62 protein-coding genes and 1 tRNA gene are annotated in these 53866 nt (G+C 73.3%); 26 read left to right on the top strand and 37 right to left on the bottom strand.

Annotated features, from left to right (window positions below):
• Nucleotides 1–260 precede the first annotated feature (260 nt).
• The 7 genes from ACIBR0_RS09655 to ACIBR0_RS09625 all read right to left on the bottom strand — a co-directional run bounded on the left by ACIBR0_RS09655 (nt 261) and on the right by ACIBR0_RS09625 (nt 7033).
• The gene (locus ACIBR0_RS09655) at nt 261–455 is read right to left on the bottom strand and encodes a DNA-binding protein (protein WP_396713935.1); all 195 of its coding nucleotides are present in this window, start codon (nt 453–455) and stop codon (nt 261–263) included.
• 261 nt (nt 456–716) lie between these two features.
• Nucleotides 717–790, bottom strand: a tRNA-Ala gene (locus ACIBR0_RS09650).
• Nucleotides 791–1010: 220 nt separating this feature from the next.
• Nucleotides 1011–1808: a hypothetical protein gene (locus ACIBR0_RS09645; protein WP_396713933.1), complete on the bottom strand. Its 798-nt coding sequence runs from the start codon at nt 1806–1808 to the stop codon at nt 1011–1013.
• A gap of 178 nt (nt 1809–1986) precedes the next feature.
• Complete coding sequence (locus tag ACIBR0_RS09640; RefSeq protein ID WP_396713931.1) at nt 1987–2634, bottom strand: GNAT family N-acetyltransferase; 648 nt, start codon at nt 2632–2634, stop codon at nt 1987–1989.
• Nucleotides 2631–3944, bottom strand: a complete 1314-nt coding sequence (gene glp, locus ACIBR0_RS09635; protein WP_396713929.1) for a gephyrin-like molybdotransferase Glp — start codon at nt 3942–3944, stop codon at nt 2631–2633. Before glp ends, ACIBR0_RS09640 begins: the two co-directional genes overlap by 4 nt.
• Nucleotides 3941–4897 (bottom strand): UTP--glucose-1-phosphate uridylyltransferase, encoded by a 957-nt coding sequence (locus ACIBR0_RS09630; RefSeq protein WP_396713928.1) that lies wholly within the window; start codon nt 4895–4897, stop codon nt 3941–3943. The genes glp and ACIBR0_RS09630 overlap by 4 nt, the downstream gene beginning before the upstream one ends.
• 9 nt (nt 4898–4906) lie before the next feature.
• Nucleotides 4907–7033, bottom strand: coding sequence for a diguanylate cyclase (locus tag ACIBR0_RS09625; protein ID WP_396713926.1), 2127 nt, complete (start codon nt 7031–7033; stop codon nt 4907–4909).
• A gap of 86 nt (nt 7034–7119) precedes the next feature.
• On the opposite strand from ACIBR0_RS09625, the gene ACIBR0_RS09620 reads away from it, so the two are divergent.
• Complete coding sequence (locus tag ACIBR0_RS09620) at nt 7120–7797, top strand: 5-formyltetrahydrofolate cyclo-ligase (RefSeq protein ID WP_396713924.1); 678 nt, start codon at nt 7120–7122, stop codon at nt 7795–7797.
• Nucleotides 7798–7858: 61 nt separating this feature from the next.
• Complete coding sequence (locus ACIBR0_RS09615; protein WP_396713922.1) at nt 7859–8221, top strand: FmdB family zinc ribbon protein; 363 nt, start codon at nt 7859–7861, stop codon at nt 8219–8221.
• A gap of 8 nt (nt 8222–8229) precedes the next feature.
• Here the strand turns inward: ACIBR0_RS09615 and ACIBR0_RS09610 are convergent, their stop codons facing one another.
• Nucleotides 8230–8412 carry a hypothetical protein gene (locus ACIBR0_RS09610; RefSeq protein ID WP_357042477.1) on the bottom strand — a complete coding sequence of 61 codons (183 nt, stop codon included), beginning with the start codon at nt 8410–8412 and terminating at the stop codon, nt 8230–8232.
• Nucleotides 8413–8496: 84 nt separating this feature from the next.
• On the opposite strand from ACIBR0_RS09610, the gene ACIBR0_RS09605 reads away from it, so the two are divergent.
• Entirely contained in the window at nt 8497–8820 is a 324-nt protein-coding gene (locus tag ACIBR0_RS09605; RefSeq protein WP_396713920.1) for a hypothetical protein, read from the top strand.
• Between the two features lie 15 nt (nt 8821–8835).
• Here the strand turns inward: ACIBR0_RS09605 and ACIBR0_RS09600 are convergent, their stop codons facing one another.
• On the bottom strand, nt 8836–9318 hold the full coding sequence (locus ACIBR0_RS09600) for a hypothetical protein (RefSeq protein ID WP_396713918.1): 483 nt from the start codon (nt 9316–9318) through the stop codon (nt 8836–8838).
• A 196-nt stretch (nt 9319–9514) separates the two neighbouring features.
• Between ACIBR0_RS09600 and ACIBR0_RS09595 the strand changes: the two genes are divergently transcribed.
• Both ACIBR0_RS09595 and ACIBR0_RS09590 read left to right on the top strand, forming a co-directional pair.
• Complete coding sequence (locus ACIBR0_RS09595; protein WP_396713916.1) at nt 9515–9943, top strand: Fur family transcriptional regulator; 429 nt, start codon at nt 9515–9517, stop codon at nt 9941–9943.
• A gap of 46 nt (nt 9944–9989) precedes the next feature.
• Nucleotides 9990–10853 (top strand): oxygenase MpaB family protein, encoded by an 864-nt coding sequence (locus ACIBR0_RS09590; protein WP_396713914.1) that lies wholly within the window; start codon nt 9990–9992, stop codon nt 10851–10853.
• A gap of 6 nt (nt 10854–10859) precedes the next feature.
• On the opposite strand, the gene ACIBR0_RS09585 is transcribed toward ACIBR0_RS09590, so the two are convergent.
• From ACIBR0_RS09585 to ACIBR0_RS09535, 11 genes are all read right to left on the bottom strand, one after another.
• Nucleotides 10860–11798, bottom strand: coding sequence for a RecB family exonuclease (locus ACIBR0_RS09585; protein ID WP_396713912.1), 939 nt, complete (start codon nt 11796–11798; stop codon nt 10860–10862).
• Nucleotides 11799–11843: 45 nt separating this feature from the next.
• Nucleotides 11844–12458: a MarC family protein gene (locus tag ACIBR0_RS09580; RefSeq protein WP_396713911.1), complete on the bottom strand. Its 615-nt coding sequence runs from the start codon at nt 12456–12458 to the stop codon at nt 11844–11846.
• 40 nt (nt 12459–12498) lie between these two features.
• Complete coding sequence (locus ACIBR0_RS09575; protein ID WP_396713909.1) at nt 12499–13359, bottom strand: PHP domain-containing protein; 861 nt, start codon at nt 13357–13359, stop codon at nt 12499–12501.
• Nucleotides 13360–13394: 35 nt separating this feature from the next.
• Entirely contained in the window at nt 13395–14588 is a 1194-nt protein-coding gene (locus ACIBR0_RS09570) for a hypothetical protein (RefSeq protein WP_396713907.1), read from the bottom strand.
• A 56-nt stretch (nt 14589–14644) separates the two neighbouring features.
• Nucleotides 14645–15448, bottom strand: coding sequence for a SigE family RNA polymerase sigma factor (locus ACIBR0_RS09565; protein ID WP_396713906.1), 804 nt, complete (start codon nt 15446–15448; stop codon nt 14645–14647).
• Nucleotides 15449–15530: 82 nt separating this feature from the next.
• Nucleotides 15531–16406, bottom strand: coding sequence for a PH domain-containing protein (locus tag ACIBR0_RS09560; RefSeq protein ID WP_396713904.1), 876 nt, complete (start codon nt 16404–16406; stop codon nt 15531–15533).
• Nucleotides 16407–16412: 6 nt separating this feature from the next.
• Nucleotides 16413–16571 (bottom strand): hypothetical protein, encoded by a 159-nt coding sequence (locus tag ACIBR0_RS09555; protein WP_007455302.1) that lies wholly within the window; start codon nt 16569–16571, stop codon nt 16413–16415.
• Between the two features lie 119 nt (nt 16572–16690).
• Entirely contained in the window at nt 16691–17377 is a 687-nt protein-coding gene (locus ACIBR0_RS09550) for a DUF6758 family protein (RefSeq protein WP_396713902.1), read from the bottom strand.
• An 83-nt stretch (nt 17378–17460) separates the two neighbouring features.
• On the bottom strand, nt 17461–18084 hold the full coding sequence (locus ACIBR0_RS09545; protein ID WP_396713900.1) for a TrmH family RNA methyltransferase: 624 nt from the start codon (nt 18082–18084) through the stop codon (nt 17461–17463).
• A gap of 64 nt (nt 18085–18148) precedes the next feature.
• The gene (locus tag ACIBR0_RS09540) at nt 18149–18661 is read right to left on the bottom strand and encodes a hypothetical protein (protein WP_396713898.1); all 513 of its coding nucleotides are present in this window, start codon (nt 18659–18661) and stop codon (nt 18149–18151) included.
• Between the two features lie 64 nt (nt 18662–18725).
• Complete coding sequence (locus ACIBR0_RS09535; RefSeq protein ID WP_155329015.1) at nt 18726–19241, bottom strand: MaoC family dehydratase; 516 nt, start codon at nt 19239–19241, stop codon at nt 18726–18728.
• Between the two features lie 547 nt (nt 19242–19788).
• Between ACIBR0_RS09535 and trxA the strand changes: the two genes are divergently transcribed.
• The 3 genes from trxA to ACIBR0_RS09520 all read left to right on the top strand — a co-directional run bounded on the left by trxA (nt 19789) and on the right by ACIBR0_RS09520 (nt 21694).
• Nucleotides 19789–20151: a thioredoxin gene (trxA, locus tag ACIBR0_RS09530; protein WP_357028804.1), complete on the top strand. Its 363-nt coding sequence runs from the start codon at nt 19789–19791 to the stop codon at nt 20149–20151.
• Nucleotides 20152–20294: 143 nt separating this feature from the next.
• Complete coding sequence (locus tag ACIBR0_RS09525; protein WP_396713896.1) at nt 20295–20735, top strand: hypothetical protein; 441 nt, start codon at nt 20295–20297, stop codon at nt 20733–20735.
• Entirely contained in the window at nt 20732–21694 is a 963-nt protein-coding gene (locus tag ACIBR0_RS09520) for an MFS transporter permease (RefSeq protein WP_396713894.1), read from the top strand. The genes ACIBR0_RS09525 and ACIBR0_RS09520 overlap by 4 nt, the downstream gene beginning before the upstream one ends.
• On the opposite strand, the gene ACIBR0_RS09515 is transcribed toward ACIBR0_RS09520, so the two are convergent.
• Nucleotides 21658–22077, bottom strand: a complete 420-nt coding sequence (locus ACIBR0_RS09515) for a DUF393 domain-containing protein (RefSeq protein WP_357028795.1) — start codon at nt 22075–22077, stop codon at nt 21658–21660. The genes ACIBR0_RS09520 and ACIBR0_RS09515 overlap by 37 nt on opposite strands.
• Nucleotides 22078–22179: 102 nt before the next feature.
• Between ACIBR0_RS09515 and ACIBR0_RS09510 the strand changes: the two genes are divergently transcribed.
• The 4 genes from ACIBR0_RS09510 to ACIBR0_RS09495 all read left to right on the top strand — a co-directional run bounded on the left by ACIBR0_RS09510 (nt 22180) and on the right by ACIBR0_RS09495 (nt 25284).
• A complete protein-coding gene (locus ACIBR0_RS09510; RefSeq protein ID WP_396713891.1) occupies nt 22180–23229 on the top strand; it encodes an Rv2578c family radical SAM protein in 1050 nt (349 codons plus the stop codon).
• Nucleotides 23230–23253: 24 nt separating this feature from the next.
• Nucleotides 23254–23988: a hypothetical protein gene (locus ACIBR0_RS09505; RefSeq protein ID WP_396713889.1), complete on the top strand. Its 735-nt coding sequence runs from the start codon at nt 23254–23256 to the stop codon at nt 23986–23988.
• 22 nt (nt 23989–24010) lie between these two features.
• Nucleotides 24011–24418 (top strand): CoA-binding protein, encoded by a 408-nt coding sequence (locus tag ACIBR0_RS09500; RefSeq protein WP_396713887.1) that lies wholly within the window; start codon nt 24011–24013, stop codon nt 24416–24418.
• 113 nt (nt 24419–24531) lie between these two features.
• Nucleotides 24532–25284 (top strand): hypothetical protein, encoded by a 753-nt coding sequence (locus ACIBR0_RS09495; protein ID WP_396713885.1) that lies wholly within the window; start codon nt 24532–24534, stop codon nt 25282–25284.
• A 53-nt stretch (nt 25285–25337) separates the two neighbouring features.
• On the opposite strand, the gene ACIBR0_RS09490 is transcribed toward ACIBR0_RS09495, so the two are convergent.
• A complete protein-coding gene (locus ACIBR0_RS09490; protein WP_396713883.1) occupies nt 25338–26534 on the bottom strand; it encodes an acyl-CoA dehydrogenase family protein in 1197 nt (398 codons plus the stop codon).
• A 177-nt stretch (nt 26535–26711) separates the two neighbouring features.
• Between ACIBR0_RS09490 and ACIBR0_RS09485 the strand changes: the two genes are divergently transcribed.
• Nucleotides 26712–27221 (top strand): DUF4190 domain-containing protein, encoded by a 510-nt coding sequence (locus tag ACIBR0_RS09485; protein ID WP_396713881.1) that lies wholly within the window; start codon nt 26712–26714, stop codon nt 27219–27221.
• A gap of 3 nt (nt 27222–27224) precedes the next feature.
• Here ACIBR0_RS09485 and ACIBR0_RS09480 read toward each other — a convergent pair whose 3' ends face one another.
• Complete coding sequence (locus ACIBR0_RS09480; RefSeq protein WP_357028771.1) at nt 27225–28040, bottom strand: SDR family NAD(P)-dependent oxidoreductase; 816 nt, start codon at nt 28038–28040, stop codon at nt 27225–27227.
• Nucleotides 28041–28160: 120 nt separating this feature from the next.
• Between ACIBR0_RS09480 and ACIBR0_RS09475 the strand changes: the two genes are divergently transcribed.
• Entirely contained in the window at nt 28161–28724 is a 564-nt protein-coding gene (locus ACIBR0_RS09475) for a DUF4190 domain-containing protein (protein ID WP_396713879.1), read from the top strand.
• Nucleotides 28725–28779: 55 nt separating this feature from the next.
• Here the strand turns inward: ACIBR0_RS09475 and ACIBR0_RS09470 are convergent, their stop codons facing one another.
• The gene (locus ACIBR0_RS09470) at nt 28780–29736 is read right to left on the bottom strand and encodes a CoA ester lyase (protein ID WP_357028765.1); all 957 of its coding nucleotides are present in this window, start codon (nt 29734–29736) and stop codon (nt 28780–28782) included.
• A gap of 129 nt (nt 29737–29865) precedes the next feature.
• Here ACIBR0_RS09470 and ACIBR0_RS09465 point away from each other — a divergent pair, with 129 nt between their 5' ends.
• Nucleotides 29866–30690, top strand: coding sequence for an SDR family NAD(P)-dependent oxidoreductase (locus tag ACIBR0_RS09465; protein WP_396713877.1), 825 nt, complete (start codon nt 29866–29868; stop codon nt 30688–30690).
• Between the two features lie 4 nt (nt 30691–30694).
• Here ACIBR0_RS09465 and ACIBR0_RS09460 read toward each other — a convergent pair whose 3' ends face one another.
• Both ACIBR0_RS09460 and ACIBR0_RS09455 read right to left on the bottom strand, forming a co-directional pair.
• Nucleotides 30695–32863, bottom strand: coding sequence for an APC family permease (locus ACIBR0_RS09460; RefSeq protein ID WP_396713875.1), 2169 nt, complete (start codon nt 32861–32863; stop codon nt 30695–30697).
• Nucleotides 32864–33008: 145 nt separating this feature from the next.
• Nucleotides 33009–33968, bottom strand: coding sequence for a DMT family transporter (locus ACIBR0_RS09455; protein WP_396713873.1), 960 nt, complete (start codon nt 33966–33968; stop codon nt 33009–33011).
• Nucleotides 33969–34071: 103 nt separating this feature from the next.
• On the opposite strand from ACIBR0_RS09455, the gene ACIBR0_RS09450 reads away from it, so the two are divergent.
• A complete protein-coding gene (locus ACIBR0_RS09450; protein WP_396713871.1) occupies nt 34072–34797 on the top strand; it encodes an HAD family hydrolase in 726 nt (241 codons plus the stop codon).
• A 61-nt stretch (nt 34798–34858) separates the two neighbouring features.
• Here ACIBR0_RS09450 and ACIBR0_RS09445 read toward each other — a convergent pair whose 3' ends face one another.
• Together ACIBR0_RS09445 and ACIBR0_RS09440 are read right to left on the bottom strand one after the other, a co-directional pair.
• On the bottom strand, nt 34859–35377 hold the full coding sequence (locus ACIBR0_RS09445) for a hypothetical protein (RefSeq protein WP_396713869.1): 519 nt from the start codon (nt 35375–35377) through the stop codon (nt 34859–34861).
• A gap of 14 nt (nt 35378–35391) precedes the next feature.
• The gene (locus ACIBR0_RS09440) at nt 35392–36261 is read right to left on the bottom strand and encodes a PhzF family phenazine biosynthesis protein (protein ID WP_396713867.1); all 870 of its coding nucleotides are present in this window, start codon (nt 36259–36261) and stop codon (nt 35392–35394) included.
• A gap of 33 nt (nt 36262–36294) precedes the next feature.
• Here ACIBR0_RS09440 and ACIBR0_RS09435 point away from each other — a divergent pair, with 33 nt between their 5' ends.
• The 3 genes from ACIBR0_RS09435 to ACIBR0_RS09425 all read left to right on the top strand — a co-directional run bounded on the left by ACIBR0_RS09435 (nt 36295) and on the right by ACIBR0_RS09425 (nt 39489).
• Nucleotides 36295–37581 (top strand): magnesium transporter MgtE N-terminal domain-containing protein, encoded by a 1287-nt coding sequence (locus ACIBR0_RS09435; RefSeq protein ID WP_357028744.1) that lies wholly within the window; start codon nt 36295–36297, stop codon nt 37579–37581.
• The gene (locus ACIBR0_RS09430) at nt 37574–38185 is read left to right on the top strand and encodes a DUF1003 domain-containing protein (protein ID WP_396713864.1); all 612 of its coding nucleotides are present in this window, start codon (nt 37574–37576) and stop codon (nt 38183–38185) included. The genes ACIBR0_RS09435 and ACIBR0_RS09430 overlap by 8 nt, the downstream gene beginning before the upstream one ends.
• A 155-nt stretch (nt 38186–38340) precedes the next feature.
• Nucleotides 38341–39489 (top strand): Mrp/NBP35 family ATP-binding protein, encoded by a 1149-nt coding sequence (locus ACIBR0_RS09425; RefSeq protein ID WP_396713862.1) that lies wholly within the window; start codon nt 38341–38343, stop codon nt 39487–39489.
• Nucleotides 39490–39889: 400 nt separating this feature from the next.
• Here the strand turns inward: ACIBR0_RS09425 and ACIBR0_RS09420 are convergent, their stop codons facing one another.
• Together ACIBR0_RS09420 and ACIBR0_RS09415 are read right to left on the bottom strand one after the other, a co-directional pair.
• On the bottom strand, nt 39890–40321 hold the full coding sequence (locus ACIBR0_RS09420; RefSeq protein WP_357028735.1) for a preprotein translocase subunit TatB: 432 nt from the start codon (nt 40319–40321) through the stop codon (nt 39890–39892).
• A 73-nt stretch (nt 40322–40394) separates the two neighbouring features.
• On the bottom strand, nt 40395–41732 hold the full coding sequence (locus tag ACIBR0_RS09415; RefSeq protein ID WP_396713860.1) for a S1C family serine protease: 1338 nt from the start codon (nt 41730–41732) through the stop codon (nt 40395–40397).
• Nucleotides 41733–42008: 276 nt separating this feature from the next.
• Here ACIBR0_RS09415 and ACIBR0_RS09410 point away from each other — a divergent pair, with 276 nt between their 5' ends.
• Nucleotides 42009–42596: an O-methyltransferase gene (locus ACIBR0_RS09410; protein WP_396714326.1), complete on the top strand. Its 588-nt coding sequence runs from the start codon at nt 42009–42011 to the stop codon at nt 42594–42596.
• Between the two features lie 150 nt (nt 42597–42746).
• On the opposite strand, the gene ACIBR0_RS09405 is transcribed toward ACIBR0_RS09410, so the two are convergent.
• Both ACIBR0_RS09405 and ACIBR0_RS09400 read right to left on the bottom strand, forming a co-directional pair.
• Nucleotides 42747–44213 (bottom strand): leucyl aminopeptidase family protein, encoded by a 1467-nt coding sequence (locus ACIBR0_RS09405; RefSeq protein WP_396713858.1) that lies wholly within the window; start codon nt 44211–44213, stop codon nt 42747–42749.
• A 156-nt stretch (nt 44214–44369) separates the two neighbouring features.
• Complete coding sequence (locus ACIBR0_RS09400) at nt 44370–44537, bottom strand: DUF3117 domain-containing protein (protein ID WP_007455245.1); 168 nt, start codon at nt 44535–44537, stop codon at nt 44370–44372.
• A gap of 190 nt (nt 44538–44727) precedes the next feature.
• Here ACIBR0_RS09400 and ACIBR0_RS09395 point away from each other — a divergent pair, with 190 nt between their 5' ends.
• Both ACIBR0_RS09395 and ACIBR0_RS09390 read left to right on the top strand, forming a co-directional pair.
• Nucleotides 44728–45546 (top strand): PaaX family transcriptional regulator C-terminal domain-containing protein, encoded by an 819-nt coding sequence (locus ACIBR0_RS09395; RefSeq protein WP_396713856.1) that lies wholly within the window; start codon nt 44728–44730, stop codon nt 45544–45546.
• A gap of 4 nt (nt 45547–45550) precedes the next feature.
• Nucleotides 45551–46342, top strand: a complete 792-nt coding sequence (locus ACIBR0_RS09390) for an enoyl-CoA hydratase-related protein (protein WP_357037144.1) — start codon at nt 45551–45553, stop codon at nt 46340–46342.
• A 41-nt stretch (nt 46343–46383) separates the two neighbouring features.
• On the opposite strand, the gene ACIBR0_RS09385 is transcribed toward ACIBR0_RS09390, so the two are convergent.
• Both ACIBR0_RS09385 and ACIBR0_RS09380 read right to left on the bottom strand, forming a co-directional pair.
• Nucleotides 46384–47007, bottom strand: coding sequence for a hypothetical protein (locus tag ACIBR0_RS09385; RefSeq protein ID WP_396713854.1), 624 nt, complete (start codon nt 47005–47007; stop codon nt 46384–46386).
• Between the two features lie 12 nt (nt 47008–47019).
• Nucleotides 47020–47601, bottom strand: coding sequence for a DNA-3-methyladenine glycosylase I (locus tag ACIBR0_RS09380; RefSeq protein ID WP_396713852.1), 582 nt, complete (start codon nt 47599–47601; stop codon nt 47020–47022).
• Nucleotides 47602–47672: 71 nt separating this feature from the next.
• On the opposite strand from ACIBR0_RS09380, the gene ACIBR0_RS09375 reads away from it, so the two are divergent.
• Nucleotides 47673–48563 carry a sterol desaturase family protein gene (locus ACIBR0_RS09375; RefSeq protein ID WP_396713850.1) on the top strand — a complete coding sequence of 297 codons (891 nt, stop codon included), beginning with the start codon at nt 47673–47675 and terminating at the stop codon, nt 48561–48563.
• Between the two features lie 12 nt (nt 48564–48575).
• Here ACIBR0_RS09375 and ACIBR0_RS09370 read toward each other — a convergent pair whose 3' ends face one another.
• The gene (locus ACIBR0_RS09370; protein ID WP_396713848.1) at nt 48576–49073 is read right to left on the bottom strand and encodes an SRPBCC family protein; all 498 of its coding nucleotides are present in this window, start codon (nt 49071–49073) and stop codon (nt 48576–48578) included.
• Nucleotides 49070–49717 carry a DivIVA domain-containing protein gene (locus ACIBR0_RS09365; protein WP_396713846.1) on the bottom strand — a complete coding sequence of 216 codons (648 nt, stop codon included), beginning with the start codon at nt 49715–49717 and terminating at the stop codon, nt 49070–49072. The genes ACIBR0_RS09370 and ACIBR0_RS09365 overlap by 4 nt, the downstream gene beginning before the upstream one ends.
• 265 nt (nt 49718–49982) lie before the next feature.
• Between ACIBR0_RS09365 and folP the strand changes: the two genes are divergently transcribed.
• Complete coding sequence (gene folP, locus ACIBR0_RS09360) at nt 49983–50852, top strand: dihydropteroate synthase (protein ID WP_396713844.1); 870 nt, start codon at nt 49983–49985, stop codon at nt 50850–50852.
• Between the two features lie 18 nt (nt 50853–50870).
• Here the strand turns inward: folP and ndhC are convergent, their stop codons facing one another.
• The gene (gene ndhC, locus ACIBR0_RS09355) at nt 50871–51248 is read right to left on the bottom strand and encodes an NADH-quinone oxidoreductase subunit A (protein WP_357037634.1); all 378 of its coding nucleotides are present in this window, start codon (nt 51246–51248) and stop codon (nt 50871–50873) included.
• A 130-nt stretch (nt 51249–51378) separates the two neighbouring features.
• On the opposite strand from ndhC, the gene ACIBR0_RS09350 reads away from it, so the two are divergent.
• Both ACIBR0_RS09350 and ACIBR0_RS09345 read left to right on the top strand, forming a co-directional pair.
• Nucleotides 51379–52812 carry a hypothetical protein gene (locus ACIBR0_RS09350; RefSeq protein WP_396713842.1) on the top strand — a complete coding sequence of 478 codons (1434 nt, stop codon included), beginning with the start codon at nt 51379–51381 and terminating at the stop codon, nt 52810–52812.
• Nucleotides 52813–53158: 346 nt separating this feature from the next.
• Nucleotides 53159–53866 (top strand): 2-oxoacid:acceptor oxidoreductase family protein (locus ACIBR0_RS09345; protein ID WP_396713840.1); only part of this gene is annotated, 708 nt, incomplete at its 3' end.

The raw sequence follows: 53866 nt of genomic DNA, 5'->3' as shown, positions 1-53866 counted from the left end.
CTGACCGCCTGTGGGTCGGTCGGTGAGATCCGTCCGGACAAGCGCTACCGGATGTCGTCGGCTTCGATGGAGCCGACGCTCAGCGAAGGCTCCACCACTTCGTCGCCGAGGTGGTGGAGCCGGGCAACTACCAGCCGCGTACCGGTGACGTCGTGGTGTTCACCCCACCGGAGACGTGGCCCTCCGGAGAGTTGGAGCGGTGCCGGTGGAGAACGTCATCGGCGTCGTCAAGCTCTGATCACCTGGTCGGGTGGCCAGCCCTAACCCAGGCTGAGGTTGTGCTGTTCCAGCGCGCTCTGGATGATCCCGAGTGCCTTCGGCCCGACGCCGTGCAGCCTGGCCAACTCTGCGCGCGGGGTGCCCGCAAGCTGCCGCAGCGTCGTGTAACCGGCGATGTTCAGCGCCCGCGTCGCCGGCGCGCCGATCTTGGGCAACGTGTCGAGGCTGGAGCTCATGCCCGTGATGCTAAACCGCAGCGCGGTGCGGCTGGCACCCGCTGGGGGCCTGTGTTGATCATGGTCGGCGTTCCCGCTCCATAGCCCAGCAGTCTGGGCGAAGCCGCAACCAGCCGACCAGCGACCGGGGCAGGATGCTGCCGATGCCGGACCGACCTGCCCGGCGACGTACGCGCCACCGTCTGCTGACCTGCTGCGCTTCGCCGCCCTGCAGGATCGAAAAGGCCGTCTCCGGCGAGCGGAAACGGCCTTCGAACTGGGTGGAGCTGAGGGGATTCGAACCCCTGACCCCCTCGATGCGAACGAGGTGCGCTACCGGACTGCGCCACAGCCCCTCCGCCGGCGAACCGGCATCGGTCCCACCCGGCTTTCACCGGGCGGGCCGGCGACAAGGCTAACAGGTCGCGCCCCTTCACCGCGAATCGCCCTCGGCGCGCCGCCACCCCACCGCGGGTCAAGATCCACTCGGTTTCACTGACGTCGCGGCATCCCACCGACCAGGACAGCCCGACATCAATGAAGTCGAGTCGATCAAGAAAGAAGACAGGCGGACCGTCAGGCCGAGTGGGAGCCCCGGCCGGACTGGTAGGGGCGCCCGCGCAGTCCGCCACCGGTCCGCCGGTAGGACACCGAGCCGCCGTTGGCCGCCGCCGGCAGGTCGGCCGGGCGGTCCAGGCCCATCGCGGCACGGCGTACCGCCTCGCGCTGGGCCGCCAGGCGGCGCTGCGCCTCCCGGCGGGCCGCCGCCCGGCGGGCCTGCTCCCGCCGGACCTCGGCCTGGCGTGCGGCCAACCACGCCGCCTCCCGGGCATGCGCGCGCCGCCGCCGGCCGTCCGCCAGGGCCCTCGACCGCAGGTGTACGACGTACACGACGAGCAGCATGCCGGTGACCGCGAAGCCGATCCAGAATCCGGGGCCGACCACCGCCACGCCGACCAGCTCGACGACGTTGAGCAGGAGAAGCGCGGCGAGGACCCGGCGCCGGCGGTACACGGCAGGGGTGTGCTGCCGACGGGGCGGTGGCCGCCGACGGGCGCGGTTGCGCGCGGGCGGTACGGCACGGAGCCGGCCGGAGCGGCGCACCTGCGCGGGCGGCGCGGAAACCGGCGGAGCGAGAGTCCCAGTGACGGGATCCTCACTGAGGGTGACGACGAGCGCGCGCGGCGGATGCAGGGGCTGGCGCCCCGGGACAGTACGACGCCGCCGGCGGCGCTGGAGCACCCGCGCCGTCGACAGCGCCCGCTCCGCCGCCAGTCGCTCGGTGGCGTCGTACCGACGAACCAGCGCCGGGGCGAGGGCGAGCAGACCGGCAGCGGCGAGGACGGCGAGGAGCACCGAGGTCGGCACCCTCACCCCTCCCGTCACCGAGTTCGGGGCAACCGCCGCCCGGCCGCAGGATCTTCCACGAGTCGCCCGGAGGCGCGTGGATCGTACGGTCAGGCAGCGCTTGCCGCAGCTTGCAGTTACTTGAGGTTACGGGCGGGCACACCGGATCCTGCCACGCCGCGCCGATCGTCACGCGTGGGACGATTCACCTGATGGTCGCGCGCACCCGGTGCCAGCGGGCCAGCAGACCGCCCTCGGCGGCGACCTCTTCGCTGGTCATCGCGTAGCCGATGTGGTCGCGCCAGGCGCCGTCGATATGCATGTAGCGCACGTGGTACGCCTCCTCGCGGAAGCCCAGCTTCTCCACGACCCGGCGGGACGGCCGGTTCTCCGGCCGGATGTTCACCTCGATCCGGTGCAGGCCGCCGGGCCCGAAGGCGTGGTCGACGGCGAGCGCCATCGCGGTCGGGATGACGCCCCGCCCGGCGACCCGGGAGTCCACCCAGTAGCCCACGTACCCGGAGCAGAACGCCCGCCGGACGATGCTGCCCACGTTGAGGTGCCCGACCAGCCGTTCCCGCCCGTGCTCGCGCAGGCAGACGGCGAAGGGCATCCCCTCACCGGTACGCGCCGAGCGGCGCTGGTCCCGGTACACCCAGCGGAACGCGGCCGGTGAGTTCAGCTCGTTCCAACTGCCCGGCAGGGTCGACTCCCACGGCGCCAGCCACGCCCGGTTGGCGCGGCGGATCTCCGACCACGCGGCGGCGTCGGACCGCCGGTACGGCCGCAGCACCACCGCACCGTCCACGAGCACCACCGGCCACCCGGGCGGCCGGCCCCGCAGGAGGCTCACCGGCGCCGGTCCAGGAGCAGGACGTCCACGGTGGACCCGGCGGCGGCGGTGGTGACCCGCTCACCGAGCACCAGCAGCCCGTTGGCCTCCGCCAGCCCGGAGAGCGTGAACGGCCCGCCGCTGAGCGGCTGGACGGTGTAGCCGCCGCCGCGCCGCTCGGCCACGTGCGCCGGGCGGAACTCGCGCAGCCCGCCGGGGGACGAGACGGTCTCCAGCAGGTGTGCGCGGACGCTGGGCCGGAACACCGGCTCCGCGCCGGCGAGCAGGTTGATCGCCGGCCGGGCCAGCACCTCGAAGCCGATCAGGGCGGCGCCGGGGTCGCCGGGCAGGCACACCACCGGCACCTCCTCCGCGCCGACCGTGCCGAAGCCGAGCGCGGTGCCGGGGTAGAGCGCCACCTCGGTGAAGGTGACCGGGCCGGCCCGGCTGCCCTCGCGGCGGGACAGGATCCGGCGGACCATGTCCCCCGGCCCGGTGCCGGTGCCGCCGGTGGTGATGATCAGGTCGGCGCGCAGGGTCTGGTCCTCCAGCAGCCCGCGCAGCCCCTCCGGGTCGTCGTCGCAGATGCCCACCCGGTACGCGTGCGCGCCCACCTCGGCCGCCGCGGCGGTGAGCGCGTGCGAGTTGGCGTCGACCACCTGGCCGGGCTGGCTGGCCCGGCCGACGTCGACGAGTTCGTCCCCGGTGGCCACGATGACCACCCGGGGGCTGGGCCGGACCACCACGTGCCCGATGCCGGTGGCGGCGAAGACGGCGACCAGGGCCGGGGAGACGTACGTGCCGGCGCGGGCGAGCAGCGTCCCGGCGGGCAGTTCGGTGCCAGCGCGGCGGACACCGTACCCGCGATTGGGCACGCGGTGGATCTCCACGGCGGCCATGCCCTGGTCGGTCCACTCCACGGGCACCACGACGTCGGCGGTGATCGGCAGCGGCGCGCCGGCGGCCACCGAGAAGCAGGCGCCGGGGGTGAGCCGGACCGGCCGCCAGCTCGCCGCGCCGAGGTCACCGACCACGTTGAGCCGGACGGCCCGTCCGCCCGGCCCGCCCGGCTGGGCCGGGACGTATCCCACGCCCCGGCCGCCGGGGGAGATGTCCTCCCAGCGGGCCGCGTACCCGTCGACGGCGGCCTGGTCGAAGGCCGGGAAGGAGTGCGGCGCCACGACATCCTCGGCGAGGACGTTCCCGTGCGCCTGGGTGAGGTCGAGGTCGAGTGGCGGCAGCGCGCGTAACCTGCGCAGCACACTGCCCAGGTAGTCGGCGAGCGGCGTCAACTCGTTCGCGGCCGCCTCGGCGTCGGCCGTCGCGGTCATGTACCGGTCACGCCCGACGCGTCGGTGTTGACGAACTCGGTCAGCCACTTGCGGAACTCGGCGCCCAGGTCGTCGCGCTCGGCGGCGATCTGCACGACGGTCTGGAGGTAGCCCAACGGCATGCCGGTGTCGTAGCGGGTGCCCCGGTAGACGATCGCGTGCACCGGAGTGCCCTCGTTGCGCAGCAGCTCCATCGCGTCGGTCAGCTGGATCTCGCCGCCGCTGCCCGGCTCCGTGCGACGGATCGCGTCGAAGACGGCGGCGGGCAGCACGTACCGGCCGAGGACCGCGAGGTTGCTCGGCGCGTCCTCCGGCTGGGGCTTCTCCACCATGCCGGTCACCCGGACGACCTCGCCGATGTCGGTCAGCTCGCCCTCCGCCGGCTCCACCGACGCGATGCCGTACCGGCTGGTCTCGGCCGGGTCCACCTCGAAGAAGGCGAGCACCACGCCGCCGGTGCGGGCCTGGAGCTCCAGCATGGCCGGCAGCAGCGGCTCGGAGGGCTTCACGAACTCGTCACCCAGCAGCACCGCGAAGGGCGCGTCGCCGACGTGCGACTCCGCGTACCCGACGGCGTGCCCCAGACCGAGCTGCTCGGGCTGCCGGCAGGTGTAGATGGCGGCCAGTTCCTCGGTCCGCTTGACCGCGGCGAGGATCTCGGGCTTCTTCGCGAGCCGCTCCTCCAGGTCGGGGCGCCGGTCGAAGTGGTCCACCATCGACGTCTTGCCGCGCCCGGTGATCAGCAGGACGTCGCCGATGCCGGCCTGGGTGGCCTCCTCGACGATGTACTGCAGGACCGGCCGGTCGACCACCGGAAGCAGCTCCTTGGGCACCGCCTTCGTGGCCGGCAGGAAGCGGGTGGCCAGGCCGGCGGCGGGGATGACGGCCTTGACCGCGCGGGGACGACCGGATGCGGCGGTCGTCGTTGAGGGCTTAGCTGAGTGCTCCGACATGTCGCGAGACTATCGGCCACGGCTCTGCCGTGGCGGGTGAGGACCGGAAGACGCGCCGCCGCCGGGGGCCGGAAACGGCGAGCCGGGGACCGGGATCTCCCGCGCCGGAGGGGCGGCCTGCGGCACGGTCGCGACCCGCCAGGTGTCCCGGCCGCCGGCCTTGGCGGCGTAGAGCGCGTCGTCGGCCGCGTCCAGCACCTCCTGCCCGGTGCCGGCGTGGTCCGGATAGACGGCGATGCCGATGGAGACGGTGACCCGCACCGGCAGCGACGTGCCGTGCACGTCCACGGTGATCGGGGTGTCCCGGATCGCTGCACCGAGCCGCTCGGCGACGATGACCGCGCCCCGGGCGTCGGTCTCCGGCAGCAGCAGCACGAACTCCTCTCCGCCCTGCCGGAACGCCAGGTCGACCTCGCGGATCTCGCCGCGGACCCGCCGGGCGAACTCGGCGAGGACGGTGTCGCCGGCCGTGTGGCCATGGGTGTCGTTGACGGCCTTGAAGCGGTCCAGGTCGAGGGCGAGGACGCTGAGCATCCGCCCGAACCGGCTGGCCCGCTCCACCTCCCGGCGGATCGACTCGCGCAGGTAGCGGTAGTTCCACAGCCCGGTCAGCGGGTCGGTCAGCGACAAGCGCTGCGCCTCCTCGTGCACCCGGACGTTGTCCACCGCCACCGCCGCATGCCCGGCGAAGGTGCGCAGGGTGATCAGGTCGTCGTCGTCGAACTCGTCCCCGCCGAGCCGGTCGTAGAGCGCCAGCACGCCGAGCGCCCCGGCCGGTGCCGCCTCGGTCCCGTCCCCGCGAGTTGGCGGCTCCGGAACGTCGGCGGGGGCCGGGGCGGCGAACGGCACCGCGACGTACGTCCGGCAGGGCGGCTCCCCCGGTGTCACCGCACCGGGCTCCACCCGCCCGCGCCGCGGCTCCCCGGTCACCGCGACCGCGCCAACCGGGCCGTTGCCGAGCGGCACCCGGTGCGGGCCGGGGCGGTCGTCCGCCGCGCCCGGCCCGTCGAGGCCCTCGGTGCACTGCGCGACGAGCGCACCGCCGGAGTCGACCAGCAGCACCGCGCCGGCCCGCGCGCCGGTCGCCGCTATCGCGCTGTGCAGGATGACCCGCAGGATCCGCTGCCGGTCGTGGGTGCTGGCCAGGGTGTCACCCAGCACCGCAAGGTGCCCGCGCAGCTGGTCGCGGCTGCTGGTCAACGCCGCCACGTACGTGCCGGTCTCCCGGGTCATCCGGTTGAAGGCGCCGGCGAGGCGGCCGATCTCGTCACGGGTGCGCACCGGCACGCGGGCGCTCAGGTCACCCCGGGCCACCCGGTCGACCGCGCCGGCCAGCTCCACGAGCGGCCGGGTGGTCACCCCGGCCAGTCGCCCGGCCGCCGCCACCGCGAGCAGCGCGGCCAGCAGAACGGCGATGGTCAGGGCGACGTAGAGGCCGGGCGGCTGGTCGCTGGGCACCGAGAGCACCAGGGGGAGGGGCTGCCCCACCGACGGGCCGACCCGCCGCACGTACCGGCCGTCGGCGGTCCCGGCGACCCGCTCGCCGTCGAGCGTGCCGGCGGCGGCCAGCACCGCGTCGCGTACGCCGGTCGACTCGGTGGTGTGCCGGAGCCGAACGGGCGCCCCGGCGCCGTCGAGAAGGGTGACCGCCACGCCGGTCACGGCCGCGAGTCGCGCCACGAAGGCCGGGTCGACGGGCTGCGCGGCGGTGACCGTGCCCAGCGCGGCGCCGGAGCGGTCGCGCAAATCGACGCGGACGGACAGGGCCCCGACCGGGCCGACCGGCGCGGCTGCGGAGCAGTCGCGCCACGGCGCGGGTGGCGCGGCGGGAGTCGCGTGGGTGACGCGGCCCGCGACGTCGGTGACCAGCACGGCGGAGGCCAGGCCCCGGCTGACCACCTGGGTCGCGGCGACGGCCCGGTCGTCGGCCAGGGCGACGGCGTCGGAGGCGGCGCGCAGCTGCTGGCAGAGGGCGTCGACCGAGGTCCGCACGGCCGCCGCGGCCACCGCCAGCCGCTCGGCGGAGCGGCTGCGGTCGGCCGCGGTCACGGTCGAGCCGACGAAGAACGCTCCGAGCAGCACCGGGCCGAGCACCACCGCGAGGAAGGCTGTGGTGAGCCGCCCGCGTAGCGTCACTCGGTCCCCCCGGAAGTTCCGCCGGCCGATGCTTGCGATGCTGACACAGCGCTACGACAGGATCGGCGTTGCGTCAGGAGTGTTGCGTGCCGGATTTTTCTGATGAAGCGGAAGTGACCAATGAGGCGAAGCGGGACACGCGGGCCGCGCTGCTCGCCGGCCGTCGGGCGCTGACCGCGCCGCGCCGGGCGGAAGCCGCCGCGCGCGTCCAGGCCGAGCTGGTCTCGGTCGTACGCCGGATGCGCCCCCGCCGCATGACCGCGTACGTCCCGGTGGGCTCAGAGCCCGGCGGCGCGGACCTGCCGGCGGTGCTGCACGCGGCGCTGCCGCCGGGCGGGGAACTTCTGTTACCGGTTCTCCTGGACGACCTGGATCTGGACTGGGCCGTCTGGACCGGCCCGGACGCGCTGGTCGCCGCCGGCCGGGGCATGCGCGAGCCGTCCGGCCCCCGGCTCGGGGTGGACGCGGTCGCCCGGGCGGAGCTGGTGGTGGTGCCCGCACTGGCGGTGGACCGTCGGGGACTGCGGCTGGGCCGGGGCGGCGGCTCGTACGACCGGGCCCTCGCCCGGGTGCCGGCCACCACGCTGACCGTGGTGCCGCTGCACGACGGTGAGCTGGTCGACGTGTTGCCGACCGAGCCGCACGACCGACCGGTGCGCGCGGTGGTCACCCCCACCGGCGGCCTGCGTACGCTGGACCCCGCACTCGCCGACGGTGAGGGTGTCGCGCCCCACACGTCCGCTGGACGAATCCGGGGGCGATGACGCACCATTGGCACTCGAAGTCGTCGAGTGCCAACCGGCCGTGCCAGATCCGGAGGAGAACGTGCCCACGTACCAGTACGCCTGCACCGCGTGCGGCCAGCAGCTCGAGGCGGTGCAGTCCTTCTCCGACGAGCCGCTGACCGAGTGCCCGGCCTGCGAGGGGCGGCTGCGGAAGGTCTTCAACTCCGTCGGCGTCGTCTTCAAGGGCTCCGGCTTCTACCGCACCGACTCGCGGTCCTCCTCCGGCGCGGAGACCAGCACCGGTGGTTCCAAGCCGGCGAAGTCCACCGGCGGTGACTCCGGCTCGTCGTCCAGCGGCTCGACCACGTCCCCGTCGACCTCGAACGGCTCCTCCGGGTCGTCGGCGTCGTCCGGCTCGACCGGCGGCGGTTCTTCCAAGGCCCCGGCGGCAACCGCCTCCTGACCTCGGCGTCAGTCCCAGTGCGGGGGGCGTTCGGCGAGCAGCCAGTCGTCGTTGCCGCCGCCGCGCTCGCCCCAACCTCGGTCGGTGTCGTCGGAGGTCTGCTCGGGCAGCACCACGAAGTCGTCGTCGGACAGGTCCACCGTCCGCTCGTCGTCGTGTACCCCCGGCACGCCCGGGTCCTCGGTGCTCACGAGCGGCAAGACTAGCGGCAGCGAGGGGAACGCGAGGCCCGACCCGGCTGCCCTGGCGCGGCGGCGTTGGTAGCGTCGGACGGCGTGACGACCCCCGGCACCGGCCCCGACCCGGACGACTACTGGCGGCGGCCCGACCCGGCCCGCGACAGGCCCGCCGGTCCGCCCGGCGACGAGGAGGGCGAAGCGGGCTACGCAGGTCCCCCGCCCACCACGCCGCCCCCGGCCGGCTGGCGACCGCCGGTGCACGTGCAACCCCCACCGCCCCGGCGGCTGCCGGCGCAGGACATGGCCGAGCTGGACCTGGCCGAGCAGCGCGCCCAGCGCCTCACCCAGGGGATCGGGGTGGGCGTGGCGGTGGTGGTGGTGATCCTCGTCTGCCTGCTCTGTTCCCGGCTCGTCTTCTGAGGGCCGGGTGGTCCGTCAGAGGGTGTTGCCCCAGACCGCCTCGGCGCCCGAGTGCCCGGTGAGGTAGACGTACACGAGGCTGGCGGCGGCCAGCGCGACCACCACCACCGACAGGGCCGGGGTCAGCCAGAACGGCAGCTTCGGCACCCGGGGGTGCCCGCTGGTCACCACGAGCAGCGCCACGGCCGCGACGCCGAGCGGCAGGGTGTAGCGGAAGAGCAGGTCGCCGTAGCGGGAGTGCTCGAAGATCTGGTCCACGATCGGCCCCTGCAGGCCGCGGGCCACGAAGACGTCGGTCAGCCGCTCGCCGGACTCCACCGCGAACCAGGCGGTCGGCGGCGCGACCACCGCCGCGCCGAGCACCGCCCAGTCCAGGCGGGACCGGAACCGGGGCAACGCCACGTACGCGACGGACAGCAGGGCCAGCAGCGGCACGAACACGACGACCGCATGCACCACCAGCACGTGCGCCGGTAGACCCAGGATCTCCTCGAACATCGAAACCTCCGGCGGTACGCGGTCGCGGGCTGCCAGCGTACGGTGCGTGGGCTGGCCCGCCCAGGGCTCTCACCGGGTCACACGCACCGCACCAGGGTCCGGTTCACCCCGTCGCGTGCACGTATCGGCTGTGGCCGGGGCCACCTGCGCGAGCACGTCGGTTGTCGGCCCCGGATCCGCGTGCTGTCATTGGCACATGTCCACCGGGGAGGACCTGCTCCGGTCGCGTGGCCTGCGGGTCACCCGACCGCGCCTCGCCGTGCTCGACGTGCTGGCCGCCGGCGGGCACCTCGAGGTGGACGAGATCACCCGGCGGGTCCGCGAGCGCCTCGACTCCGTCTCCACCCAGGCGGTGTACGACGTGCTCGGCGCGCTGTCCCGGGCCGGGCTCTCCCGGCGGATCGAGCCGGCCGGCAGCCCCGCCCGGTACGAGGCGCGGGCCGGGGACAACCACCACCACGTGGTGTGCCGGGGCTGCGGCGAGATCGCCGACATCGACTGCGCGGTCGGCAGCGCCCCCTGCCTCGACCCGCACACCGCCCACGGCTTCCAGGTGGACGAGGCGGAAGTGACCTTCTGGGGCCTCTGCCCCACCTGCCAGGCCCGTCGCGCCGCCGACGACTGACCCGCTCGGCCCCGTGCGCGCCGCCGCGCCGTGGCACTCTTGGTCGGTGGACTCCGATGACCTCGGCCTCTTCGGTCCGGGATCGGTCACGTGGAAGGTGCACGAGGAGCCGATCCTGATCGTCGCCGGCCTGCGCTCGCTCTACCTCCAGGCCCTGCACCCCCGCGCGATGGCCGGAGTGGCCCAGAACAGCAACTACCGCACCGACGCCTGGGGGCGCCTCGTTCGCACCGCCACCTACGTCGGGACCACCATCTACGGCACCACCGCCGAGGCGGAGGCGGCCGGGGCCCGGCTGCGCCGGCTGCACGCCCGACTGCGGGCCACCGACCCGTTCACCGGGGAGGAGTTCCGCGTCGACGACCCCGACCTGCTGCGCTGGGTGCACGTCACCGAGATCGAGTCGTTCCTCGACACCGCACGCCGGGCGGGGCTGTCCCTGACCGACGACGAGGTCGACGGCTACTACACCGAGCAGCGGCGGGCCGCCGCCCTGGTCGGCCTAGACCCGGAGACCGTGCCGGGCACCGCCGCCGAGGTGGCGGACTACTACCGGCGGGTCCGCCCCGAGCTGCGGATGACCCGCGAGGCGGCGGAGACGGCGCTCTTCCTCACCGCTCCCCCGCTGCCGTGGAAGCTGAGCCTCCCCGCCCGCATCGGGCTCAACCTGGGCCCGCCCCGCTGGGCGTACCTGGGCATCGCCGGCACCGCGTTCGCGCTGCAGCCCGGCTGGGCCCGGCGGATGTACGGCGGCCTCGGCCTGCCCACCACCGCGCTCTCCGCCGACCTGACCGTACGCACGCTCCGGTTGGCGCTCGGCACCCTGCCGCGCCGTTGGCGGGAGGGCCCCATGCAGATCGCGGCGAAGGAACGCGCCGCCCGACTGGCGCCCGCCCCGGTCACCGGCTGACCCGACTCAGGCCGGGGTCTCCCGGACCTCGGCCGGTCGGTCGACGGCGGCCCAGGGGTCCTTGCCCGGCGTCTGGGCGCCGACCGGACAGGTGCGCCGGTAGTCGCACCAGCCGCAGCGCGGCCCGGGTGCGGTCGGGAAGGCCTCGTCGGCGTCGGCGCCCCCGGCGACCGCCTTCTCGGCGGCCATGATGTCCCGGGCGGTCTCCTCGGCCCGGTCGAGCTGCCGGGCCAGCGACTCCGGGGTGTGGTCGTGCGCGGCGACCGTGCCGCTGGGCAGGTGGTGCAGCTCGACCCGGCGGCACGGGCGACGGAACGTCCGCTCCGCCGCGTACGCGTAGAGCGCCAACGCCTGGGAGCCCCGCGCGTCGTCGTTGTCCAACCCGGAGCGCCCGGTCTTGTAGTCGACGATGACCAGCTCGGGGCCGTCCGGCCCGGGACGGGAGTCGATCCGGTCGGTGCGACCGTTGAACGCCAGCACACCGGTCTTCACCGCCACCACCCGCTCGACCCCCAAGGGGTCGACGCCGGGCTCCAGCGTCTCGACGTACGCCTCCAGCCAGCCGAGGGCCCGCCGGTACGCGGCACGCTCCTGCTCGTCGTCACGGTAGCCCTCGCGGACCCAGGTGCCCTTCAGGAGCGCGGCGAGCGCCTCGGGCCGGCGGCGGTCCGCGGGCAACGCATACCAGTTCTTCAGGGCGGTGTGCACGCTGGCGCCGAGCGAGTTGTGCGCCCAGGGCGGCCCCTTGGGCGGGGCCGGACGGTCCACGTAGGAGTAGCGGTACCGCCGGGGGCAGTCTTCATAGGCCCCCAACTTGCTGGGTGTGCAGACGAACAGTCGCTCCGGCATGCCCTCGAAGCCGAGCTGCTCGGACTGCTCGTTCCGGGGTCGCGGCGCCCGCCCGCCGGTGGGGGCGGGTCGGCCGGAGGAGGAGGCTCGTCGCACGCCTGCGATCCTGCCACCCACCCCCGACAGCGTCCGCGGCGGCGCTCAGGTCATGTTCACGTACTGCGTCACGAACGCGGCGACCGCGTCGGCGATCAGCTGCACCGCGATGGCCGCCAGCAGGAGGCCGGCGATGCGGGTGAGCACCTCGATGCCGCCGGGCCGCAGGATCTTGACGATGCCGCCGGAGAAGCGCAGCACCACCCAGACCGCGACCATCACCGCGACGATCGCGGCGGCGATGGCGGTGACGTCGGCGGCACCGTCGGCCTGCTGCACGAACAGCATGGTGGCCACGATGGCGCCGGGACCGGCCAGCAGCGGCGTGCCGAGCGGCACCAGCGCGATGTTGGAGGTGACCTGCTGGCTGGGGTCGTCGGCCTTGCCGGTGAGCAGTTCCAGCGCGACGAGCACCAGCAGCAGTCCGCCGGCCGCCTGCAACGCGGGCAGGTCGACGTGCAGGTAGTCGAGCAGGGTCTGCCCGGCCACCGCGAAGATCACGATCACCCCGAGCGCCAACGCGACCGCCTGCCACGCCGCCCGGTTACGGTCGCGGGCCGCCAGCGGGCCGGTCAGCGCGAGGAAGATGGGCATCATGCCCGGCGGGTCGACGATCACCAGCAGGGTCACGAAAACCTCGCCGAAGAGCTTGAGATCCACGCGATCAACCTAGTCCTGCCGTCGAGAGGCGAAACGCGGATCAGCCGTAAGCGACACCGGTCACCCCGGAGGCCTCGGCCACGATCCGCTCGTACGCCTCCTCGGTCGTGGTGTGCGCGCCCAGCCGGACCGTCTTGTGCGTGCCGTGGAAGTCCGACGATCCGGTCACGACCAGGCCCAGCTCCCCGGCCAGGGCGCGGACGTGCGCCCGCTCGGCCGGCGAGTGGTCCTCGTGGTCGGCCTCCAGGCCGGCCAGGCCGACCGTCGCCAACTCGGCGATCAGCGCGTCCGGCACGATGCGTCCCCGTCGGGTGGCGCGCGGGTGGGCGAACACCGGCACGCCGCCGGCCGCCCGCACCAGCCGTACCGCGTGGAAGACCTCGATGTCCTCCTTCGGCAGCCGGTACCGCTCACCGAGCCAGTCCGGCCCGAACGCCTCGTTCGTGGTCGTGACCAGGCCGGCCCGGATGAGCGCCTGCGCGATGTGCGGTCGTCCCACGGTCCCGCCGGCGGCGCCGGCGAGGATCTCCGGCCAGCTCACGTCGATGCCGTCGGCCCGCAGCAGCGCCACGATCCGCTCGCCCCGTTCCTCCCGCGCGGCGCGCACCCGGGCCAGCTCGGCCACCAGCTCCGGGGCGTCCGGGTCGAAGAGGTACGCGAGCAGGTGCAGGGGCACCGCCGGTTCCGTGCCGAACCACCGGCAGGAGATCTCCGCACCGCGGACCAGGCGGAGACCCGGTGGCAGCGCCCGCACGGCGGACGCCCAGCCCGCGGTGGTGTCGTGGTCGGTGAGCGCCAGCACGTCCAGCCCGGCCTCGGCCGCCGCCCGGACCAGCTCGGCGGGGGTGAGCGTGCCGTCGCTGGCGGTCGAGTGGGTGTGCAGGTCGATCCGCGATCTCATCGCCCGACGCTACCGGGCGGGCCGCGGGGTTCCCATCAGGACCCGGCGTCCGTCACCGGCAGCGCGCGGTCTCCGGACGCGAGGCCGGCGACCGGGCTGGACGACACCTCGCGGCCGGCCACGACCGCGGCGGCCTCGACCTGGACCAGCATCCCGTCGGCGGTCACGTGGAGCGCCGTGTCCGGCGTCCACGCCACGTCGCCGACGACCGGGGGCCCGGCCGGGCGGCCGGTCGGGGTGGCGGCGGCGAGGTCCACCAGCAGCGCGGTGTCCCGGCCGTTCACCAGCAGCCAGCGCCCGTCCGGTGAGACCCCGCCGCGGCCGTCGCCGGTCAGCGCCGGGCCGCACGTGGTACGCGCGGGGGCCAGGTCCCGGGCGGGGTCGAGCAGCGCGAGGCAGGGCCGGCGGGGCGTGCCGGCGGAGACCTGGGCCACGACCAGACCGTCGGGACCGGGGCCGTGGACATGGGTGGTGGTCCGGTCCGGCCCGACGGACACCTGCCCGGTCGGGGGATGCCACAGCGCGTGGCCGGGCCGCTCGGGGTGGAGGCGGATCAGCACCCGGTCACCGGCGAACCCGACCGGGAACGCGGCGTCCGGCGCGGCCCGGCGGACGACGGCGACGACCTTGTTGTTGAGGATCCCGCCCTCGCCCAGTTGCGTCCCCTCCCGCCACGCCACCTGGCGGCCGTCCCCGCTGAGCACGATCTCGTCGGCACCGGAGAGCAGCACCTGCGGCGGGCCGGTGGGCCGGACGGCCCACAGGGAGCGGCCGGCGGCCGTGGGACCACCGACCACCAGCCAGCCGTCGCTGTCGCGGCTCCGCTGGACACGGTCGACGGGGCGCAGGCCGGCCAGCGTCAGCCGCCGCCCGTCGGCGGTGGCGAGCACGTCGCCCAGGACCAGGTCGACACCGACCGGCAGGTCGACCGCCGGCATGGAGGGAGCCACCGACTGCGTCGTGGGCGGGCGGCTCGAGGCGTACGGGTCGCCGAGCACGACGACCGCCTCGTTCGGCATCCTCGGCTCTCTGCCGAGCTGGACCATTCCGGTGCTGACCGCCACCGTGGTCACCGCGGCCATGGCCACCCCGGCCAGGGTGCGCCGTCGCTGGGACCGCGCGGCCCGCCGGATGGCCACACCGGCCGGGTCGGCGGTGAGTCGGGGCGGGACGGCGACCCGGCGCGCGAGCGTCTCCCGCAGCGCCTGCTCCAGCTCGTCCGGGCTCATGCTCCTTGAACGCGCCGGGGTGTCCGTGCGGTTGTCAGAAGGGCCCGCGAAACCGGTCACCGTCGCTCCCCGGTGGCGGCCGGCATCGCGGCGGCCCCGACGGGACGGTCGACCGTGGTCTTGCCGCCCGTTCCGGCGTCGGCGACGACCGGCGCCGTCGGCACCTGCCCGACCGACGGTCCACCGGTCGCCTCCGGCGCACCGGGTGGGGTGTCGACGGCGGGCGCCGGGGCGACGGCGGGTGCGTTCGGCCGGGAGCGGCCGGGAGCGGACCGGCCGCGACCGGTGGTGGCGGCCGTCCGCCCGTCGGCGCGGCGGTCACGCGGGGCGGGAGCCGTCGGCTCGACCGGCAGGTCGACCGTGGTGGCGTCGGCGCCCATCCGGCGGCGCAGCGTGGTCAGGGCCCGGGAGGTCTGGCTCTTCACCGTGCCGGGCGAGATGTCGAGCAGGGCGGCGGTCTGCGCCTCCGACATGTCCTCGTAGAAGCGCAGCACGAGCACCGCGCGCTGCCGCGCGGGCAGCGCGCTCAGGTGTCGCCAGAGCAGGTCCCGGTCGAGCTGCCGCTCGATCTCGTCGGCAGCCGCCCGCTCGGGCAGGACCTCGGTGGGCCGCTCACCGTGCCAGCGTCGGCGCCACCAGCTGGTCGACGTGTTGATCATGACCCGTCGGGCGTACGGCTCGACGGCCTCGATGCCGCCGAGCCGCCTCCACGCCAGGTACGTCTTGGTCAGGGCGGTCTGCAACAGGTCCTCGGCGGTGGCCCAGTCCCCGGCCAGCAGGTACGCGGTCCGCAGGAGCGCGCCGGAGCGAGCCGCTACGAACTCGCGGAACTCTTCCTCCCGCGGGTCCCTGCTCTGCACCGTGCACCTCCACGACCTGCCCTTCCTGGCAGGCTGTCACGGAAGATGGTGCGCTGTTGATCCGATGTTCGGTCAGAAAGTTTCAGGCACCGTCGTCGGCCTTGGCCTCGTCCGCTTCCTTGCCCAGCCGCGCCTCGACCGCCTGCGGCTCGTACATCTCCTCGACGACGCGCAGGTAGAGCTCGTTCGGGTTGGGCAGGTTCTTGATCTCGCGGAGCGCCTGGTCCTGGCCGGCGGACTCCAGCACGAAGGTGCCGTAGTTGAGGGCGCGGCCGCTCGGGCTCTGCTCGTACTTCATGTCGGTGACCCGGGCCAGCGGCATCATGGCCACCTTCCGGGTCACGATGCCGTTGACGACCATCACCCGCTTGTTGGTGAGGATGAAGCGGTCGTACCACCAGTCGGCGACCTTCCAGGCCACCCAGCCCATCACGGCGAACCAGAGCAGCACCGCGATCGTGGTGAGCGCTCCGACGTCCTGACCGGCGAGGAAGCCGGAGAGGTAGCCGAGCACGAAGGTGGCGGCGATCCCGACGGTCAGCGGGACGGCGAGGTGCACCCAGTGCCGCTTCCACTCGCCCCGGTAGCGCTCGGTGGGAAAGAGGTAGCGCGCCACCAGGGAGCTGGGCTCGTCCTCCAGGGGGAGCACCCGGCGGGGCGCCCCGCCGGCGGCGTCGGCCCGGAGGCCCGCCAGCTCGTCCTCGGAGATCTGCGGCGCCTGGTAGCCGGCCTGCGGATCGCGGATCCAGGCGCGACCCGAGCGATCCTCACCCGGGTATCCGCGCGGATCGCCGTAGCCGACGTCGTCGGAGAACAGCGAGCCGTCGGGGGCACCCGGGCCCGGACGGGGGCCCGGCCCGTCATCGGGCCCGACCCGCGGGATCGGCTCGGTGTCGCGTTCCCGGCGCTCCCGGTCGGGGTCGTCCGGGTCGAACGGTGGACCGGAGGGGCTTCCCATCGGCGGCTAGGCGACGAGACTGGTGAAGAAGTCGCCGAATCCCTGAGCGATGTCCATGATGCCGCCGCCCAGCGACTTGAACACGTCCGCCGCAGAGTTTGGCCGGTAGGCGACGAAGAAGATCAAGAATGCGATTCCGGCCCAGGTGAGGACCTTCTTGACCATGGCGGGCCATCCTCTCGCGCGGCGCCGGGTCCCATTACCGCAGCGGCACCCAGAGTATCAGTGTGATGTCGTACAGTGAATATCTGCTGCGTCCGTTCTCCGACATTCCGGCTCGGCTGTCAAGCCTTCCCGTGCAGATACGGAGATGGTGCGCCGTACACGAGCTCGGGTGGCGTCCACTCGGTGAGGTCGTGGAGCACCACGTCCTCGGCGAGCAGATGTCCCGCACTCGCCGGCCAGGCTATCGCATGCAGCCACATTCCCCGAGCCTCGCCGGCGTACGCGCTTCGATCCGCCGGGGAATTCACGAGCCACAGTGGAGTCGGGTGACCGCCCACCTTGATCCTGGCCTGGCCGACGTGCTCCGGGTGGCCCGGCCCGGGGTCGGTCAGGGCCTCGGCGAGCTCCGGTCCCGGGTCCGGGCCGACGATCCCCGCGAAGCGGGTGCCGAGCCCGACACCCGGCTCCTCGGCCACGAAGACCACGTCGGCGGGACCACCGCCGAACGGCTCCGGCCCGGCGCAGGCGACCGCCGTGGCGCGGACGCCGGTGCGGTCGTCACCGACGTACGCCACGCCGGTGACGGTCCACCCGGGCGGCAACGGCCAGGGACACCAGAGCGGAACCACCGGTCGATCCGGCGGATCGGCGGCGGCGGTGATCCGGTCGACCACACTGGCCACGATCTCCGCTCCGATGTGCTCGGGCACGTGTAGCGGGGGCACCGGTCCGCAGTCGAGGCAGCGCGACTCGGAGTGCATCAGGTCCGGCGGACGGATCTGACCCCCACATCTCGGACAACTCACCGCGACACTCACCTTCCCACCGTCGCCCTCCTCCGCCCCGACGTCAAGCGGAGCGGCGGTTTCGACGCCGGTCGGGAAACCGGTCAGGCCGGCGGCGGGCCGGCGTACGCGCGGATCCAGGCGTGCATGGCGATGCCGCTCGCCACGCCGGCGTTGATCGAACGGGTGGAGCCGTACTGGGCGATCGAGAAGAGCTCGTCGCACGCCGCACGGGCCGGTTCGGACAGACCCGGCCCCTCCTGGCCGAAGAGCAGGACGCAGCGCCGGGGCAGGGTGGTGGTCTCCAGCGGCCGGGAGCCGGGCAGGTTGTCGATGCCGACCACCGGCAGGTCCGCGCCGGCCGCCCAGGCGACGAACTCCTCGATCGTCTCGTGGTGACGGACGTGCTGGTAGCGGTCGGTCACCATCGCGCCCCGCCGGTTCCAGCGGCGCCGGCCGACGATGTGCACCTCGGCGGCGAGGAAGGCGTTGGCATTGCGGACGACCGTGCCGATGTTGAAGTCGTGCTGCCAGTTCTCGATCGCCACGTGGAACCCGTGGCGCCGCCGGTCCAGGTCGGCCACCACCGCCTCGCGCCGCCAGTAGCGGTAACGGTCGACGACGTTGCGCCGGTCGCCCTCCGCGAGCAGTTCCGGGTCGAATCGCGGGTCGTCCGGCGGGTCACCCGGCCAGGGGCCCACGCCGACGTCGAGCTGGTCACCGGTCACGGTCTCCAGAGGGTACGGCCCACCGGCGGAGTTCCCCGGGCCGGGCCGGGCCCTTCCTTTCTCCTCAGCGGAGGGCGAGGGCGGTACCGAGCCGTTCCAGGAGACGGCGGTCGGCGGGGGCCATCGTGCCGTCCGGAACAGCCCGGCAGACGCGGGCCGCCACCGACTGCACCCACTGGCGGTACGCCGCGGAGTCGGCCGGGTCGGCGCGCCGGTGCAGGACCCGCACGGCGGTCCGACACGCGGCCAGCAGGTCCACCAGGTCGGTGAGTCGACCGGCCGGTGGTGTCCCCTCGTCCCGGGCGTAGATGGCGGCGACGACGGCGCGGACCAGGTCGCTGTCGGAGGACCGCCCCGCCGCGACGGCGTCCAGTCCGGCCAGACCGGCGGCGACCGGACGCCCGGGGCGCCCCGGAGCGGGCGACACGGCGGCCACGAGGACCCGGCCGGGCAGGCTGGTCAGCAGATCCCACTCGGCGGCGGAGTAGACGGCGGTGGTCGCCGGTGCGGCGCGGCGCCCGGCAGAGGACGGCTCTCCGGCGACGGAGTGGCTCATGGGGACCTCCGGCGCCAGCATATGCCGGGCATCTACGGAAATGGGCCCCTTCCCACCGGAAGGGGCCCACCGTCGTACGTCGGATTCAGCGCGGCTCGGGAAAGCTCGGCCGCTCGGGATCGACGCCCTCGGGCACGGCCGCGGCCGCGTACTCCTTCTTGGGGACCATGACCTTGCGCCGGAAGACGCAGACCAGCGTGCCGTCCTGGTTGTAGCCGCGGGTCTCGACGGCGACCACGCCCCGGTCGGGCTTCGAGGACGACTCCCGCTTGTCCAGCACCGTGGTCTCGCCGTAGATGGTGTCGCCGTGGAACGTCGGGGCGACGTGCCGCAGCGACTCGATCTCCAGATTGGCGATCGCCTTGCCGCTGACGTCCGGCACCGACATGCCGAGGAGCAGCGAGTAGATGTAGTTGCCGACCACCACGTTGCGCTTGAACTGGCTCGACGTCTCGGCGTAGTGCGCGTCCATGTGCAGCGGGTGGTGGTTCATGGTGAGCAGGCAGAAGAGGTGGTCGTCGTACTCGGTGACCGTCTTACCGGGCCAGTGCCGGTAGACCGCGCCGACCTCGAACTCCTCGTAGTAGCGGCCGAACTGCATCCTTGTCCCCTTCGACGGGCGGCGATGGAGTTCGGCACAGCATGCCTTACCGCTGGTTAAGGAGAGCCCGGGGGCGCGCACCGTGGGGAAATGTCACACCGGCCGCACCTGGGGGGAGACGCAATGAGCGGCGGGGCCCTCCCCGGCACCCGCCGCCCACGCTCTGATGGGAAAGATTCTGCACGAGTGGACACGCGGTGGACAGAGACCAGGATCACAGTTATCTTTTTGTAACACTACTCTCGGTCACCATAAGTCGGGCCGACGGCGATCTCCGCAGCCCAAATAGCCGCTTGTCAAGGCGCAAGTTACCGATTCGTAGTCCGCACGGACGGTGATCTCCTTGGAAACGCTCCCATCACGTCTGGTCACGCAAATGCGACGTGCACTTGCGCTTCGCGGTTGCGCGGCCACCGACGACGGTCGATGGATGACCGGGCATGTGCCAGGCTCGACCGGACGTTTCGGTCCAGGGTGGGCGGGAATTCCACGAGGTACGCCCTGGTTCCACCAGACGTAGCTATTCCGCGTGATCGGAGAGATTCGCATGGCAACCGTTGAGCTGACCACGGCAAACTTCGACGAGGTAACCGGCAGCGAGGGCATCGTGCTCGTCGACTTCTGGGCCGAGTGGTGCGGCCCATGCAAGCGGTTCGCCCCGGTCTACGAGCGATCCTCGGAGAAGCACCAGGACATCGTGTTCGGCAAGGTCGACACCGAGGCGCAGCAGGAACTGGGCGCGAAGTTCGACATCCGCTCGATCCCGACGATCATGGCCATCCGCGACGGCGTGATCGTCTTCGCCCAGCCGGGCGCCCTGCCCGAGTCCGCCCTGGAGAACCTCATCGAGCAGGTCCAGGCCCTCGACATGGACGACGTCCGCAAGAAGCTGTCCGAGCACAAGCACTGACGTGATTCCACGGCGGCCGGGCCCATTCGGGCCCGGCCGCCGTGCTGTCCGGGGCCCGCCACTCGACGACAGAGGGCGCAACCCGGCGGGCGCACCTCCGCGGGATCCACTCCGGGCTCTGCTTCCCGTACCGTCACGAGTCGATGGACACCTTGACCCCCCGCGGTCGCGCCGCCCGGCTCGCGGTCACCGCGCTCGGCCTGGCTCTGCTGCTGGCCGGCTCCGCCTGGGGAACCGACGACCACTTCCCGTTCGGTCCCTTCCGCATGTACTCGACCTCCAACCCGCCCGACTCCCCCGCTCCGGACACCCGGGTCGAGGGCGTCGACACCACCGGCGCGGTGGTCGACCTGGGCGAGCAGGCCACCGGCGTCCGCCGGGCCGAGATCGAGGGGCAGCAGGACCGCTACGCCGCCGACCCCTCGCTGCTCGCCGCGGTCGCCGACGCGTACGCCGAACGCCACGCAGGAGCCGCGGACCTGGTCGAGGTACGCATCGTCATCCGCTGGCACGGCATCCACGGCGGGCGCCCCACCGGCCGCTGGACCGACGAGACCGTGGTCGCCTGGCGGGTGCCCCGGTGATCCGCTGGTTGACCGAGCCGGTGCCGCGCGGCCGGGTCGCCGCCTTCCGGACGCTCATCTACCTCTTCGTCGCCGCCGACCTCGCCGTCTTCACCCCGTGGGTACGCGACCGGGCCGCCGTGCCGGGCGACCTGTACCAGCCACTGCTGGTCGGCCGGGTGCTGCCCCTGCCCACGCCCACCCCGGCGCTGGTCACCACCCTCTTCTGGGCACTGCTGCTGCTGGCCCTGCTCGCCGCGAGCGGTCGGGCACCCCGCCTGCTCGGCTGGTCGGTCTTCGCGCTCTACCTGGAGTGGATGATCGTCGCGATGAGCTACGGCAAGGTCGACCACGACCGCTTCGGTCTGCTCGTCGCCCTGGCCGTGCTACCCACCGCCGGCCGCGCCCGGCACGGCGACACCACTCGCACCGAGGCGGGTGGCTGGGCGCTGCGGGTCACCCAGACAGCGGTGATCTGCACCTACTTCCTCGCCGCCTGGGCCAAGCTGCGCTTCGGCGGACTGGACTGGCTGACCGGATCGGTGCTCGCCCGGGCGATCATCCGACGCGGCACCGAGCTGGCCGACGTGATCGCCTCCGTGCCGTACCTGCTGATCGTCGCCCAGTTCGGCATCGTCGCGTTCGAGCTGCTCAGCCCGGTGGTCTTCCTGCTGCGAAAGCGCTGGCAGCTGGCCACGGTGGGCTTCTTCTACTCCTTCCACCTGGTCACCATCGCCACCATCACCATCTCGTTCGCCCCGCACCTCGCGGCGATGGCGAGCTTCCTGCCGCTGGAACGGGTCCGTCCGGTTGTCTGGGCGCGCCAGTTGGCCGCCCGCCGGAGCATCGACGGTATGGCCGGCGGCGCCGCGACAGCGGACCACGGCAGCAGGGTGAGCTGGCCCGGACCTCGCCGGAGCACCGAGGACGAGGTGCCGGCCGGTCAGGACCCGGTGGTCGAGCGACCGGCGGGCCCGTAGAGGCGCTCCCGCGCCTCCCGGGGCAGGGAACACGCGGCCGTGCCGCCGGGGAGCCGATGCCGGTTGCGGGCGACCCAGCGGTACGCGGGCCAGGCTGCGGCGCGTACCGGCGGGAACCGCAGGCCGGTGCCGGCCACCCGCCAGAGCGGACCGCTGTCGCGGAGCAGCCGGGCGATCGCGTCCGGGCCGGCCGCGCGGGAGCCGTCTGCGCCCACCCACTGCACCGCCTCCTCGCACTGCGATTCGGTCAGGCCCAGGGCGTCGAGGTCGGCGAACTGCCAGGGCACCACCCGGGCTCCGGTGGGGACGCGCCGCTCGATGAACTCGGCACAGCGGGTGCAGAACGCGCAGTCCCCGTCGTAGACGAACGTCGACTTCTCCATGCCTCTCATCCTGCACCCGGCCCTTGCCGACCCGGCACGACGGTGGGGGGAAACACGCCAGCCGGCTTGCGCACCTATCGCACACGTGTTCGAATGATGGCCATGCGCTGGGACAACCTCTCCGCTCCCCCGGACGAGGGGCCTCCCGACGGGTCGGCGCCAGCGACTCCACCCCTGCCGCTGGCGCTGCCCGGCGCGGTCGTCCGCACCTTCGACACGCCCGGCTTCGCCGGGATGACCTTCTACGAGGTGCAGGCCAAGTCGATCATCAACAGGGTGGCCGGCACGTCCCAGGTGCCCTTCGAGTGGACGATCAACCCGTACCGCGGCTGTTCGCATGCCTGTAAATACTGTTTCGCGAGGAACACTCACACCTATCTGGACCTCGACGCGGGCGCGGACTTCGACCGCAAGGTGATCGTCAAGGTCAACGCGGGCGAGCTGGTCCGCCGAGAGCTGGCCGCACCCCGCTGGCGAGGGGCCCACATCGCGATGGGCACCAACGTCGACTGCTACCAGCGGGCCGAGGGGCGCTACCGGCTCATGCCGCAGATCATCGCCGCGCTGCGGGACTTCGCGAACCCGTTCTCGATCCTCACCAAAGGCACCCTGATCCTGCGGGACCTGCCGCTGCTGCGACAGGCCGCCGAGGTGACCCGGGTCGGGCTGTCGTACTCGGTGGGTTTCGTCGACGAGCGGCTGTGGCGTGCTGCCGAACCGGGAACGCCGAGTCCCCGCCGTCGCCTCGACGCGGTGCGCACCCTGACCGACGCGGGGTTCGAGGTGGGCGTGCTGATGGCGCCGATCCTGCCCGGCCTCAGCGACGACGACGAGTCGATCGACGCCACGGTCGCCGCGATCGCCGCCGCCGGGGCGGCCAGCGTCACGCCGATGGCTCTGCACCTGCGTCCTGGTGCCCGGGAGTGGTACGCGCACTGGATCGGCCGGGAGTTCCCCCACCTGGTGCCCCGCTACCGCGAGCTGTACCGGGCGGGAGCGTACGCGCCGCAGTCGTACCAGCGGGAGCTGACCGCACGGGTGCGGATCGCGGCCCGGCGACACGGCCTGCACCGGGGCGAGCACGGCGAGAACCGCCGCCTCCCCGAGCCGACACCCCCGCCACCCGCCGCCGAGCAGTTGAGCCTGCTGTAGCAATCCACGGCTACGCTGCCGCCCGTGCGGGAGACGATCGAGCGGGCACTGCGCCGGCAGCGGGTGGTGGTGGTCGTGGCCGTCGTGGCCGGTGTGCTCTGGGGCGTCCTCGGCACGCTGGCCGATCGAGGAGCGACCGGCGCCTTCGTGGCGCTGGCGCCGATCCTCCTGTGGCTCGGCTACTGGGGTCACGAGCTGTTCCGGTCACCCAGCCGGACGGGGCTGCGGGTGGCGCCGGAGCAGTCCGCGTTCTTCGCCCCGCCTCGCTGGCCAGTGACGTTGCCGGTCGTCATGACCGCGTGGCTGCCCCTTCAGCTGGTCACCTACTCGGCCCGCTGGGGCAGGGACGCCTTCTGGTGGTTCCTGCTGGTGGTCACGGCCGTCGCCGTCGCCATCGTGGTCCGGGAGCAGTGGCTGCGCCTGCCCCTGGTCGAGATCACGCCGGACGGGGTCGGCTACGGATGGCCCCGGCGCACGGTGTTCGTACCGTGGGCGGCGATGGACCGCGACGGGCCGTTGTGGGCGACACAGGGCGACACCTTCCTGCGGCTGCCCCTGGTCCGGCCGGATCTGGTGCGGCGGTCGCGCCTCGCCCGGCGGCGTGCCGAGCAGCGGTTCCGGGTGCGGAACGTCGACGTGGCACCGGTGTTCCTCGCCGCCGCCGTCCGGCACTACGCGCGGCACCCGGAGCACCGGACGGGGATCGGCACTCGGGAGGAGTACGCCCGGTTGTGCCGGACACTCACCGGCGGCGACTGACCAGCGGCGTTAGAGTCGGCGGGTGCGCTCCGCTCAGCAGATCCTCGCCGACTCCGCCGTGATCGCCGTCGTGGGCGCGTCCCGCGATCCCGGCAAGGCCGCGCACAGCGTGCCGTTGCAGATGCAGCGGTACGGGTGGCGCATCATCCCGGTCAACCCGACCGCCGACGAGCTGTTCAGTGAGCGGGTCTACCGGTCGCTGGCCGACATCCCGCACCCGGTCGACCTGGTGGACGTGTTCCGGCCGGCGCAGGACGCGGTCGAGGTGGTCCGCCAGGCCGTGGCGATCGGCGCGCCGGCCGTGTGGTTGCAGCTCGGCATCGTGTCGGCCGAGGCGCGGCGGATCGCCACCGAGGCCGGCATCGACTACGTCGAGGATCGGTGCCTGATCGTCGAACGCGCCGCCGCCGGCCTCACCCGGCTCGGCTGACGCCCCTCCCTTGTTGATCAAGGGGTTTGCGTCAGGTCTCAGGTGGAACCCGGCGCAAACCCCTTGATCAAGGGTGCGGGTGGACGGTGGTCGTGGTCTTCTAGTCTGCGGGCATGCGGGGAGTGTGGTTGCCCAGGGCCGGGGACGGGCTGTGGGCGCGGCGGGTGATCGCGCTGACGGCGGGGGCGGGTGTCGCGGCTCTGGTGGGCACCGGCCTGCTTCAGGTGCCGCCGTCCGATCAGTACGACCTCGCCTTCCCGATCTGGCTGCTCGCCGGCGCACGTCTGCTGTCGACGCGGTGGTGGCCCCGGCGCGACGGTCGCCTGGTGTGGCGGGTGCGCGTCGCGGGCCGGGACGGGGTCGAGTCGGGCCTGGTGGCCCGGCGGTCCATCGCCGGTTGGGTCGACCTGGTCGGGGGCGCGATCATGGCGGCAGCCCTGGGCGCGGGGCTGATCAGCACCCTCGCCGCGGAGCCGACCTGGGCGCGGGTCGTCCGGGGGGCGCTCGTGGCCGGGGTCGCGGTGGGCATCGGGTGGGTGGCCCACGAGGAGGTGCGGTTCACCGGACGGCTGGCGCTCACCGCCAGCGGCGTCCGGCACGGTCGCCGGGTGTACGGCTGGACGGCCATCGACCGCGCCACTCCGCATCGACACAACAGACGGGTCGACGGCGTGCGGCTGCGCCCCGTGGTGTGGGAGTCGCTCGAGCCGGCGCCCGTGGTGGGCGGACGGGACACGGCCGTGCCCGAGGATCGGCTGGTCGCCGCGATCGAGCACTACCGGAGGAGACCGGAGGTGCTCGGGGTCGGCCTGCCGGTCAGCGCTCCGGAACCCGCCGTGCCGGAGCCGACCGAGGGTGTGCGTTAAGAAGGGACCCCTCCTCTACCGGAGGCGTTAAGAAGGGGCCCTTCCTTGCACCGTCAGAGCTTGTATTCCTTGAGGAGGCCGCGGGAGATGATGGTCTTCTGGATCTCCGAGGTGCCCTCGCCGATGAGCAGGAACGGGGCCTCCCGCATGAGGCGCTCGATCTCGTACTCCTTGGAGTAGCCGTAGCCGCCGTGGATGCGGAACGCCTCCTGGACGACCTCGGCGCAGTACTCGGAGGCGAGCAGCTTCGCCATGCCGGCCTCGACGTCGTTGCGCTGGCCGGCGTCCTTGAGCCGGGCGGCGTTGACCATGAGGGCGTGCGCCGCCTCGATCCTGGTGCCCATCTCGGCGAGCTTGAAGGCGATCGCCTGGTGCTTGGCGAGGGGCTGGCCGAAGGTGCGCCGCTGCTGGGCGTACGCGACGGCGAGCTCGAAGGCGCGGATGGAGATGCCGCAGGCGCGGGCGGCGACGTTGACCCGGCCGACCTCGATGCCGTCCATCATCTGGTAGAAGCCGCGGCCGACCTTGTCCTCGCCGCCGAGCACGGCGGAGGCGGGAACGGTCACGCCGTCGAGGACCATCTCGGTGGTCTCGACGCCCTTGTAGCCCATCTTGTCGATCTTGCCGGGGATGGTCAGGCCGGGGGCGGTCTCGCCGAAGCCGGGCTCCTTCTCCAGCAGGAAGGTGCTCATGTTGCCGTAGACCGAGTCGGCCCCGGTGTCGGTCTTGACCAGGGTGGCGACCACCGAGGAGTAGGCCCCGTTGGTCAGCCACATCTTCTGGCCGTTGAGGACGTAGTTGTCGCCGTCTCGGACGGCCTTCGACTTGATCGCCGAGACGTCGGAGCCGCACTCCGGCTCAGACATCGAGAACGCGCCCCGGACCTCGCCGGTGGCCATCCTCGGCAGCAGGCGGGCCTTCTGCTCGGCGGAGCCGTGCTGGGAGACCAGGTACGCCACGATGAAGTGGGTGTTGACGATGCCGGAGATCGACATCCAGCCCCGGGACAGCTCCTCGACCACCAGGGCGTACGTCAGCAGGGACTCGCCCAGCCCGCCGTACTCCTCGTCGATGGTGAGACCGAACAGCCCCATCTCCTTCATCCCCTCGAGGATGTCGGCCGGGTACTCGTCCGCATGCTCCAGCCTCTGGGCGTGCGGGATGATCTCCTTGTCCGCGAACTCCCGGACGGTTTCCAGGATCGACCGCTGCACATCGGTCAGGCCGGGCGTCTGGGCGAGTCGGGCCATCTCAGCCTCCGGGGGATCGGCGCACTACTCGTGGGTAACTGAACGCTCGGTCAGTATCGACCTCACGACGGGCGAGGCCAAGGTGACCAGTCCACACAACCGCTGTGAAAAGGTTCACCGCTGGGGGTACCGTCCGGCAAGAGGACGAGTGCCCCCACCGGCAGGAGGACCAGTCGCGTGAGCCAGCCACCGCAGCCGCCGGGTCCGTCGGACCCGGACCGGACGCCGTCGCCCTGGGAGCAGCCCGCCGCCGGTCCCGAGCCGCCGACCTACGGGCAGCAGCCCGGCCAGGACCCGTACGGCCAGCAGCCCGCGTACGGGCAGCCCTCGTACGAGCATCCCGGCGAGCAGCCGCACGGGCAGCAGTGGGGTCACCAGCCCCCGTACACCCCGCAGCCGCCGTACGGCCAGTACGGCCCGCCGTCCGGCCCGGGCCAGCGACCCGGCGGCGGTATGAACGTGCTCGCGATCCTCTCGCTGGTGTTCGCCTTCGTCTTCGCCCCGGCCGGCATCGTCCTGGGCCACCTCGCCAAGCGGCAGATCCGCACCACCGGCGAGGACGGCGACCAGCTCGCCACCTGGGGCCTGATCCTCAGCTACGTCTTCACCGGGCTCGGCCTGCTGCTCTGCTGCGGCTGGATCGCGCTGGCCACCCTCGCCGGCAACGACGGGATGACGGGGTACTGACGGTCAGCGGAACTGGGCCTCGCGGACGCTGTTGCCCCCGTCCACCACGAGCATCTGGCCGGTGATGTACGACGCGGCGGGCGAACAGAGGAACGTGATGGCCGACGCCACCTCGTCCGGGGTCCCCGGTCGGCCGACCGGCGTGCCGAGGCCCTGCTTGATCTCCGCCATGGTGGACGCCGCCGTGTAGATGGTGCCCGGGGCCACCGCGTTGACGGTCACCCCGTCGGCCACCATCTCCATGGCCAGCGCCCGGGTGAGCCCGACCACACCCGCCTTGGCCGCCGCGTACGCCGCCTCGGTGGGCAGCGCGTTGACCGGCCCGGCGGTGGCCGCGAGGTTCACGATCCGGCCCCAGCCGCGCTCCGCCATGCCGCCGATGAACGCCCGGCTGCACAGGAAGGCGGTGGTCAGGTTCCGGTCGATCTCGCCGCGCCACTCGTCGTAACTCAGCTGGGCGACCGGGCGCAGCACCTCCGGGCTCGCCCGGCTGGCCAGCCCGGCGTTGTTGACCAACACCTCCACGTCACCGAGCTGCTCGGCGACCGCATCGGCGAGCGCGCCCACCTCCGACTCGTCGGTGAGGTCGGCGACGAAGCCGGTCACCCCCAGCTCGCCCGCCCGCTCGTGGATCCGGCGGGTGGTGGAGACGATGGCGACCCGGGCGCCCAGGTCGGCGAGCCGCCGGGCGGTCGCGTACCCGATGCCGTCCGGGCTGCCCGCACCGGTCACCAGGGCGACCTTCCCGTCGAGCCGCATGGTCACCGGCTCGGGGAGTGCCCGGCCGGAGGTGTCCGTGGCCCGCGCGTCATTCGCCATGCCAGGATCCTGCCCCCTCACCGTGGTCCGGGCAACGCGGCACCCGGTACGGGGATCTCCAAGTTTGGGCGCGGATGGCTACCCTGACGGCGCGCATCCCCAGCCGATGGAGAACAGACGATGACATACCCCCCGCCGTCCGGCGGTTGGTCCGACCCCTCGTGGTCGGGTCAGCAGTCCGGCCCTCCGGCCGATCCGACCCTCGCTGCCGGCAGCCCGATCCCCGCCCAGCCCGGTGGTGACCCGTACGCCCCTGCCAACCCGTACGTCGGGGCGCCGCAGCCCACCGACCCGTACGCCGCGCCGCACCTCGGCGGTCCGCACGCGGACGTGCACAAGGGCGCCGACCCGTACGCGGGCGGCTACCCGCCGCCGCCCTACGGCGTTCACGGCTACGGCTACGCCCCGCAGCAGAAGACCAACGGGCTGGCCATCGCCGCGCTCGTGCTGGCCCTGGTCGGCGTCGGGTCCTGCATCACCGCCCCGATCGGGGCGATCCTGGGTCACGTCGCGCGCAAGCAGATCCAGCAGACCGGTGAGGCCGGCGAGGGCATGGCGAAGGCCGCCATCATCGTCGGCTGGATCCTCACCGGGCTCCTCGGCCTGCTCATCGCCTTCTACGTCGTGGTCGCCGTCATCGCGGTCACGTCCGACGGTGGCAGCAGCAGCAGTAACAACTGGTGAGACGCGTCGTGCCGCCCCGGCCGGGCCGGGGCGGCACGATCCGGTACGGGCGGCGCTACTCGGCCGGCGGGGTGAACGTCGACGTCCGGGTCATCCCGGCCGCGCGACCCTTGGCCGCGATCACCAGCGCCATCTTGCGGGACGCCTCGTCGATCATCTCGTCGCCGAGCATCACCGCGCCCAGCTTCCCGCCGGCCTCCGAGGTGTAGTGCTCGTACGCGTCGAGGATCAGCTCGGCGTGGTCGTAGTCGGCCTGCGCCGGCTGGTACACCTCGTTGGCGGCGTCGATCTGGCCCGGGTGCAGCACCCACTTGCCGTCGAAGCCGAGCGCCGCCGACCGCTTGGCGACCTCGCGGAACGCGTCCACGTCGCGGATCTGCAGGAACGGGCCGTCGATGGCCTGCTTGTCGTGCATGCGGGCGGCCATGAGGATGCGCATCAGGATGTAGTGGTACGGGTCGCCCGGGTAGTCCGGGATCAGCGCGCCCACCACCAGCGACTTCATGTTGATCGAGGCCATGAAGTCGGCCGGGCCGAAGATGATCGTCTCCACCCGGGGCGACGCGGCGGCGATCGCGTCCACGTTGACCAGGCCGGCGGCGTTCTCGATCTGCGCCTCGATGCCGATCCGGCCGACCTCCAGGCCGAGGGTCTTCTCCAACTGGGTCAGCGTCATGTCCAGCCACTGCACCTGGGCGGCGTTCTGCACCTTCGGCAGCATGATGCAGTCGAGGTTCGCGCCCGCGCCCTCCACGACCTCGATGACGTCCCGGTAGGTCCACGGTGTGGTGAGGTCGTTGACCCGTACGACGCGGGTCTTGCCCGCCCAGTCGCCCTCGTTGAGAGTCGCCACGATGTTCTTGCGGGCGTCCGGCTTGGCCAGCGGCGCGACCGCGTCCTCCAGGTCGAGGAAGACCTGGTCGGCGGGCAGGCCCTGGGCCTTGCCGAGCATCTTGACGCTGGAACCCGGTACCGCGAGGCAGGACCGGCGGGGGCGACCGACTGCGGCCATGGATGCGCTCCTTCCAGCGTCCGGCGGACACGCCGACGCCAGCTGACGGACGTTTGCGGAAACTTAACGATCCCAAAGGGCGTTGTGACGCCACGGTAACCTCGTGCCGTGACCGGGGTGAATGGACCTGTGGAAGATCTCACTGAGCGTCGACTGGTGGTGGTGACCGGGGCCAGCTCCGGCATCGGCCTGGCGGCCGCCGTCGACCTGGCGTGCCGCGGCGACCAGGTGGTACTGGTCGGGCGTGACCCGGCCCGCCTCCAGGCGGCGGCGGAGCAGGTGCGGGAGGCCGCCGGGGAACGCCCGGAGCTGTTCCGGGCCGACTTCGCGGTCCTCGACGACGTACGGCGGCTGGCCGAACTGCTGCGGTCCGCGTACGACCGGATCGACGTGCTGGCCAACAACGCCGGGGCGATCGTGCTCCAGCCGATCACCACGGTGGACGGCTTCGAGCTGTCGATCCAGGCCAACCACCTGGCGCCGTTCCTGCTGACCAACCTGCTGCGGGACCGGATCGGGCGGATGGTCGTCACCGCCTCCGGCGCACACCGCAGCGGCACCCTCGACCCGGACGACCTGAACGCACCGCTGGGCCGGTACCGGCCGATGAACGCCTACGGCACCAGCAAGCAGGCGAACATCCTGTTCACCGCCGAGGCGGCCCGGCGCTGGCCCGGGATCCCCGCGTACTCCTTCCACCCCGGGGTGGTGCGGACCCGGTTCGGCAACGACAGCCGCCTGGTCGCCATCGGCATGCGGTTCCTGCCGTTCCGCAGCCCGGAAAAGGGCGCGGAGACGCTGGTGTGGCTCGCCAACCAGGACCCGTCCCGGCTCCAGACCGGCGGCTACTACGCGGACCGCCGGGTGCGCCGGCCGCTGCCGAAGGCGGCCGACCCGCAGCTCGCGGCGCGGCTCTGGGCGGCCAGCGCGAAGGCCGTCGGCATCGACGCCTGACCCGCTACTCGGTCAGGTGCACCGGGACGCTGGTGACGACCACCCCGGGCAGCGGCCGGAGCGCGGCGCGCAGCCGCTTCTCGGTGCGGCTGTGCAGGGGCCGGTGCCAGCGGCGGCGCACCATCACCTCGGGCACCACCACGGTCAGCACCAGGTCCGCCCGCCCGGCGTGCAGCGCCTCCAGGTAGTGCGCCAGCGGCCCGATCACCGCCCGGTACGGCGACACGATCGTCTCCAGCCGCACGTGGTCGCCCCACGCCCGCCACTGCTCCCGGAACCGGTCCGCCTCCGGTTCCTCCGGTGCGATGTGCACGGCCAGCGTCGGCTGGCTGAGTGAGGCCGCGTACGCCAGGCCGCGCAGCGACGCCCGGTTCAGCCGGGCGACCGGCACGACGACCAGGTGGCGTACCTCCTGGGGCAGTTCCTGCACCTCGGACGCGGCGGCGCCGGACGGCCCGGCGTCCGACGGTGGGCGCAGCGCGAGCGACCGGTGCAGGATGCGGTAGTGCCGGTGGATGGCGCGGAAGAGCAGGACCAGCAGCGGTACGGCGACGACCACCACCCACGCGCCCTCGGTGAACTTGCTGACCCCCGCCGTGACCAGCACCAGTCCGGACAGCGTCGCGCCGACGGCGTTCAGGGTCGCCCGTCGCCGCCAGCCCGGCCCCCGGTGGCGACGCCAGTGCACGACCATGCCAGCCTGCGACAGCGTGAAGGCGAGGAACACGCCCACCGCGTAGAGCGGGATCAGCGCCTCGGTGTGCCCGCGGAACGCGACCAGGATCACGGCGGCGGCCACGGCGAGCGCGAGCAGGCCGTTGCTGAAGGCCAGCCGGTCGCCCATGTGCAGGAACCGGCGGGGGGCGTGCCCGTCGCGGGCCATGAAGAAGAGCAGCCGGGGGAAGCCGTTGAAGGCGGTGTTCGCGGCGAGCAGGAGGATGGTCGCGGTGGCCGCCTGGACGAGCCCGTACCACGGGCCGCTCGGGAAGGTCACCCGGGCCAGTTGGGACAGCATCGTCTCGTCGGACGCCGGCACCAGCCCGGCCTGGTGGAACAGCAGGGTCAGACCCGCGAAGAGCACCACGAGCATGCCGATCATCCAGGTCAGCGTGGTGCGCGCGTTGCGCCACTCCGGCGTCCGGAAGGCGGTCACCGCGTTGGAGACGGCCTCGATGCCGGTCATCGACACCGCGCCGGAGGAGAACGCCCGCAACACCAGCAGCAGCGACAGGCCCTCGACCGCCGGCACCGGATCCGGCGGCACGGGCGTGAAACCCCGGGCCGCCGCCTGGAAGCCGCCGGCCAGCAGCAGCGCGACGACCGCGACCACGAAGGCGTACGTGGGCAGCACGAACAGGTTGCCGGCGACGCGTACGCCCCGGAGGTTGCCGGCGAGCAGCAGCGCGATCACCAGGACGCCGAGCGGCACGGCCAGCGGCGTCAGCGCCGGCAGCGCCGAGGTGACCGCCTGCACGCCGGCCGCGACGGACACCGCCACCGTCAGGACGTAGTCCAGGATCAGGCCGGCCGCGGCGACCAGGCCGGCCCGGGGACCGAGGTTGTCCCCGGCCACGATGTAGGAGCCGGCGCCGTGCGGGTACGCCGCGATGGTCTGGCGGTACGAGGCGCCGACCGCGACCATCAGCACCGCCAACCCGACGGCGAGCGGCAGGGACAGCCCGAGCGCCCCGCTGCCGGCGAGCACCAGCACGGCGAGCATGGCCTCCGGTCCGTACGCCACCGAGCTGAGCAGGTCCGAGGAGAGCACCGGCAGGGCGACCGTCTTGCGCATCCGCTCGTAGAGCACGGCGGCGCTGCTCAGCGGCGGCCCGAACAACGCCCGCCGGAGTCGGGTGACCGACCGGCCGAAGCGGCTGCCGGGGACGTTGGCCGGTTCGGCGGCGACCAGCTCGTCCGGCTTTTCCACCCGGAACATGGCGATCGGCGCGAGCCGCCCGAACCGGGTCGGCGCCGGTCGTTCCCCGTGCCGGCGCAACGTCGGGTCGACCGGCAGGGCGTCGGTACGCGACGCGCCGCCCCGCCACGCCTCCCCGATCCGGCGCAGCGCGCCCAACTCGTCCGGGCGCAGCGGCGGGAACTCGGCCGACGGCGTGACGACGGTGCCGCGCTCGGCACCACCCTCGTGCCCGTCCGCCCGGTCGTCCCCCGTCACGATCCCCCGCCCACTGTCCGCGTTCCCGCTTCCTCCCCTCGCACTTTCACGGAAAGCGGCCGTGTCGGCGGTCGAATGGCCACTCTTTCCGTGAACGTGCGGCTCTTCGCGGGCGGCGGCTCTTCGGTGGGCGGTGGGCCGCGGATCAGTCGCGCAGCGGGGCGGTGTCGGCCGGGACGGCGGTGGACACCGGCGGGACACGACGGGCCGCCCGGCCGCCGAGCACCACCACGGCGACGCCCGCCAGGAGCAGCGCCAGGCCGGGCAGGGCGAGCGGACGCGGCAGCTGGTCGAGCCACACCCAGCCGATCAGGGCGGCCCCCGGCGCCTCCAGCAGGATCAGGACGCTGATCGTGACGGCCGAGACGCGCCGCAGCGCGTAGTTGAACATGGAATGACCGAGCAGTTGGGCACCGACCACCAGGGCCAGCACGGCCGCCCAGGTGCCGGCGTCGAAGCCGGTCAGCGGCACCCGGCCGACCAGGCAGACCACGAGCAGCAGCAGCGCGCACACCCCGTAGCAGATGGTGGTGTACGTGGCCGTACTGATCGTGGCCCGGGCCCGCTCCCCCAGCGCCGAGTAGACCGCCGCGAACATGCCGCCCACGATCGCGAGCAGGTCACCGGCGAAGGCCCGGCCGGAGACCGCGAAGTCCGCGCCGGTGGCCAGGACGGCACCGACCACCGCCACACCGACACCGGCCCACACCGCGACGGGCAGCCGGCGTCCCTGGGCGCGGGCGATCAGTCCCTGCCAGACCGGCTGGGTGGCGCCCAGGGCCGTCGCGGCGGCGACAGACGTGAGCTGGGCGCTCGGCATCCACGTGGCGAAGTGCGCGGCCAGCGCCACGCCGGACAGGACGCAGAAGAGGCCCTCCCGCCGCCCGGCACCCACGGTCAGCGCGCGGAACTCGGCCCGCCGTCGGGCCAGCGAGAACGGGCCGAGCACGGCGGCCGAGAGCATGTTGCGCCAGAACGCCACGGCCAGGGCGGGTGCCGCGGCGAACGCGATCAGCGGTGCGGACGACGACACGGCGGCGACGGCGAGGACGAGCGCCCCGGTGGTCACCGGGTCGAGGGGCGGGCGGTGCGCGGCGGAGGACACGGGGAGCAATCCTCACACGTTCGAGCCACCACGCAACGTCAATGCTCCGTTACGATCACGATCGTCCCGCCGGCGACACCCTCGACCGCCCGGAGGCGCTCCCATGCCCACGTACCAGGCGGTGCTGTTCGACTTCTTCGGCACGCTGACCCGCTCCGTCCAGCGCGGCGCCGCCCACTCCGGCACCGCCGACCTGCTCGGCTGCCCCCGCGACGCCTTCATCGACGTGCTCGACCGCACCTTCTACCAGCGCGCCAGCGGGCGGCTGGGCGACGCCGAGGCCACCATGCGCTGGGTCTGCGACCAGGCCGGCGTCCACCCCTCCGACGAGGCGGTGCGCTGCGCGGTCGCCGCCCGCCACCGCGCCGTACGCGCCGACACCCGACTGCGCGACGAGGCGGTGCCCACGCTGGCCGCGCTACGCGCACGGGCCGTACGGACCGGGATCGTCAGCGACTGCACCCACGAGCTGCCGGCGTTCCTGCCGCAGTTGCCGATCGCGCCGCTGGTCGACGTACGGGTGTTCTCCGTCCAGGTGGGCCGCTGCAAGCCCGACCCCGCGCTCTACCTGACGGCGTGCCACCGGCTCGGGGTGGCGCCGGTGGACTGCCTGTTCGTCGGCGACGGCGGCAGCCAGGAGCTGACCGGGGCGCAGCGCACCGGGATGACGGCGGTCCGGCTGGCCGCACCGGACCTCGCCGGTCACATGGTGTTCAACGCCGACGACTCCTGGCACGGGCCGGTCCTGCACTCGCTCGCCGAGGTGGTCGGCCTGGTCGACGGCACGGCGACCCTCACCGACGCGGCGGTGCCGGCCGGCGCCACCTGACCGGCACGCCCCGGTCACGGCACCGCGCCCGACCCGGCGTCGGGCCGGCGTACCGCGCCGGTCAGCGACGGCGGACGCGGTGCAGGCGGAAGGGCTTGCGGGTGGCGCGCACGACCGGCGTCTCCCGGGGCACCTCGGCCAGTGACTCCGCCGGGAGCGCCGCCCCGGCGAGCGGGTCACCGGCCGGGGTGAGCTGGTTCAGCGCACACCCGTCGGCCGCCCACCGCGCCACCAGGTCGGCCGCCGTACCGCGGGCGTTCAGCCGCTTGGCGGCGACCAGCGGGGCGGTGGTGTCCCAGTGCTCGGTGCCCGGGGCCAGCCGGGTCACCCGGGCGGGCCAGGTGACGATCCGGCCGCCGTGGTCGCCGCGCAGGGTCACCTGCGCCTCCGTCGCGTCGGCCAGCCCCGGCGCGGACTGCTCGCCCGGCCCGCTGACCACGAACAGCGCCCCCTCCAGCGGGACGCACCACAGCCCGTACGCCGGGCCGCCGGGAACGTTCACCCAGGCCACGGCCGCCTTCTTCAGTGCCTCGTCGACCAGGGGTGTGCTGCGGGGATCCACTCCGGCATCCTCCCCCATCGCGGCCGGTCCTGTCAGCCGACGAACGGCGGCACCATGATCTCGCCGCGCGCCACCGGGACCACCTGACCCGCGACCGTCGCGCCGACGGCCTGGCCGCCCGCCGCGGTCACCGTGCACGACAGCGACGACGGCCGGCCCATCTCGACACCCTGCCGGACGGTGTACGCCGCGTGCCCGTCGCCCGGCAGCAGACCGCTGGCCACCAGCCACACACCCAGCCCGAGCGCCGCCGAGCCGGTCGCCGGGTCCTCCGGAACGCCGAGCCCCGGCACGAAGACACGGGCGTGCGCGGTTTGCGCGGTGGCGTCCCAGGAGAAGACGCTGACGTGCTCCACCCCGTACCGCTCCGCCGCCGCCGCGTTCATCCGGGCGCGGGCCACCGCGTCCGGACGCACCGGCAGGTACGGGAACTCCAGCCCGCAGCCGGCCACCCGGGGCGCGGGACCGGCGTGGTCGGCGGCGGTGAGTCCCGCCATCTCCAGCAGCGGCTCCGGATCCAGCTCCGGTCCGAGCGTGGGGGTGCCGCCGGTGAGGGTCGCCCCGGTCGGGGTCACCTCGATCGGCAGGACGCCGGCGACGCACTCCTGGGTGACCTGCCCCACACCGAACAGGCCCCGCCGGGCGGCGGTGAAGGCCGCACCGACACTCGGGTGCCCGGCGAACGGGATCTCGGCGGCGGGGGTGAAGATGCGGGCCCGGTAGGTGGCGCCAACCTGGGTGGCCGGGAGCACGAAGACCGTCTCGGAAAGGTTGAACTCCACCGCGAGCGCCTGCATCTGGTCGGTTGCCAGTGCTTCGGCACCGAACACCACCGCCAGGGGGTTGCCCGCGAAGGGGCGGTCGGTGAAGACGTCCACGATCTCGTAGGCCAAGGTCGACATGTTGATAAACACTAGGCGCTTAGGCTGGTGCCCGTGAGTACGCCGACCCGGGTCTACATCGCCCGCCTCGCCGGAGTCGCCGTGTTCGACCCCAACGGCGACCAGGTGGGGCGGGTCCGTGACGCGGTGGCGCGGCTGCGCTCGACCCAGCGCCCGCCGGAGGTGGTCGGCCTCGTCGCCGAGATGCCGATGCGGCGTCGGATCTTCCTCTCCATCAACCGCATCACCTCCATCGACGCCGACGCGGTGGTGCTCGGCAGCGGCACCCTCAACCTGCGGCGCTTCGAGAAGCGCCCCAACGAGCTGCTGGTGCTCCAGGAGCTGCTCGACCGGCGGGTGCAGATCGACCCGGGCGGCCAGTCCGGCGCGGTCGTCGACATCGCGATGGAGTGCAGCCGGGGCGGTGAGTGGTCGCTCAGCCGGGTGGCCGTACGCGAGCAGACCGGCCGGCTCACCCGGCGCGGCCACCTGCACCAGGTGGAGTGGGACAAGGTCCGTGGCCTGAGCGGCATCGCCACCACCCGGGGCACCGCCAACCTGCTCGCCGTCCTGGAGGACATGCGTCCCGCCGACCTGGCCAACGCGCTCCAGGACCTGCCCGACGCGCGCCGCAACGAGGTCGCGGCGGCCCTCGACGACGAGCGGCTGGCCGACGTGCTCAGCGAGCTGCCGGAGCACGACCAGGTGGAGATCCTGGTCGCGCTGGACCGGGAACGGGCCGCGGACGTGCTGGAGGAGATGGACCCGGACGACGCGGCCGACCTGCTCAACGAGCTGCCGCCGCCGGAGCAGGACGTGCTGCTCGACCTGATGGAGCCGGGCGAGGCGGACCCGGTACGCCAACTGCTGAAGTACATGCCGGGCACGGCCGGCGGCGTGATGACCTCCGAGCCGGTCATCCTGCCGCCGGACGCCACCGTCGCCGAGGCGCTGGCCCGGGTCCGGGAGGTGCAGCTCTCCCCCGCCGTGGCCGCCCAGGTCTTCGTGACGCGGGCGCCGATGACCACGCCCACCGGGCGGTACCTCGGCATGGTGCACTTCCAGCGCCTGCTCAGGGAGCCGCCGGCGGACATGCTGGGCGGCATCGTGGTCAACGACATCGACCCGTTGCGGCCGACCACCCCGCTGCCCGAGATCACCCGCCGCATGGCCACGTACGACCTGGTGGCCATGCCGGTGATCGACCGCAACAACCGGCTGGTCGGCGCCGTCACCGTGGACGACGTGCTGGACCACCTGCTGCCCCGGGACTGGCGTGACCGGGACGCCGTGACGGCGGTGTCCCCGCCCGGCGGGGCGCTGGACGGCGACGATGGCTGAGCAGCGCCGGCCACAGCGGCTCGACCAGCCGCGCGAGCCCCGACGGTTGACTCTGCCCCGGTTCGACCCGGAGGCCTTTGGTCGCTGGTCGGAGGGGATCGCCCGGGGGATGGGCACGGCGAACTTCATCGTCTACATGACGGTGGTCATCGCCGCCTGGTTCGTCTGGAACACCCTCGCTCCGGCGAACCTGCGCTTCGACCCGTACACCTTCACGTTCCTGACCTTGATCCTGTCCCTGCAGGCCAGCTACGCGGCGCCGCTGATCCTGCTCGCGCAGAACCGGCAGGCCGACCGGGACCGGGTGGCGCTGGAGGAGGACCGGCGCCGAGCCTCGATGCAGAAGGCGGACACCGAGTACCTGACCCGGGAGATCGCCGCGCTGCGCAACGCGATGGGCGAGGTGGCCACCCGGGACTTCCTCCGCTCCGAGCTGGCCCGGCTGGCCGAGGAGCTGGACGAGGCGAACCAGCGCCGGAGCCGGTTGGAACGCCGCCAGCAGGAACGGCCCGCCCAGCAGGGCGGCGACGGCCTGGACGAGCCGCGGGACGACCTGGACGGCGACTACAGCCGGGGCGGCCGGCCGGAGGGCCGGGAAGGCTGAGCGCCGCCCGTCCCAAGGGGCCGGGCGGGCGGCGTTCGTCGCGGATCGTCCCACTTCGGGACGTACGCCGTCCAGCCCTGGCCGGTCCATCGATTGGCTCACACCGGTCCCTGCTGAGCGCGGGGCACGATCGGCGCCGACGTAGCATTGCCGGCATGTCAGCACCCGTCAGCACCGTGTCCGACGCGATCCAGGCCGCGCTGGCCACCGTCAACGACCCGGAGATCCGCCGGCCCATCACCGAGCTGGGCATGGTCCGCTCCGCCGAGGTCGGCGACGACGGCGTGGTCCGGGTCGAGTTGCTGCTCACCGTGGCCGGCTGCCCGCTGAAGGACAAGCTGCGTTCCGACATCACCGCCGCCGTCGGCGCGGTGCCCGGCGTGACCGGCGTCGCGATCGAGTTCGGCGTGATGAGCCCCGAGCAGCGGCAGGAACTCCAGGCGAAGCTGCGCGGCGGCTCCGGCGCCGAGGAGCCCGTCATCCCGTTCGCCCAGCCCGGCTCCCGCACCCGCGTGTACGCGGTCGCCAGCGGCAAGGGCGGCGTCGGCAAGTCCAGCGTGACGGTCAACCTGGCTGCGGCGCTGGCCGCCCGGGGCCTCTCCGTCGGCGTGGTGGACGCGGACATCTACGGCCACTCGGTGCCCCGCATGCTGGGCGCGGACGGCCGTCCCACCCGCGTCGAGGACATGATCATGCCGCCGCAGTCGCACGGCGTGAAGGTGATCTCGATCGGCATGTTCACCGCCGGCAACGCCGCGGTGGTCTGGCGGGGCCCGATGCTGCACCGGGCGCTCCAGCAGTTCCTCGCCGACGTCTACTGGGGCGACCTCGACGTGCTCCTGCTCGACCTGCCCCCGGGCACCGGCGACGTGGCCATCTCCCTCGCCCAGCTCCTGCCGAACTCGGAGATCCTGGTCGTCACCACGCCGCAGGCCGCCGCCGCCGAGGTGGCGGAGCGGGCCGGCGCGATCGCGCTCCAGACCCACCAGCGGGTGGTCGGCGTCATCGAGAACATGTCCTGGCTGGAGCTGCCGGACGGTTCCCGGATGGAGATCTTCGGTGCCGGCGGCGGCCAGACGGTCGCGGACTCGCTGACCCAGACGATCGGCGCGCAGGTGCCGCTGCTCGGTCAGATCCCCCTCGACACCCGGGTCCGCGAGGCCGGCGACGAGGGCACCCCGATCGTGCTCGCCGAGCCGGAGTCGCCGGCCGCGAAGGCGCTGGGTCAGGTCGCCGACCGGCTCGCCCTGCGCCGCGAGTCCCTGCTCGGCAAGCCGCTGGGCCTCAAGCCCGCCGGCCGCTGACCCACTGACCGCCCCGGGTGGCCGGGCCCGCCCCGGGTGGCCGGGCCCGCCCCGGGTGGCCGGGCCCGCCCCGTCTGACGGGTCAGGGCGGCCGAATCGCAAGATCCACTCGATGTCCTTGATGTCGGGGTGTCCGGACGCCTCGGATACCCCGACATCATTCACGTCGAGTGGATCTTGCTTCCCGTTCCGGATGACGGATGGAACCGACCACATCCTGGGCACGCCGAGCGCGCGAGACCGACCCGGCGTGGAGGTGCGGTGCCCGGAGACCGACCCGCTTCGTAGGCCGCCCCGCGTGGGTCCCTGCCCGGCCTGGGCGCGCACGCCCTGAAGACCGAACAGGCCCGACCGGACGTCCCCCGATCCGCCCCGTCACAAGGCGAAAGACGAACCGGTGTCAGGTGGCGTCGTCGTAGCTGACGCGGGGGGCGGGAGCCGGGGTGGGTGCGCCGCCGTCGGTGGCCGTCGCCGGGCGGTGGCCGTTTCCGCGCAGGTCCGCCGCCGAGGCGACGTCCTTCAGCTCGTTGTGCACGCCGGTCACGTCCGCGCGAAGGTTGTCGTAGACGCCCTGCAGCGGCTTCCGGATCGCCGCCTCGTCCTCCTCGCTGAGGAGGTGCTTGCGGATGAACGCCTTCGGGTGCAGGTCCTCCAGCTGGATGTCCGTGCCCAGCTCGCGGCTCAGGTCGGTGGTGGCGTTACTGGCCATCCTGCGCAGGTTCCGCACCATCCGCAGGCCGTCGTTGATGACCGCGGGCAACCGGTCACCGAAGATCAACAGCGCCAGGAGCAGCAGCGCACCGATCTCCCACCAGTTCAGGTTGTCGAACACCGCACGGGCCTCCTCTCGGCGTCAGGGCAAGCCTACGCACGTCACCCCCGCACCGGGGAGGGGGTCGCGCCGCTCACTTCGCATCTGCGGCGAGGGTCACCGAGGCGTTCTGGCGGGCCGACCCGCGCCGGTACTCGACCGTCACCACCGACCCGGGCGCGAACTTCCGCACCAGGGCGATCAGGTCGGTCGGTTCCGTCATCGGGCGTCCGTTGAGCTTGAGGATGACGTCGCCGGCCTTCAGCCCGGCACCGGCCGCCGGGCCGGACGGCTCCACGGACGCCAGGCGTACGCCGGCGCCGCCGCCCAGGCCGGGACCACCGACCTGGGCCCCGATGACCGTACGGCGGGCCTTGCCGGTGCCGATGATGTCCTGGGTGACGCGCTTGGCCTGGTTGATGGGGATGGCGAAGGCGAGACCGATGTTGCCCGCCTCCTGCCCGTCCGCGACCAGTGACTTGATCGTCGAGTTGACGCCGATCACCCGGCCGGCTCCGTCGACCAGCGGGCCGCCCGAGTTGCCGTGGTTCACCGCCGCGTCGGTCTGGATCGCCGCGTAGTACCGCGTCGGCCCGCCCGGCTCACCCGCCTGCATGGTCCGGTCGAGGGCGCTCACGATGCCGGCGGTGACCGTGTTGGCCAGCGACAGCGGCGAGCCGATGGCCAGCACCGGGTCACCCACGGCCAGGGCGTCGGAATCGCCGAACTCGACGGGACGCAGGCCGGACTTGGCCACCTTGATCACCGCGATGTCCGATTCCGGATCCTGCCCCACGATCTCGGCGGGGGCCGAGCTGCCGTCGTTGAAGATCACCGCGGCCCGGCCGGTGGCGGTGGCCAGCACGTGGTCGTTCGTGATCACGTGGCCGTCGGCGCTGACGATGAAGCCCGAGCCCTCGCTGGTGCCGCCGAGGCTGGCCACCCGGACGGTGACCACGCTGGGCAGGACGCGTTCGGCCACCCCGGCCAGTGACTCGGGTCGCCGCTGGGCGAGACCCGGCGCCTCGGTGGCACCGGCACCGAGCACGGTGCCGACGCCCGCGCCGCCGCGCACCGCGAAGGCGTACCCGAGGGCACCGCCCAGGGCGCCCGCGAGCAACGCGGTGACCAGCGGGACGATCAGCAACTGCCGCAGGGTGGGCCGGCCGGGCGCGTCGGGGTCGACGACCGGCTCCGGATCCGTCCCGGTGCCGGCCGGAGCGGGCACCACGACCGCGGCCGGCGCCGCCGGGTCCCGCCACGGGTCGGCGAGTGCGTCACTCCACCACGGCGACGTACCGCCGCTGCCGGGGCCCTGCGACGCCGTCGGCGGCCCCGCCGGCGGATACGCCGACCCCGGCGGTCGCGCCGGTGCCGGGTGTCCCCCGGGCCGGCGCCAGTCCCAGCCGTCGGTCACGTCGGTGCCTCCCACTCCGTCCCCCGGTCCCCCGCTCCACGACCCGGGAGGGGCCGGGTGGCGATCGGCGGGACACCGCTTCCAGGATTACACGGATGCCACGCGTGGAGTCAGCGGTTGCCCCTCGTGATCGTCGGTGGCGGACGCGCGGCTGCGCCCTCCGGAGGCCGCCTCTAGGCTCACAGTGCCCACCCGCCCCGCACCACACGCGCCGCCCGGAGGTGTCCCATCGCCACGGTCGCCGGTTCCGGCAGTTCGACGAGCCCGGCTGTGCAGTTCGCCGAGTCGTACGTGACCGAGGACCTCGTCCTGCGGACGGCCCGCAGCCTCGCCCACGAGGTCGGCATCGAGGCGGTCACGCCCGGCTCGGGGGCCGCGCTGCGGCTGCTGGCCGCGGCCGGCAACGCCCGGGCGGTGGTGGAGATCGGCACCGGCACCGGGGTGAGCGGCGTGTGGCTGCTGCGCGGCATGCGGGCCGACGGCGTGCTCACCACCATCGACGTCGAGGTGGAGCACCAGCGGATCGCCCGCCGCATCTTCGTCGAGGCGGGCTTCCCCCCGGGGCGGACCCGGATCATCACCGGCCGCGCGCTGGACGTGCTGCCCCGGCTCGCGGACGGCGCGTACGACCTGGTCTTCGTCGACGCGGAGTCGACCGGCTTCGCCGCCTGCGTGGACGCCGCGCTGCGCCTGCTGCGGCCGGGGGGCGTCCTGGCCCTGAACGGCACGATGGCCGGCGGCCGGATCGGTGACCCGGCCGCCCGGGACGTCGAGACGGTCACCATCCGCGAGACGATCAAGGCGCTGCGGGAGTCCGAGCACTGGATCCCGGCGATGCTGCCCCTAGGCCACGGCCTGCTCGCCGCCGTCAAGTGCTGACCGCCCGGCCCTGACCTCTGCGCCGCGCAGTTTCACGGAACAAGTGGCCATCCGACACGGAATGGGCACGCTTTCGGTGAAACTGCGCGGACGCCGGGGGCACGCCGGGCGGCGCGCGGGGCGGCACGCCGGGGCGGCGCGCGGGGAACGTCAGCGGAGGGTTGCCAGCCAGCGGAGCAGGGAGCGTACGCCCCACCCGGTCGCGCCGCCGGTCAGTTCGGCGTCGTCGCCGTCGGCCCAGGACGGCGCGGACATGTCGATGTGCAGCCACCGGTCCCGCAGGTCACCGGTGAACTCCCGCAGGTACAGGGCGGCGGTCACCGACCCGGCGCCCCGGTCCGGGGAGCTGTGCAGGTCGGCGAGGTCGCTGCCGAGGTACTCGACGTAGTCGGCGGGCAGCGGCATCCGCCACGCCGCCTCGCCGGCCGCGTCGACCGCCGCCAGCACGTCGGCCGCGAGCCCGTCGTTCTCGCTGTACAGGGCGCCGTGACGTTTGCCGAGTGCCACCGCGTTCGCGCCGGTCAGCGTGGCCAGGTCGACCAGCAGGTCGGGCTTGAGTTCCCGCACGGCGTACGCGAGCGCGTCGGCGAGGACCAGCCGGCCCTCCGCGTCGGAGTTGGTGGTCTCGCTGGTCACACCGCCGTAGTGCCGGACGACGTCGCCGGGGCGGAACGCGGAGCCGCTGACCATGTTCTCGGCCAGCGGGGCGAGCGTGGTGACCCGTACGGGCAGGCGCAGCGCCGCCGCGCCGAGGGTGGCCCCGACGACCGCCGCGGCACCGGCCATGTCCTTGCGCATGAGCTTCATCGCCGGCACCGGCTTGATCGAGATGCCGCCGGTGTCGAAGGTGATGCCCTTACCGACGAGCACCACGTGGGTGGTCGCCCCGGCGGGGTGCCAGTCCAGCTCGACCAGGCGTGGACCGTTAACCGAGCCGGCGCCGACGGCGAGGATGCCGCCGAAGCCCTCGGCGGCCAGGTCGGCCGGCTCGCGTACCCGCAGGGTCAGGTCGGGCAGGTCGGCCGCGGCAGCGCGCACCTGCTCGGCGAACCACTGCGGGTTCTTCACAGAGGAGGGCATGTTGGTGAGGTCACGGGCCAGGGCGGTCATCCGGCCGGTGGTGCGGGCCGCCTCGACGGCGTCGGCGTGGGTGGCCGGATCGGCGACCACCAGGTCCACGTCGGTCAGCGACGGCGTCGGGCCGGCGTCGGTCAGGCGGAACCGGTACGACGCGAGCAGCAGCCCCTCGACGAGACCACGCACCGCCGCCGGGGAGGCGTCGTCCGGCAGGGCGAACGTGATGTACGTCTCATCCCGCGCCGCGCGGGCGAGGGCCGCGCCGGCGCGTCGCCAGGCCGCCTCGTCGCCGTCGCCGGTGCCGACCAGCAGCAGTCGGCCGGGGGTCCGTCCGGGCCGCAGGTGTGCGTACGTCTCGCCCGGCGCGCCGGTCAGCCGGGTGGCGGGGACCAGTGCGGCGACCTCCTCGACGACACCGGCCGGCAGTGCCGTGGTGACGGACACCGGCTCCGGTCGTGACTCCTCCCCGCGGGCCGGTCGGACGGGCAGGGCGAGGGTGTCGAGCCGCTCGGGCTCGGCGAGCAGACGGATGGCGAGCACGCGGGGCCGTACCTCCAGGAAGATCGCGGGGGTCGCGGACCCCGCGGGGACGTCGTGGGGCCCGGCCCCACGGAAACGAAGACCCTGAGCCACCGGCGTCGCCGGTGGCTCAGGGCTCGACGAACCGCCCGCGCCTGCGCGCGGACCGCTCCTTCATCAGCCGGCGGCCGCCTTCAGCGCGTCACCGAGTGCGTTGGCCTCGTCGGGAGTCATCTCGACGACGAGCCGGCCACCACCCTCCAGCGGGACCCGCATGACGATGCCCCGACCCTCCTTGGTGACTTCCAGCGGACCGTCGCCCGTCCGCGGCTTCATCGCCGCCATGTTGTCTCCCCTCAGACCTGAACCAGGGTCGGTGGGTTGCCCCACAGCCACTTCGCCATGACCACCCGCAACCGGTGCGGGGGTGTCGACCAACGATTTTCCCTGATGAACACCGCCGGACCCAAACCGAAGCAGCATTGATGTAACAGCATCTAGCTTATCTTGAGAAGGCCTGTCACAATGTGCGGTCATGCAGGCACGGTCGGCACTCTTCGACCTGTACGGCGACTACCTCCGACCGAGGGGTGGCCGGGCACCGGTCTCCGCCCTGGTCAAGTTGCTCGCACCGCTGGGCGTCGCCCCGCCGGCGGTGCGTACGGCGGTGTCCCGGATGGTGCGCCAGGGATGGCTCGAACCGCTCCGGCTCAGCTCCGGGCCGGGATATTCGATCACACCGAAAGCCGCGCGTCGCCTCGACGAGGCGGCCGCCCGGATCTACCGCACCGGCCGGATCACCTGGGACGGCCGGTTCGACCTGCTCGTCCTGGAGGCGCCCACCTCGCGCCGGGAGCGCCAGCGGCTCGCCGCGAACCTGACCTTCCTCGGCTACGGCACGCTGGACGAGTGCACCTGGGTCGCCACGCGGCCCGGTGAGGACGTCGACCTGCTGCTCGACGAGGCGGGCGTGCGCTACGAACGGTTCACCGCCGCCCACACCGCCGGCACGCCCGGCGCCATGGGCGTCGTCCGCCGGGCCTGGGACCTGGCCGAGATCGGCCGGGCGTACGAGCAGTTCGTCGCCGAGCAGCGTCCACTGCTGGGCGGCCTGACCACCCGCAGCCCGGACGAGGAGGCGTACGCGGCCCGGTTCCGGCTCGTGCACGCGTGGCGTACCTTCCTGTTCCGGGACCCGCAACTGCCACCGGCGCTGCTCCCCGAGCGCTGGCCCGGCACCGCCGCGGCCAGTTTCTTCGACCGCCACGCGGCCCGGCTCCGGCCGGCCGCCGACCGGTACGTCGAGTCGTGCCTCGACGCCGGTAACCGCCTCGCCCGACAGAAGGGTCGTTGACACCGTGACCGAGCCGCTGCTCGTCGACCGCACCGACGCCGTGGTCACCCTCACCCTGAACCGCCCGACCGCGATGAACGCCCTCGACGTGGCGCTCAAGGAGGCCCTCCGGGACACCCTCGCGGAGCTGGAGACCGACCGGTCGTGCCGCGCGGTGGTGCTCGCCGGGGCGGGCGGGTCGTTCAGCGCCGGGCAGGACCTGCGCGAGCACGTGCAGACCCTGGAGTCGACCACCGGCAACCCGCTGGACACGGTCCGGGCGCACTACAACCCGATCGCCGCCCGGCTGGCCAACCTACCCAAGCCGGTCGTCGCCGCCGTCCGGGGAATGGCCGCCGGGGCCGGCGCCTCGCTGGCCTTCCTGGCCGACATCCGCATCGGCGGGCCCTCGACCAGCTTCCTCATGGCGTTCGCCAAGGTGGGCCTCGCCGCGGACACCGGCGCCTCCTGGACGCTGCCCCGGCTGGTCGGCCACGCCAAGGCGGTCGAGCTGCTGATGCTCGCCGAGCCGGTACGCGCCGAGGAGGCCTGCCACCTGGGCCTGCTGAACCGCCTGGTGGCCGACGACGAGGAGGTGCTGCCGGCAGCGCAGGAGCTCGCCGCCCGGCTCGCCGCCGGTCCGACCATCGCGTACGGGGCGATCAAGCGGCAGCTCTCCATCGCCGACGCCGGCACCCTCGCCGACGCGCTCGCCGCCGAGGCGCAGGCGCAGTCCATCTGCGGAGGCACCGCCGACCACCGCTCCGCCACGATGGCCTTCGTGAACAAGCAGAAGCCGGTCTTCGAGGGGCACTGAGCGCGATCCGCTCCTGACCCACCCGCCGCGCGGCGGGTGGGTCAGTCGTCCTCCTCCGGGTCCTGGTTGGCCTCGGCGCCGAGCACGAACGCCTGCATGGCCAGCTCGTCACCGGACGGCGAAACGAAGGCGGGCAGCTCGCGCGGGCCCAGCTCCTGCACGTACGCCCAGAACAGCCGGACCGCCTCGGCCGGCGAGTCGGCCTCGATCGGCAGGTCGAGGCTGACCAGCCAGGACCGCCGCAGCGGCGGCGGGCCGACCCGGTCGGCCAGCTCGCGGAAGACGGCCGGGTCCAGTGCGGTGACCCGCCCGTCGAGCGTCAGCGCGTCGGCCGGCACCGGCTCGTCGAAGACCCGCCGGGTGTACGCCACCACCAGCGTCCCGCCGAACCGGTCGGACTCCGGGTCCTCCGGGTCCTCCCGCTGCTCCCCGCCGCCGGTCACGACCCGGCCCAGCGCCACCAGGCGGGGCGGCGCGTCGGCCAGCACGGCGACCTCGTCGCCACGGCGGGGACGGGCGTCACCGTCCAGGCCGGTCAGCTCCAGCGTGTCGTGGTGGACGAGCCGCTCCGCCTCGTAGCGCCCCGCCGGCAGCAGCACGGCCCAGGCTCCCGTGCCCCCGGCGGGACGGATCGGGTCGGTCCGTGGCGCGGTGTCGGTGCTCATGCCCCCATCCCATCACGCCGCACCGGCCGACACGACGTGGCAGCCGGCAAGGTGATCGTCGACCATTCCGGTGGCCTGCATCAGCGCGTACGCCGTGGTGGGGCCCACGAACCGGAAGCCGCGCTTCTTCAGCGCCTTGGCCATCGCCGTGGACTCCGGGGTGAGCGCGGGCACCTCCGCGAACGAGGTGGGGTGGGTCGGCCGGGGCGGCGGCGCGAAGGACCAGAGCAGCGCCGAGAGCCCGTCGGGCAGCTCCAGGGCGGCACGGGCGTTGGCGACCGCCGCCTCGATCTTCGCGCGGTTGCGGACGATGCCGGCGTCGGCGAGCAGCCGGGCGGTGTCCGCCTCGGTGTAGGCGGCCACCGTCTCGATGTGGAACCCGTCGAAGGCGAGCCGGAACGCGGGACGCTTGCGCAGGATGGTCAGCCAGGACAGGCCGGACTGGAACGCCTCCAGGGTCATCCGCTCGTAGAGGGCGTCGTCGCCGCGCAACGGTCGCCCCCACTCGGCGTCGTGGTAGACGGCGTAGTCGGGGGTGCTCGCGCCCCAGGCGCAGCGGGACAGGCCGTCGGGGCCGATCACCAGGTCAGTCACTCCCCCACGCTAGGGCAACCCACCGACAGGCCATTGCCTCGGACCCGAACGCTGCCTAAGGTGCTGGTGGCATGAGGGAGTTCCCGGACGTCATCGCCTGGTCGATCCCGGCCTTCCTGCTGCTGGTCGTGCTGGAACGGGTGTCGTACCTGCTGCACCGCGACGACGACGAGGTCGGCTACTCGGCCGCCGACACCGCCACCAGCCTGGCCATGGGCCTGGGCAGCGTCTTCACCGACCTGCTGTGGAAGATCCCGATCGCGGCGGCGTACGCGCTGCTCTTCACGCTCACCCCGCTGCGCGTCGCGGAGGTGTGGTGGAGCTGGCCGCTGGTGCTGCTGGCGCAGGACTTCTTCTACTACTGGTCGCACCGCAGCCACCACGTGGTCCGCATCCTCTGGGCGTCGCACGTGGTGCACCACTCGTCGCAGCGGTTCAACCTCTCCACCGCCCTGCGCCAGCCGTGGACCGGCCTGACCAGCTGGGTCTTCTACGTCCCGCTGATCCTCGCCGGGGTGCACCCGGCGGTCCTCGCCTTCTGCGGCTCGGTCAACCTGCTCTACCAGTTCTGGATCCACACCGAGCGGATCGACCGGCTGCCCCGCTGGTACGAGTTCGTCTTCAACACGCCGTCGCACCACCGCGTGCACCACGCCTCGCAGGGCGGCTACCTGGACCGCAACTTCGGCGGCATCCTCATCGTCTGGGACCGGCTCTTCGGCTCGTTCGCGGCGGAGAAGGAGCGCTGTGTCTACGGGCTGACCAAGAACATCGGCACCTACAACCCGCTGCGCGTCGCCTTCCACGAGTACGTCTCGATCGCCCGGGACGTACGGGAGGCGGCCACCTGGCGCCAGCGGGCGGGGCACCTGCTCCGGGGCCCCGGCTGGCGACCCGAGCCGGAGCCGACGGCCCCGGTCGCGGCACCCGCCCCGAGGCCGGCCTCCGCGCCGGCCACCTGACCCGCTTCCGGGTCAGGGGATGCGGCCCTGCTCGACCATCCGGCCGAACTTCTTCAACGCCTGGGTGAGGCTGACCTTCGAGCCGGGCCAGAGCAGCGGCCAGGCGACCCGGCCGGCGGCACCACCGGGCACGTGGAACCACTCGTGCCAGACCACCTGCGTCCGGTCCCGTTCCAGCGGGGTGCAGCGCAGCACGCCGGGCCCGCGCAGGAGCCTGCCGCAGTGGACCACGCCGATCTCGTAGGGCGCGTCGACCCGGACGACCCGCATCTCGTCCCGGAGCACGGCCGGCCCGATCGCGGTGACCGCCTCGATGAGGCTGCCCTCACCGCCGTCGCCCTCGACGATCGTGACCTTCGTGAACGGAATCCAGTCCGACTGCCGTTCCCAGGCGATCAACGCCGCGAAGACCCGTTCGGCCGGCGCGTCGACGATCACCGTCGCGGTGACCTCGCCGGCACCGCGCCGGGCCACCTCGCCCAGGTCGTCGGCATGCCCCGGCCCGCTCACGCCGACTCCGACCGGACCGCCGGCCGGCGCTGCCCGGCCTCGTCCACCGGGTCCGCCGGGTCACCGGCCTCGGCGGGGACGTCGTCGTCCCGGTCCGGCCGACCGGCCGCGGGGATGTCGTCGCCGGCCGTGCCCGACACGGGGTGCAGGGTGCCGGTGGTGGACGGTGCGTCGGTGTCGCCGGGCGGTGCCGGTGCGTCGGTGCGGCCAGACGTGGAGGCGTCGGTGCGGTCGGTGGCGCCCGTGACGTCGACCGGGGCGACGTCCGACGTGCTGGCGGTGGCTCCGGCGGAGCGGTCGCGGGCGGCACGGAGCGCGTCCGCGTCCGCCGTCCGTCCCTCGCGCAACGCGGCGACCTCCGCCTCCAGCACGCCGATCAGCTCCGACTTGTAACCGATGTCGTAGGCCGCGCGGCGCATCGCCTGGTCGACCTGGGCCATCCGGTACCCGCGCAGCGCCGTGTCGAAGCGGACCTCACCGACGTCGGACTCGCGCAGCGGACGGGCGCCCGGCAGCGGCACGGCCCGACCGTCCGGCTCCGCCGGCGCCAGGCCGGGATCCCGGCCGGTGACCAGCACCGTCACACCGAACACGACCGCCGCGACGGTCAACGCCACGACCAGCAGGAGCAGAACCTGACCCATGTCACAGATCGTGGCACGTCCAACGGGCCGGAGCGAGCCCTCCACACACCCGGGTCTCGACCCGTCCACCCTGACCTGCGGCCCCGCCCCTGAGACCGGGCATGGTCAACTCGCGAACCCGGGACGCGCCGCGCCGCGGAACGCCGGGGAGCGCCGGCACGGGGCTGGCGGACCGGCCCGTGGGACCGGGCCGGTCGGGACGGGTTAGCGTCGTAGACCGGCCGGCGGTGGCGGATGCCGACGGTCAGGACCTTCGGGAGGCGGCATGGCCGGGGCGCTTCGGCTCGGTGGGCGGACGTTCGGCCCCGGCGAGCTGGCGGTGATGGCCATCGTCAACCGCACCCCCGACTCGTTCTTCGACCGTGGCGCGACCTTCGCACAGGACAGCGCGCTGCGGGCGGTGGAGCGGGCCGTCGAGGAGGGTGCCGAGATCATCGACATCGGCGGGGTCAAGGCCGGGCCGGGCGCCGAGGTCGACGTCACGGAGGAGATCGGCCGGACGGTCGACACCATCGCCGCGGTCCGGGCCGCCTTCCCCGACGTGGTCATCTCCATCGACACCTGGCGGGCGGAGGTGGCGACGGAGGCCGTCGCGGCGGGGGCGGACCTGCTCAACGACACGTGGTCCGGTGCCGATCCGGCGCTCGCCCGGGTCGCGGCGGAGACCGGGGCGGGGTTGGTCTGCTCGCACGCCGGCGGGCTCGCGCCTCGCACGAGGCCGCACCGCGCCGCCTTCGACGACGTCGTGGCGGACGTGGTCGCGACGGTGACCGGGCTCGCCGACCGTGCGGTCGCCCTGGGCGTACGCCCCGACGGCATCCTGATCGACCCGGCGCACGACTTCGGCAAGAACACCCGTCACTCGCTGGAGATCACCCGGCGGTTGGACGAGCTGTCCGGCACCGGCTGGCCGCTGCTGGTGGCCCTGTCGAACAAGGACTTCATCGGGGAGACCCTGGACCTGCCGGTCGCCGAGCGGCTGGAGGGCACCCTGGCAGCCACCGCCGTGTCGGCCTGGCTCGGTGCGCGGGTGTTCCGCGCCCACCAGGTCCGCCCGACCCGCCGGGTGCTGGACATGGTCGCCTCGATCCGGGGCGACCGTCCGCCCGTGGCGACCCGCCGGGGGCTCGCCTGAGCGCGCCGGGGTGACCGGTCAGGTCCAGCGGAGTATGTTCTTCCGCCAGGCGTAGAGGATGCCCAGCGCCAGCACGGCCACGAAGAGGGCCATCTCCACCACGGTGACCATCCCGAAGCCCGGCCGGTCGAAGACGACGGCCCACGGGAAGAGGAACACCGACTCCACCGCGAACAAGACGTAGAGATACGCGTACACGTAGTAACGGATCTGCATCTGCGCCCAGTCCCCGCCGACCGGGTCGAGCCCGCACTCGTACGCTGCTCGCTTGCCGAAAGGATCAGCCGGACGGGCAGGACGTAACACCCGATTGGCTGAGAACGCTGTAACGAAGAAGAGAACGCTGGCGAGCAGCAACAGCCCGAGTGTCGCGTACGAGCCCAGGTAACCGTTCACGGTCGGTCAGCCTACCGTCCGATCGGGTCGCCGGCTCCGAACACGTTACGAAGTTGTTTCCGCTCAGGACTAGTGCACTGGGGCAACGATTACCGAGTATGAGAACCTCACTCATCGTCACGGAGGACAGATGGCCCGCCTGGACCACCGACCCGGCCGTCGATCACGCCATCTGCGTACCGCCTCGATGCTGACGTTCTCCCTGGCGATCGGGCTGGCAGTGGCCGCCGCGCCGGAGCTGGCGGTCGCCGGGTCCGGCAACGGCGCGATCGTCACCGTGGCGAATCCGGTGGATCCCCCCGACGGGACGATCACCGACCCGGCGGAGGATCCGGCCGACGAGACACCGACACCGGACCCCACGGCCACCGAGCCGGTGCCGACGAGCCCGCCGCCGACGGAGCCGGAGACGTCACCGCCGGCGCCGCCGACCACCGCGCCGGCGCCGGTGCCGACGACGATCGCACCCGCGCCGGTCACCACCGCGCCCACCACCGCGGCTCCGACGACCGCGGCACCGCCACCGGCTCCTCCGGCCCCTCCGGCTCCGCCCCCGCCCCCGCCGGCCGCGCCGGCTCCGGGCGGCCCGGTGGCCAGCCCGGTCAGCGTCCAGGTCACCACGGGCGACGTGGCGCTCTCGTCCGCGTACTGGAACGCGCGGTCGACGGTGACCAGCCTGCGGGTCACGGTCACCAACACGGGCCGCGTCGCCGAGGAGATCCGCCTCGGCTACACGCTGCCCGCCGGCGTGACCGACGCCGGCACGAGGGGCTGCGCCGCGACCGGCGGCGGGGAGCACCGCTGCGGCGCGTGGACGAGCGAGCCGGGCGCGCGCTTCAGCACCACCCTGCGGGTCCGGGTCAGCGGTCAGGCCTGGCGGCAGATGCCCCTGAGCGGCTCGGTGCAGGTCACCGCGAGCGCGCTCGGCGGCGGCGGCACGGTGAGCGACAACGAGGGCTTCGCCGTCCTCTTCCCGCCCGGCCCCCCGGTTCCCGGGATCAAGCTCCAGGCCAACGAGGTCGCCTTCGACATCAGCGGCGCGGCCAGCAGTCTGGCCGTCCTCCTGGGCAACACCGGCGCGGTGGACGCCGCCGGTGTGGTGGAGGTCGTCCTGCCGGCCGGGGTGACCGTGCCGGCGCCCCCGTCCGGGTGCGTCCCGGTCGACCCGACCCGTACGCGCTGCGACCTCGGCTCGGTGCCGGCGGGGCGTACCGCCGAGGTGCGGCTGCCGGTGACCGCGACACCGGAGGCGCAGCGCAATGCGCCACTGGCCGGGGCGGTGGTCGGAAAGCTCGACCCGCTCAGCGGCCGGGCCCGGCAGGTGCAGATGAGCTTCCGGATCACCGCGGCGGCGGCACTGGCCACCCCGGCGGCGTCCGAGCCCGCGCCGACCGGGTCCACGGGGGTGCTGGCGGCCGGCGCCGGGGCGGGTGCCGGCGGCGGGATGTCGTCGGTCCAGCGCACCGCGGTCATCCTCATCGGGATCTCGACGGTGCTGGTGGTGCTGGCCCTCGCGCTCGCGACGACCTCGCTGCGCCGACGGATGACCGCCCCCACCGACTGAGGTGCAAGGAAGGGCCCCCCGTTAACGCCTGGCGTGGTACGGGGGGCCCTTCTTAACGCCGGTGCGAGGGCCGGCAGCGGTGGTCGTGATCTGGATTACGGCGCCCCGGGCAAAACACCGCAGAAGCGGATGAAAGCCGGCTGATAGCGATCCCAGCGGGCGGACCTCCCGGCAGGTTGACCGGTAGATCCGACGTAGGCTCTGAAGTGAGTAACGACAGCGGGCCGGACAGCCACGGGCGGTGCGGTTACAGGGTGCGTCAAGGAGGTCACGTGGCCGGGCAAGGCGAGGTCACCATCGGATTCGGCCGCCCGTGCGATCGCACCGGGCGAAGCGAGGTGCAGGCGTGACCAAGCAGATCCGTCAACTCGACCGGGTCGTGATCCGGTTCGCCGGTGACTCCGGTGATGGCATGCAGCTCACCGGTGATCGTTTCACGTCGGAGACGGCCCAGTTGGGTAATGACATCTCGACGTTGCCGAACTTCCCGGCGGAGATTCGGGCGCCTGCCGGCACCCTTCCGGGGGTGTCGAGTTTTCAGGTGCATTTCGCCGACTACGACATTTTGACTCCGGGGGATTCGCCGAACGTGTTGGTGGCGATGAATCCGGCGGCGTTGAAGGCGAATGTGGCTGATCTGCCGCGTGGTGCGGACATCATCGTGAACACCGACGAGTTCACGAAGCGGAATTTGGCGAAGGTGGGCTACCAGGTCAGCCCGCTGGACGATGATTCGCTGGCCGGGTATGCGGTGCATCCGGTGGCGTTGACGTCGATGACGGTGGGTGCTCTGGCGGAGTTGGCGGTGTCGAAGAAGGACGCCGAGCGGGCGAAGAACATGTTCGCGTTGGGTCTGCTGTCGTGGATGTATTCGCGGCCGTACGAGTCGACGTTGCGGTTTTTGGAGCGGAAGTTCGTCAAGCGTCCGGAGTTGGTGGCGGCGAACGTGGCGGCGTTCCGGGCCGGTTGGAACTTCGGGGAGACCACCGAGGATTTCGCGGTCCGGTACGAGGTGAAGCCGGCGAAGATGCCGGCGGGCACGTACCGCAACATC

This window comes from Micromonospora sp. NPDC049497 (assembly GCF_044465805.1).
GTDB lineage: Bacteria > Actinomycetota > Actinomycetes > Mycobacteriales > Micromonosporaceae > Micromonospora.
Note: the sequence above shows the minus strand (reverse complement) of the source record. Positions and strands in the feature narration are given on the sequence as shown.

Excerpts from the sequence above, each read along its gene's own strand:
- ACIBR0_RS09440 (WP_396713867.1), bottom strand. The coding sequence starts at position 36,261 with ATGTCGACCTTGGCCTACGAGATCGTGGACGTCTTCACCGACCGCCCC.
- ACIBR0_RS09560 (WP_396713904.1), bottom strand. The coding sequence starts at position 16,406 with ATGGGAAGCCCCTCCGGTCCACCGTTCGACCCGGACGACCCCGACCGG.
- ACIBR0_RS09525 (WP_396713896.1), top strand. The coding sequence starts at position 20,295 with ATGGACACCTTGACCCCCCGCGGTCGCGCCGCCCGGCTCGCGGTCACC.
- ACIBR0_RS09595 (WP_396713916.1), top strand. The coding sequence starts at position 9,515 with ATGTCCACCGGGGAGGACCTGCTCCGGTCGCGTGGCCTGCGGGTCACC.
- ACIBR0_RS09490 (WP_396713883.1), bottom strand. The coding sequence starts at position 26,534 with ATGGCCCGACTCGCCCAGACGCCCGGCCTGACCGATGTGCAGCGGTCG.
- ACIBR0_RS09430 (WP_396713864.1), top strand. The coding sequence starts at position 37,574 with ATGGCTGAGCAGCGCCGGCCACAGCGGCTCGACCAGCCGCGCGAGCCC.
- ACIBR0_RS09375 (WP_396713850.1), top strand. The coding sequence starts at position 47,673 with ATGAGGGAGTTCCCGGACGTCATCGCCTGGTCGATCCCGGCCTTCCTG.
- ACIBR0_RS09630 (WP_396713928.1), bottom strand. The coding sequence starts at position 4,897 with ATGTCGGAGCACTCAGCTAAGCCCTCAACGACGACCGCCGCATCCGGT.
- ACIBR0_RS09535 (WP_155329015.1), bottom strand. The coding sequence starts at position 19,241 with ATGCAGTTCGGCCGCTACTACGAGGAGTTCGAGGTCGGCGCGGTCTAC.
- ACIBR0_RS09450 (WP_396713871.1), top strand. The coding sequence starts at position 34,072 with ATGCCCACGTACCAGGCGGTGCTGTTCGACTTCTTCGGCACGCTGACC.
- ACIBR0_RS09555 (WP_007455302.1), bottom strand. The coding sequence starts at position 16,571 with ATGGTCAAGAAGGTCCTCACCTGGGCCGGAATCGCATTCTTGATCTTC.
- trxA (WP_357028804.1), top strand. The coding sequence starts at position 19,789 with ATGGCAACCGTTGAGCTGACCACGGCAAACTTCGACGAGGTAACCGGC.
- ACIBR0_RS09480 (WP_357028771.1), bottom strand. The coding sequence starts at position 28,040 with ATGGCGAATGACGCGCGGGCCACGGACACCTCCGGCCGGGCACTCCCC.
- glp (WP_396713929.1), bottom strand. The coding sequence starts at position 3,944 with ATGACCGCGACGGCCGACGCCGAGGCGGCCGCGAACGAGTTGACGCCG.
- ACIBR0_RS09445 (WP_396713869.1), bottom strand. The coding sequence starts at position 35,377 with ATGGGGGAGGATGCCGGAGTGGATCCCCGCAGCACACCCCTGGTCGAC.
- ACIBR0_RS09385 (WP_396713854.1), bottom strand. The coding sequence starts at position 47,007 with ATGAGCACCGACACCGCGCCACGGACCGACCCGATCCGTCCCGCCGGG.
- ACIBR0_RS09515 (WP_357028795.1), bottom strand. The coding sequence starts at position 22,077 with ATGGAGAAGTCGACGTTCGTCTACGACGGGGACTGCGCGTTCTGCACC.
- ACIBR0_RS09510 (WP_396713891.1), top strand. The coding sequence starts at position 22,180 with ATGCGCTGGGACAACCTCTCCGCTCCCCCGGACGAGGGGCCTCCCGAC.
- ACIBR0_RS09425 (WP_396713862.1), top strand. The coding sequence starts at position 38,341 with ATGTCAGCACCCGTCAGCACCGTGTCCGACGCGATCCAGGCCGCGCTG.
- ACIBR0_RS09655 (WP_396713935.1), bottom strand. The coding sequence starts at position 455 with ATGAGCTCCAGCCTCGACACGTTGCCCAAGATCGGCGCGCCGGCGACG.
- ACIBR0_RS09575 (WP_396713909.1), bottom strand. The coding sequence starts at position 13,359 with ATGAGATCGCGGATCGACCTGCACACCCACTCGACCGCCAGCGACGGC.
- ACIBR0_RS09600 (WP_396713918.1), bottom strand. The coding sequence starts at position 9,318 with ATGTTCGAGGAGATCCTGGGTCTACCGGCGCACGTGCTGGTGGTGCAT.
- ACIBR0_RS09475 (WP_396713879.1), top strand. The coding sequence starts at position 28,161 with ATGACATACCCCCCGCCGTCCGGCGGTTGGTCCGACCCCTCGTGGTCG.
- ACIBR0_RS09570 (WP_396713907.1), bottom strand. The coding sequence starts at position 14,588 with ATGAGCCCGGACGAGCTGGAGCAGGCGCTGCGGGAGACGCTCGCGCGC.
- folP (WP_396713844.1), top strand. The coding sequence starts at position 49,983 with ATGGCCGGGGCGCTTCGGCTCGGTGGGCGGACGTTCGGCCCCGGCGAG.
- ACIBR0_RS09470 (WP_357028765.1), bottom strand. The coding sequence starts at position 29,736 with ATGGCCGCAGTCGGTCGCCCCCGCCGGTCCTGCCTCGCGGTACCGGGT.
- ACIBR0_RS09350 (WP_396713842.1), top strand. The coding sequence starts at position 51,379 with ATGGCCCGCCTGGACCACCGACCCGGCCGTCGATCACGCCATCTGCGT.
- ACIBR0_RS09495 (WP_396713885.1), top strand. The coding sequence starts at position 24,532 with ATGCGGGGAGTGTGGTTGCCCAGGGCCGGGGACGGGCTGTGGGCGCGG.
- ACIBR0_RS09365 (WP_396713846.1), bottom strand. The coding sequence starts at position 49,717 with ATGGGTCAGGTTCTGCTCCTGCTGGTCGTGGCGTTGACCGTCGCGGCG.
- ACIBR0_RS09540 (WP_396713898.1), bottom strand. The coding sequence starts at position 18,661 with ATGCTGGCGCCGGAGGTCCCCATGAGCCACTCCGTCGCCGGAGAGCCG.
- ACIBR0_RS09395 (WP_396713856.1), top strand. The coding sequence starts at position 44,728 with ATGCAGGCACGGTCGGCACTCTTCGACCTGTACGGCGACTACCTCCGA.
- ACIBR0_RS09400 (WP_007455245.1), bottom strand. The coding sequence starts at position 44,537 with ATGGCGGCGATGAAGCCGCGGACGGGCGACGGTCCGCTGGAAGTCACC.